At 70.4% G+C, this 56,735-nt stretch carries 53 protein-coding genes and 3 pseudogenes (1 of these 56 running past the window's edge); 27 read left to right on the forward strand and 29 right to left on the reverse strand.

Features of this window, described 5'->3' with window-relative positions; all coding sequences use genetic code 11:
* From ACFSBI_RS12545 to ACFSBI_RS12555, 3 genes are all read right to left on the reverse strand, one after another.
* The coding region (locus tag ACFSBI_RS12545; protein ID WP_377935432.1) for a nucleotidyl transferase AbiEii/AbiGii toxin family protein at window positions 1-867 on the reverse strand (867 nt) is incomplete at its 3' end.
* Window positions 864-2,009: a type IV toxin-antitoxin system AbiEi family antitoxin domain-containing protein gene (locus tag ACFSBI_RS12550; protein ID WP_377935434.1), complete on the reverse strand. Its 1,146-nt coding sequence runs from the start codon at window positions 2,007-2,009 to the stop codon at window positions 864-866. The genes ACFSBI_RS12545 and ACFSBI_RS12550, both read right to left, overlap by 4 nt.
* Before the next feature lie 201 nt (window positions 2,010-2,210).
* On the reverse strand, window positions 2,211-2,930 hold the full coding sequence (locus ACFSBI_RS12555) for a hypothetical protein (RefSeq protein ID WP_377935436.1): 720 nt from the start codon (window positions 2,928-2,930) through the stop codon (window positions 2,211-2,213).
* A gap of 317 nt (window positions 2,931-3,247) precedes the next feature.
* Here ACFSBI_RS12555 and ACFSBI_RS12560 point away from each other — a divergent pair, with 317 nt between their 5' ends.
* Both ACFSBI_RS12560 and ACFSBI_RS12565 read left to right on the forward strand, forming a co-directional pair.
* The gene (locus tag ACFSBI_RS12560) at window positions 3,248-9,394 is read left to right on the forward strand and encodes a hypothetical protein (protein WP_377935438.1); all 6,147 of its coding nucleotides are present in this window, start codon (window positions 3,248-3,250) and stop codon (window positions 9,392-9,394) included.
* Window positions 9,288-10,145 (forward strand): hypothetical protein, encoded by an 858-nt coding sequence (locus tag ACFSBI_RS12565; RefSeq protein ID WP_377935440.1) that lies wholly within the window; start codon window positions 9,288-9,290, stop codon window positions 10,143-10,145. Before ACFSBI_RS12560 ends, ACFSBI_RS12565 begins: the two co-directional genes overlap by 107 nt.
* Before the next feature lie 190 nt (window positions 10,146-10,335).
* Here ACFSBI_RS12565 and ACFSBI_RS12570 read toward each other — a convergent pair whose 3' ends face one another.
* Window positions 10,336-10,950, reverse strand: coding sequence for a hypothetical protein (locus ACFSBI_RS12570; protein ID WP_377935441.1), 615 nt, complete (start codon window positions 10,948-10,950; stop codon window positions 10,336-10,338).
* Window positions 10,943-11,527, reverse strand: coding sequence for a recombinase family protein (locus tag ACFSBI_RS12575; RefSeq protein WP_377935443.1), 585 nt, complete (start codon window positions 11,525-11,527; stop codon window positions 10,943-10,945). Before ACFSBI_RS12575 ends, ACFSBI_RS12570 begins: the two co-directional genes overlap by 8 nt.
* Before the next feature lie 354 nt (window positions 11,528-11,881).
* Between ACFSBI_RS12575 and ACFSBI_RS12580 the strand changes: the two genes are divergently transcribed.
* A complete protein-coding gene (locus ACFSBI_RS12580) occupies window positions 11,882-12,277 on the forward strand; it encodes a VOC family protein (RefSeq protein ID WP_377935445.1) in 396 nt (131 codons plus the stop codon).
* Window positions 12,278-12,360: 83 nt separating this feature from the next.
* Here the strand turns inward: ACFSBI_RS12580 and ACFSBI_RS12585 are convergent, their stop codons facing one another.
* On the reverse strand, window positions 12,361-12,795 hold the full coding sequence (locus tag ACFSBI_RS12585) for a hypothetical protein (RefSeq protein ID WP_377935447.1): 435 nt from the start codon (window positions 12,793-12,795) through the stop codon (window positions 12,361-12,363).
* A gap of 173 nt (window positions 12,796-12,968) precedes the next feature.
* Entirely contained in the window at window positions 12,969-14,531 is a 1,563-nt protein-coding gene (locus ACFSBI_RS12590; protein WP_377935449.1) for an SGNH/GDSL hydrolase family protein, read from the reverse strand.
* A gap of 270 nt (window positions 14,532-14,801) precedes the next feature.
* On the opposite strand from ACFSBI_RS12590, the gene ACFSBI_RS12595 reads away from it, so the two are divergent.
* The 4 genes and pseudogenes from ACFSBI_RS12595 (at window position 14,802) to ACFSBI_RS12605 (ending at window position 16,710) form a co-directional block, all read left to right on the forward strand.
* On the forward strand, window positions 14,802-15,602 hold the full coding sequence (locus ACFSBI_RS12595; protein WP_377935451.1) for a phosphatase PAP2 family protein: 801 nt from the start codon (window positions 14,802-14,804) through the stop codon (window positions 15,600-15,602).
* A gap of 79 nt (window positions 15,603-15,681) precedes the next feature.
* Window positions 15,682-15,954, forward strand: a pseudogene (locus ACFSBI_RS16280) (P-loop nucleotide/nucleoside kinase family protein); the annotation flags it as partial.
* A pseudogene (locus ACFSBI_RS12600) lies at window positions 15,867-16,439 on the forward strand (P-loop nucleotide/nucleoside kinase family protein); the annotation flags it as partial. The pseudogenes ACFSBI_RS16280 and ACFSBI_RS12600, both read left to right, overlap by 88 nt.
* The gene (locus ACFSBI_RS12605) at window positions 16,327-16,710 is read left to right on the forward strand and encodes a hypothetical protein (protein WP_377935563.1); all 384 of its coding nucleotides are present in this window, start codon (window positions 16,327-16,329) and stop codon (window positions 16,708-16,710) included. The pseudogene ACFSBI_RS12600 and the gene ACFSBI_RS12605, both read left to right, overlap by 113 nt.
* Before the next feature lie 302 nt (window positions 16,711-17,012).
* Here ACFSBI_RS12605 and ACFSBI_RS12610 read toward each other — a convergent pair whose 3' ends face one another.
* Together ACFSBI_RS12610 and ACFSBI_RS12615 are read right to left on the reverse strand one after the other, a co-directional pair.
* Window positions 17,013-17,957 carry a M56 family metallopeptidase gene (locus tag ACFSBI_RS12610; RefSeq protein WP_377935453.1) on the reverse strand — a complete coding sequence of 315 codons (945 nt, stop codon included), beginning with the start codon at window positions 17,955-17,957 and terminating at the stop codon, window positions 17,013-17,015.
* Window positions 17,958-17,965: 8 nt separating this feature from the next.
* Window positions 17,966-18,325, reverse strand: a complete 360-nt coding sequence (locus ACFSBI_RS12615) for a BlaI/MecI/CopY family transcriptional regulator (protein WP_377935554.1) — start codon at window positions 18,323-18,325, stop codon at window positions 17,966-17,968.
* Window positions 18,326-18,405: 80 nt separating this feature from the next.
* Between ACFSBI_RS12615 and ACFSBI_RS12620 the strand changes: the two genes are divergently transcribed.
* Genes ACFSBI_RS12620 through cydC form a run of 3 tightly spaced genes read left to right on the forward strand, consistent with a single transcriptional unit; the run spans window position 18,406 to window position 24,380 of the window.
* On the forward strand, window positions 18,406-19,971 hold the full coding sequence (locus ACFSBI_RS12620) for a cytochrome ubiquinol oxidase subunit I (protein ID WP_377935556.1): 1,566 nt from the start codon (window positions 18,406-18,408) through the stop codon (window positions 19,969-19,971).
* Window positions 19,972-19,989: 18 nt separating this feature from the next.
* Window positions 19,990-21,024, forward strand: a complete 1,035-nt coding sequence (gene cydB / locus ACFSBI_RS12625) for a cytochrome d ubiquinol oxidase subunit II (RefSeq protein ID WP_377935455.1) — start codon at window positions 19,990-19,992, stop codon at window positions 21,022-21,024.
* Entirely contained in the window at window positions 21,021-24,380 is a 3,360-nt protein-coding gene (cydC, locus tag ACFSBI_RS12630; protein ID WP_377935457.1) for a thiol reductant ABC exporter subunit CydC, read from the forward strand. Before cydB ends, cydC begins: the two co-directional genes overlap by 4 nt.
* A 199-nt stretch (window positions 24,381-24,579) precedes the next feature.
* On the opposite strand, the gene ACFSBI_RS12635 is transcribed toward cydC, so the two are convergent.
* From ACFSBI_RS12635 to ACFSBI_RS12655, 5 genes and pseudogenes are all read right to left on the reverse strand, one after another.
* The gene (locus ACFSBI_RS12635; protein ID WP_377935459.1) at window positions 24,580-25,218 is read right to left on the reverse strand and encodes an anti-sigma factor family protein; all 639 of its coding nucleotides are present in this window, start codon (window positions 25,216-25,218) and stop codon (window positions 24,580-24,582) included.
* Window positions 25,215-25,382: a sigma factor-like helix-turn-helix DNA-binding protein gene (locus ACFSBI_RS12640; RefSeq protein ID WP_377935461.1), complete on the reverse strand. Its 168-nt coding sequence runs from the start codon at window positions 25,380-25,382 to the stop codon at window positions 25,215-25,217. Before ACFSBI_RS12640 ends, ACFSBI_RS12635 begins: the two co-directional genes overlap by 4 nt.
* 19 nt (window positions 25,383-25,401) lie before the next feature.
* Window positions 25,402-25,506 (reverse strand): annotated as a pseudogene (locus ACFSBI_RS12645) (integrase core domain-containing protein); the annotation flags it as partial.
* Window positions 25,507-25,562: 56 nt separating this feature from the next.
* The gene (locus ACFSBI_RS12650; protein WP_377935462.1) at window positions 25,563-26,234 is read right to left on the reverse strand and encodes a PIN domain-containing protein; all 672 of its coding nucleotides are present in this window, start codon (window positions 26,232-26,234) and stop codon (window positions 25,563-25,565) included.
* 196 nt (window positions 26,235-26,430) lie between these two features.
* Window positions 26,431-26,670 carry a DUF2188 domain-containing protein gene (locus ACFSBI_RS12655; protein WP_377935464.1) on the reverse strand — a complete coding sequence of 80 codons (240 nt, stop codon included), beginning with the start codon at window positions 26,668-26,670 and terminating at the stop codon, window positions 26,431-26,433.
* Window positions 26,671-26,800: 130 nt separating this feature from the next.
* Between ACFSBI_RS12655 and ACFSBI_RS12660 the strand changes: the two genes are divergently transcribed.
* From ACFSBI_RS12660 to ACFSBI_RS12675, 4 genes are all read left to right on the forward strand, one after another.
* Window positions 26,801-27,520 carry a hypothetical protein gene (locus ACFSBI_RS12660; protein ID WP_377935466.1) on the forward strand — a complete coding sequence of 240 codons (720 nt, stop codon included), beginning with the start codon at window positions 26,801-26,803 and terminating at the stop codon, window positions 27,518-27,520.
* A complete protein-coding gene (locus tag ACFSBI_RS12665) occupies window positions 27,517-28,647 on the forward strand; it encodes a helix-turn-helix domain-containing protein (protein WP_377935468.1) in 1,131 nt (376 codons plus the stop codon). Before ACFSBI_RS12660 ends, ACFSBI_RS12665 begins: the two co-directional genes overlap by 4 nt.
* A 106-nt stretch (window positions 28,648-28,753) precedes the next feature.
* Window positions 28,754-29,752: a hypothetical protein gene (locus tag ACFSBI_RS12670; protein ID WP_377935469.1), complete on the forward strand. Its 999-nt coding sequence runs from the start codon at window positions 28,754-28,756 to the stop codon at window positions 29,750-29,752.
* Entirely contained in the window at window positions 29,749-30,252 is a 504-nt protein-coding gene (locus ACFSBI_RS12675) for a hypothetical protein (protein ID WP_377935471.1), read from the forward strand. The genes ACFSBI_RS12670 and ACFSBI_RS12675 overlap by 4 nt, the downstream gene beginning before the upstream one ends.
* Window positions 30,253-30,283: 31 nt before the next feature.
* Here the strand turns inward: ACFSBI_RS12675 and ACFSBI_RS12680 are convergent, their stop codons facing one another.
* From ACFSBI_RS12680 to ACFSBI_RS12735, 12 genes are all read right to left on the reverse strand, one after another.
* A complete protein-coding gene (locus tag ACFSBI_RS12680) occupies window positions 30,284-33,334 on the reverse strand; it encodes an N-6 DNA methylase (protein WP_377935473.1) in 3,051 nt (1,016 codons plus the stop codon).
* A 113-nt stretch (window positions 33,335-33,447) separates the two neighbouring features.
* Complete coding sequence (locus ACFSBI_RS12685; protein WP_377935475.1) at window positions 33,448-33,669, reverse strand: hypothetical protein; 222 nt, start codon at window positions 33,667-33,669, stop codon at window positions 33,448-33,450.
* 18 nt (window positions 33,670-33,687) lie between these two features.
* A complete protein-coding gene (locus ACFSBI_RS12690; protein ID WP_377935477.1) occupies window positions 33,688-34,602 on the reverse strand; it encodes an ArdC-like ssDNA-binding domain-containing protein in 915 nt (304 codons plus the stop codon).
* 359 nt (window positions 34,603-34,961) lie between these two features.
* A complete protein-coding gene (locus ACFSBI_RS12695; RefSeq protein ID WP_377935479.1) occupies window positions 34,962-35,321 on the reverse strand; it encodes a hypothetical protein in 360 nt (119 codons plus the stop codon).
* 37 nt (window positions 35,322-35,358) lie between these two features.
* Complete coding sequence (locus ACFSBI_RS12700; RefSeq protein ID WP_377935481.1) at window positions 35,359-35,826, reverse strand: hypothetical protein; 468 nt, start codon at window positions 35,824-35,826, stop codon at window positions 35,359-35,361.
* Entirely contained in the window at window positions 35,826-36,488 is a 663-nt protein-coding gene (locus ACFSBI_RS12705; RefSeq protein WP_377935483.1) for an AAA family ATPase, read from the reverse strand. Before ACFSBI_RS12705 ends, ACFSBI_RS12700 begins: the two co-directional genes overlap by 1 nt.
* Window positions 36,489-37,063: 575 nt before the next feature.
* Complete coding sequence (locus tag ACFSBI_RS12710; RefSeq protein ID WP_377935485.1) at window positions 37,064-37,657, reverse strand: nucleotidyl transferase AbiEii/AbiGii toxin family protein; 594 nt, start codon at window positions 37,655-37,657, stop codon at window positions 37,064-37,066.
* The gene (locus ACFSBI_RS12715) at window positions 37,654-38,223 is read right to left on the reverse strand and encodes a helix-turn-helix domain-containing protein (protein WP_377935486.1); all 570 of its coding nucleotides are present in this window, start codon (window positions 38,221-38,223) and stop codon (window positions 37,654-37,656) included. Before ACFSBI_RS12715 ends, ACFSBI_RS12710 begins: the two co-directional genes overlap by 4 nt.
* Window positions 38,224-38,292: 69 nt before the next feature.
* Window positions 38,293-40,167, reverse strand: coding sequence for a hypothetical protein (locus ACFSBI_RS12720; RefSeq protein ID WP_377935488.1), 1,875 nt, complete (start codon window positions 40,165-40,167; stop codon window positions 38,293-38,295).
* Between the two features lie 209 nt (window positions 40,168-40,376).
* Complete coding sequence (locus ACFSBI_RS12725; RefSeq protein WP_377935489.1) at window positions 40,377-40,622, reverse strand: hypothetical protein; 246 nt, start codon at window positions 40,620-40,622, stop codon at window positions 40,377-40,379.
* Between the two features lie 197 nt (window positions 40,623-40,819).
* Entirely contained in the window at window positions 40,820-41,074 is a 255-nt protein-coding gene (locus ACFSBI_RS12730) for a hypothetical protein (RefSeq protein WP_377935491.1), read from the reverse strand.
* A gap of 89 nt (window positions 41,075-41,163) precedes the next feature.
* A complete protein-coding gene (locus ACFSBI_RS12735; RefSeq protein ID WP_377935493.1) occupies window positions 41,164-41,925 on the reverse strand; it encodes an oxygenase MpaB family protein in 762 nt (253 codons plus the stop codon).
* 131 nt (window positions 41,926-42,056) lie between these two features.
* On the opposite strand from ACFSBI_RS12735, the gene ACFSBI_RS12740 reads away from it, so the two are divergent.
* The 4 genes from ACFSBI_RS12740 to ACFSBI_RS12755 all read left to right on the forward strand — a co-directional run bounded on the left by ACFSBI_RS12740 (window position 42,057) and on the right by ACFSBI_RS12755 (window position 44,705).
* Window positions 42,057-42,542 (forward strand): hypothetical protein, encoded by a 486-nt coding sequence (locus ACFSBI_RS12740; RefSeq protein WP_377935495.1) that lies wholly within the window; start codon window positions 42,057-42,059, stop codon window positions 42,540-42,542.
* Window positions 42,543-42,550: 8 nt separating this feature from the next.
* Complete coding sequence (locus ACFSBI_RS12745; protein ID WP_377935496.1) at window positions 42,551-43,528, forward strand: DUF6545 domain-containing protein; 978 nt, start codon at window positions 42,551-42,553, stop codon at window positions 43,526-43,528.
* Complete coding sequence (locus tag ACFSBI_RS12750; RefSeq protein ID WP_377935498.1) at window positions 43,525-43,947, forward strand: hypothetical protein; 423 nt, start codon at window positions 43,525-43,527, stop codon at window positions 43,945-43,947. Before ACFSBI_RS12745 ends, ACFSBI_RS12750 begins: the two co-directional genes overlap by 4 nt.
* A 104-nt stretch (window positions 43,948-44,051) precedes the next feature.
* Window positions 44,052-44,705: a hypothetical protein gene (locus tag ACFSBI_RS12755; RefSeq protein ID WP_377935500.1), complete on the forward strand. Its 654-nt coding sequence runs from the start codon at window positions 44,052-44,054 to the stop codon at window positions 44,703-44,705.
* Window positions 44,706-44,726: 21 nt separating this feature from the next.
* Here ACFSBI_RS12755 and ACFSBI_RS12760 read toward each other — a convergent pair whose 3' ends face one another.
* A complete protein-coding gene (locus tag ACFSBI_RS12760) occupies window positions 44,727-45,092 on the reverse strand; it encodes a helix-turn-helix domain-containing protein (protein WP_377935502.1) in 366 nt (121 codons plus the stop codon).
* A gap of 177 nt (window positions 45,093-45,269) precedes the next feature.
* On the opposite strand from ACFSBI_RS12760, the gene ACFSBI_RS12765 reads away from it, so the two are divergent.
* From ACFSBI_RS12765 to ACFSBI_RS12805, 9 genes are all read left to right on the forward strand, one after another.
* Window positions 45,270-45,791, forward strand: a complete 522-nt coding sequence (locus ACFSBI_RS12765) for a hypothetical protein (protein ID WP_377935503.1) — start codon at window positions 45,270-45,272, stop codon at window positions 45,789-45,791.
* Entirely contained in the window at window positions 45,788-46,969 is a 1,182-nt protein-coding gene (locus ACFSBI_RS12770; RefSeq protein ID WP_377935505.1) for a hypothetical protein, read from the forward strand. The genes ACFSBI_RS12765 and ACFSBI_RS12770 overlap by 4 nt, the downstream gene beginning before the upstream one ends.
* 62 nt (window positions 46,970-47,031) lie before the next feature.
* A complete protein-coding gene (locus tag ACFSBI_RS12775; RefSeq protein ID WP_377935507.1) occupies window positions 47,032-47,331 on the forward strand; it encodes a hypothetical protein in 300 nt (99 codons plus the stop codon).
* A gap of 6 nt (window positions 47,332-47,337) precedes the next feature.
* The gene (locus ACFSBI_RS12780; RefSeq protein WP_377935508.1) at window positions 47,338-48,054 is read left to right on the forward strand and encodes a DUF8175 domain-containg protein; all 717 of its coding nucleotides are present in this window, start codon (window positions 47,338-47,340) and stop codon (window positions 48,052-48,054) included.
* Window positions 48,051-49,586, forward strand: coding sequence for a hypothetical protein (locus ACFSBI_RS12785; protein ID WP_377935510.1), 1,536 nt, complete (start codon window positions 48,051-48,053; stop codon window positions 49,584-49,586). The genes ACFSBI_RS12780 and ACFSBI_RS12785 overlap by 4 nt, the downstream gene beginning before the upstream one ends.
* Complete coding sequence (locus ACFSBI_RS12790; RefSeq protein ID WP_377935512.1) at window positions 49,583-51,115, forward strand: SCO6880 family protein; 1,533 nt, start codon at window positions 49,583-49,585, stop codon at window positions 51,113-51,115. Before ACFSBI_RS12785 ends, ACFSBI_RS12790 begins: the two co-directional genes overlap by 4 nt.
* A 371-nt stretch (window positions 51,116-51,486) precedes the next feature.
* Entirely contained in the window at window positions 51,487-53,043 is a 1,557-nt protein-coding gene (locus ACFSBI_RS12795) for an ATP/GTP-binding protein (RefSeq protein WP_377935558.1), read from the forward strand.
* Window positions 53,040-54,854: a type IV secretory system conjugative DNA transfer family protein gene (locus ACFSBI_RS12800; RefSeq protein WP_377935514.1), complete on the forward strand. Its 1,815-nt coding sequence runs from the start codon at window positions 53,040-53,042 to the stop codon at window positions 54,852-54,854. Before ACFSBI_RS12795 ends, ACFSBI_RS12800 begins: the two co-directional genes overlap by 4 nt.
* Window positions 54,847-55,281, forward strand: coding sequence for a DUF4913 domain-containing protein (locus ACFSBI_RS12805; protein WP_377935515.1), 435 nt, complete (start codon window positions 54,847-54,849; stop codon window positions 55,279-55,281). The genes ACFSBI_RS12800 and ACFSBI_RS12805 overlap by 8 nt, the downstream gene beginning before the upstream one ends.
* Window positions 55,282-55,404: 123 nt before the next feature.
* Here ACFSBI_RS12805 and ACFSBI_RS12810 read toward each other — a convergent pair whose 3' ends face one another.
* On the reverse strand, window positions 55,405-56,307 hold the full coding sequence (locus ACFSBI_RS12810; protein ID WP_377935517.1) for a hypothetical protein: 903 nt from the start codon (window positions 56,305-56,307) through the stop codon (window positions 55,405-55,407).
* A gap of 336 nt (window positions 56,308-56,643) precedes the next feature.
* On the reverse strand, window positions 56,644-56,735 hold the final stretch of the coding sequence (locus ACFSBI_RS12815) for a hypothetical protein (protein WP_377935518.1). Its footprint extends 868 nt past the window's final position; 92 of the gene's 960 nt are visible here — the last part of the coding sequence; its start codon lies off the right edge, out of view; the stop codon is at window positions 56,644-56,646.

Here is a 56,735-nt window from a genome sequence, read left to right on the forward strand (position 1 = left end):
GGTCGCGGTGGCCGTGAGGGCGGGTTCGATGAGGTGGCTGACAAGGATCACAGCGGCCGCGAGGTCGATCTCGGGCGGCAGATTGCCCTTGGCGGCTTCGGTACGCCAGGTGCGGCCGAAGGTGGCGGGGGCGGTGAAGGTGTCGCGGTCGGGGAGCGCGCGGCGGGCTCGCTCTACCTTGATGGCACGGGTGAGGTCGCTGCCGTTGAGGGTCTGGGTCCTGGCGATGAGGACCAGGTCGACGAGGTCCTTCACGCGGCTGGAGGGTTGCCCTGTCGGACCGTAGAGGCCTTCGCAGGCGCACACCTTGTCAGCGACCTGGTCGACCAGCGGGTACAGCCGGTAGTCGCGGGTGGCAAGGCGCGGTAGCGGGAGGCGGTTCGCTGGCGGCGCGGTGATCGGAGGAGTGGTGGGGGTGTGACCGAGGACGAGGTCGATGCTGATGCCGTCCTTCTTGGCGGCGCCGATGTAGGTGTCAAACCGGATCCGGGCGCCGTCGGTGTAGGGCTGGCCTTCGCCTTCCAGCAGCGGCTGCGTATCGCGGTACTCGAACCGGAAGTGGTCGCCCAGGTCGGTGGCAGCCGCAGCGCGGAGCGCGGTGATGGCGGCGTCGAGCGTGCGTTCCTTGGTTGCGAGGTCGATGTCGCGGGTGGTGCGGGCGGTCGGGATCCGCGCGAGCATGCTGGTGCCGCCCTTAAGCAGGAACGTCTCGGACTCATCGGCGAACACGCGGCACAGGAACCGGTCAAAGATCGCCTCGCGCACCAGCCGGTTCGTGTCCCGCTCGGCCGTCCGGGTGCGCCGGGCGGCTTCGCTGATCGCCCGCTCTACCGCGGTGCCGGTCCGGTAGGGCTCGGCTTCGGTCACGACGACTCCTCGTCTGCCTGCTCTTCGCGATTCGGCGAGGTCGACGGGGCCGCGGCCTGCAGTGCGGGCGCGATGCGAGGAGCAATCGCCTGCATCGTGGTCAGCTGCGCGGCCTGGGCCTGCGTGTGAGCGTTGACCGTGTCCTGTAGGGCCGCGAGTGCGGGTGCGGACGATGCGACTGCTGCGGACTTCATCACCTGCTCAAGCACCTCGGAGGAGATGGCGGGCATGGCCGGCACCGTCGCGGCCGCTGCGGCCTTCATGATCCGCTCGATCACTTCGGAGGAGATGACGGGGACGGTCGGCACGGTCGCGGTCGCCGCTGCCTGCATGATCCGAGCGAGTGCTCCGTTGCGGATTGCTGCGGCGATGGTGTCCTGCAGGCGGGTGGCGTCCAGCATGTCAGCCAGGACGGTGCGGCGCAGCGGCTCGAGGTCGGGCAGTGCGAGCCGCACGGTCTGCTGCAGCCACCGCTGTCGCACCTCGTCTGAGGTGCGGGCAGGGTGCAGCTCGATTCGTCCCGTATCCGCCAGCCATTGCAGCAGGCTTGTCCCGTCGGGCTGGTTCAGCCGGGCTGCGTGCGCATTCAGCAGCACCGCCAGCCGTTCCAGATCCACCGTGGACGTCCGGACAGCATCGCGGAGAGCGTCGACAACGAGGGTGAGGTCGTGCCGGTCCGCGACCAGGTCGGCCAGGGTTCGCTCGACACTTGTTACTGGCAGACCGTCCAGGATGGTGACATCGACCGCCTCCAGCTGGCGAATCCGGTATCGGATCCCGGTCCGTTCGGTCTGCCGCCGGGTCGGACTGTATAGCTGGACGGGTTCCGGTTGCAGATCACCGATCCCACGCAGGTACGCCGCCGTCGCACCGCCGACCACGACTCCGGCAGCGCCGTCGCCGAGACGTTCCTCGGCTGTTCGGCCGGGGTCGCTGGCCAGCCACGCCGCCCGCACCCCCTGCCACGGATCCACTGGTGCCCCACTGTCGCGGTACACCCCGGCCAGCAGCCGCTCCAGACGTCCGCTGGTGACCTCGCGCGACAGCCGCATCCGCGACACACCGACCTGCATGGCTTGCGCGGCCGTCAGCAGACCCCACTGCCCAGACGTGAGCTCATCCACCTCCGCAACCACAGCCATACTGGGAATATAACATTGGACGTTACGTTCCCAGTAGCGCTACGGGTAGATGGTTCTGCAACGACCACATCGCCGGCAACGCGACCCACAGCTGCAGGAACCTTCATGCCGCCATTGCACGCCCGACCGTCATCCTCGACGGTTCACAACAACCGGTCACCTGCCCCAAAGGATGACCGGGCGACCGCCAGCAGACGGCGGCTACTGCTCGAGCTGCAGGATGCCCTTCGCTCGACCGGGCGAGGCAGTAGCTGCAGACAGGACAGCAGCCGAGTTCGGCTCTTCGAGCACGGCCGGGTTGGCCTGCAGTTTCAGCTGAACACGATCCGCGAACTGCTGAGCAGTCAGCTGCTGGCCGGCAGGGCCGCCGTCGAGCACTCGCGCCAGGGACAGCAACTGACGCTGCTCCTCACTGAAGGTGCTGGCAGCGAGCATGACCTGATGGCGGCTTGCCCACTCAGCGCTGCTCATCGTGATCTTCGAATCCGCGAGTACGACCTTGGCATCAGATCCAGACTCGATGACCTCGGCACGGGTCGCGTCGGCGTCCTCGCCGCGGCTGTTCCGCAGCCTTCTGATTTCCGGAACCATTCGCCGCCAAGCCGCCCTGAAGGCAGGAACCACTGCCCTGCCCCACCACCGCTTCGCAGCCGGCGCCGCCGCGATTGCAGCTAGCACGATCAACGCGGCGAGAGCAGCCAGCGCCGCCTGCTCCTCCGAGGTCAGCGGCCGCGGCTGCTCGCCCACCGTCTGCCTGTTCCAATCCGATAATTCCGGTGCGCTCTCACCGGTGTCGTGCCAGGAGGCCTGACCGATGAGCTTGCCTGTGACGTCGTCGAAGATCAGACCGACCAGACCTCCATCGGGTCCGTGCGAGGTCCCGAGGTGACCTCCCTCAGGGATGATCGGCTCGTAGGGCATGGCGCGACGCTACGTCGCCCCGCCCGATGCCGTCCGCAGCCGGCAGCATGTCGCCGCTCGTGTCCGCGGTCACCTTGCTGCCGGTCCCATTCCGCCCACAGCGCCGCCCAGGCGGCGTTGACAAGCGCGCAGATGTTCGGCGCTTGCTCGAGCTGCCGCCGCACCGGCGTGGTCGGGTCGGGCAGGCCTGCCCGCGCCCTAGTCAGCACCGCCCGCCCTTGCTCCAGCTGGTCGGCGCGCTGCTCATCGCGTCTCCGTCGAGGTGGACCCGCTGGCGGTTGCGTATGCCCGGAGCAGACTGATCGACGGAGGTGACGATGGCGGATCCAGCGGAGCAGGCTCCTGCGGCGGGTTTCGGTGAGACGGTCCGCAACAGCCGGGCTGGCGACCAGTTCCATTACGTCTGGGCCGCGTCGGAGTCGCTCGGGCTGCTGGATCCGCGGTCGGGTCTGCAAGAGGTGTGGATCGAGTCGGCCGCCGGTGCCGCCGGTCCGGGCGACGAGGTCATCGATGTCATGCACAGGTACGGCCCGGCGCAGGACGTGTTCGACCGGGTCGTGGTGACGCAGCTGAAGTACTCGACGAAGCGGCGCAGCATCCCGCTCGGATTGAGTGAGCTGGGAGAGGCGTTCGAGAAGTTCAGCCAGCTCGAGCAGCGTGCGAGCCAGGCGTTCGCGGTACCCGAGCACGTCGAGGCCGAGTACGTGCTGCTATCGAACCGCCCGTTCGAGCCTCGGCTGCAGACCGCGCTCGACCAAGTGCGGCGGTCATCACCGCGGTCGGTCACGGCGAAAGCGTTGCTCGGCCGTCTCGGGCTCCCGATCGAGCGCGCTGCGGAGCTGTGCGATCGGATCCGCTTGGAGAACCAGCCGTGGGCGGTGCAGGCCTTGCGCGCTGCGGTTGATGAGCGCGCGACTGCGCTGACGGGCGGGTTCGACCCGGGACCGGCCGCGTTGCTGGTGGCCGCCGTCGCCGAGCGCGCTGCGGGGCTACGGGATGGTCCGCTGCGCGCCGTCGACGTCGCCGGGTTCTTCGGGGTGCAGCCTCGGCAGTTGCTGCCAGCGCCGTCGCAGCTGTCGACGACGCCGGCGACGGTGCAGCGGGCCTGCTGGCCGGGTCTGCTGGCTGCGGTGCTGGACTCCGCGACCCCGTCGGTGGTGACGGCGATCGGCGGGGTGGGCAAGAGCACCTTCGCTGCGGCGCTGCCGATGTTGGCCGCCGACCGGGCTGAGGTGGTGGTGTACGACTGCTTTGGCGGTGGCGGCTACCGGTCGGTGGAGGCGGGCCGGCACCTGGCTGGCGCCGGGCTGGTGCAAATCGTGTCGGAGCTGGCGGGGCGCGGGTGGTGCGCACCGCTCGTTCCACGCCTCGGCACGGATTCGGCGAGCTACTTCTCGGCCTTCCGCCAGCGGCTGCTGGAGGCAGTCGCGGGGATTCAGGCGCGCACGCCTGGGCGTCTACTGCTGCTGGTGGTGGACGCGGCGGACAATGCGGCGATCGCCGCGGACGAGCGGGCGGAGCGGCCGTTCGTGCGGGACCTGCTCACGATGGCGCCGGTGCCGGGTGTCCGGATCGCGGTGACGTCCCGGCCGGAGCGGGTGCAGCTGTTGGAGGCGGCGGGGACGACGCTGCTGGTGCTGCCGCCGTTCGTGTTGGACGAGACGGCTTCGCTGCTGCAGCACCGGTTCGGGTCGGTGGCGCGGGCGGAGGTGGAGGAGTTCCACGCCCTCACCGCTGGCAATCCGAGGGTGCAGGCGGTCGCTGCGGATGCGGCGCCGGACCTGCCGGCGGTGTTGGCTCGGCTGGCGGGTGATGGGGTCGTGGGGACCGATCCGGTGGAGCGGCTGCTGGCGGCGCGACTGGACGCGGCGCTGCTGCACGTCGGCTCGGACCGTGAACGGCTGCACCTGCTGGGACGTCTGCTGGTAATCCTGCGCCCACCGATCGAGGTGGAGCTGCTGGCGGCGCTGGCGGAGTGCTCGCCGGACCTGGTGCGCAGCTTCGTGGCCGATTTCGGGTCGGGACTGCTGGTAACGGAGGCTGGCGTGCGATTCGCGGACGAGCCGACGGAGACCTTCTTCCGCACCCGGTATGGCCTGGAGGGCGCGGCGGCCGATCAGGTCGTCACCGCCCTGCGTCGCGAGGCCGGGGGCAGCGGGTACGCCGCGGCGGTGCTGCCGCAGGTGCTGTGGGTGGCGGGCCGTCACGAGGAGCTGATGGCGCTGGCGCTATCGGAGGAGGCGCTGCCGACGGCGAACGAGGTCGAGCGTCGGCAGGTCGCGACGCTGCGCGCGGAGTTCGCGCTGCGGGCAGGCATCACCGTGCAGGATCCGGCGGCGGTCGTACGGCTGGCGGTCGTAGCGGGGGCAGCGGCCGCGGCGGGCGAGCGGCGGTACACGCTGCTGCGGGACGAGGCGGACCTGGCCGGTGAGCTGATCGCTGCCGCGACGCTGGACGATCTGCACGCCGCGTCGGCGTTGCCGTCGGACTGGGCGGGGAGCGCGCTGGGCGCTGAGGCGACGATGCTCGCGATGCAGCCGGATCGCCAGGGCGAGGCCCGCAGCCGGCTGCGGGCGGCACGGGCGGCGCTGCACGCGCGAGTGACCCGTCCGAAGGAGACCGCGGGTGACCGTCTGGGCGAGGTGCGACCGGAGCAGGTCGCGGCGGTCGCGTTCGCGGCGTACCGCCTCGACGGCTTCCCGGCGGCGGAACGCTACCTAGCGGGCTGGCGTCCGCCGGAGTGGGTGCTGGCGTGCACGTCGGTGTTCGCGACCCGGCTGGTGGGCAGGGAGGAGCTGGATCCTTTGAAGCAGATGGCCGCCGCTACAGCGTCGACGGCGGTCGGCGTCGCGGTCGCGGCGGCGTTGGAGCGCACCGGGTGCGCAGCGGACACTGGTCTGGTCGAGCACCTGTGGTCGCTGCTGGATGCGGAGCGGCTCGAGGTGGACCGGGTCGGCTTCTCGCGCCACGACGAGGCCGACGTCGTCGACCGTGGAGTGGCTTGGATCTGCGCGGCGGCGGTGCGGCTGGAGGTGGTGCCGGCGGCCGCAGCGGTCGAGATGGTCGCTGCCTACCTGCCAGCGCGGGCGCCGTTCTCGTTGGGCGACCGCGGCCGCACCGATACGGGGCTGCTGCTGCTGTACGGGCTGCGGGCCCGGCTGGTGGGCGGGGCGGTGTCGGTGGAGGAGCTGCTGGGGGAGGAGTCCGATATCGACCGGGCGTCGGAGCGGCAGCGGGCACGTGACCGGCTGACGCCGCTGCTGCCGTGGCTGGACGGCTGGGCCTGCTGGGCGCTAGGCGGGCTTTCGGAGGAGGAGGCGCTCGAGCTGCTGCGCACCTTCCCGATGCAGCTGCAGCAGTGGCGGGACGAGACGGTGCTGCGCCGATTCGCAGGTCCGATCGTGATGCAACTGGCGACGTCCTTCGATGATCCGGCGGTGCTGAACGCGGCGATCGAGGTGCTGTCGTCCGCGCCGGCGCATTCGGGGCTTTGGGGCGTGGCGGCGATGATCACGGCGCTGCACGGCGACGACCGGTTCGCCGACGCGGCTTTCACCGCGGCTGCGACGTGCCGGGAGCAGGCCCTCGACGCGGCGTGGACCGCCGACGAGGCCACCGAGGGGCTGATCCGGCTCGCTCGCGCGATCTGGGCGTTCAACGCCGCGGAGGGCCGCGAGTACGCCTCGCTCGGGATCACGGTGGCGTCCCGCATCGGGGACGACGCCTACCAGCGGTGGCAGGCGCTGCTGGGTGCCGCCCGAGCTGCGGGCGGCACCGCCCATGATGACGGCGTCCTGTTGGCGCTGCGGCTCGCCCACGTGGCCGAGCGGATCGCACCACGGCTGAACGACGAGATCGACGAACAGCAGCTCGTCCCGGCGCTGGCGGGCCTGGCGGGTCCGATGGTGTTTGCGCAGGCGGCGCAGTGGCGGTCCCGCTTCTTCGGCTCGACGGCATGGCAGCTGGGATTGGCGGTGCGAGCGCTGCGGCTGGGGGAGACAGCCCCGCTGGCGGCGGCGGCGCTGGCAGCGTGCTCGGACCGGATCGCGCTGCCGCCGCTGCTGGCCCGGCTGCAGGAGACCGGTGCGGCGTCGCCGCGGCGGCTGGCGGCGCTGCAGGAGCTGGAGTGGGCCCGCGGAGGCAGGTCGCTGCCGGAGGGGGAGCGGCAGGACGGCGGTGCCGAGCCTGACCCGGCGGAGGCGGACGACGGGTTCCGCGACCGGATGGCCGCGGGCCGGGAACGGGTCGTGACCGCGCTGTCGGACGTGGAGGTGTGGCGTCCGGACGGGATGGCTGAGGCAGCGCGGCTGCTACAGGCGGAGAAGTCCTGGTTCGATGTCGCGCCGCTGGTGGAGCGAATCGCGCAGCTGCCGGTGCACCACCGTGCGGCCGCGGTGCACCTGTTCGAAGGGGAGCCGACGTTCAGCGCCAGCGACCGGGTCGCGTTCGTGCAGGCGGCCGCGGGGCTGCCGGGTCCGAGTCTCGCGGCGAAGAAGGCTGTGCAGGACCTCGCCTCGCGATTCCTGGAGCAGCACGGCACGGAGGTGGTATCCGGCTTCGGTCACGGTCTGCAGCCAGAACGATTCGCCGCGGTGCTAGACGTGACGCCGCAGGAGGTGCTGCTGCGGGCGCTGCGGTCCGCCGACGCTTCGGTCGCGGTATCCAGCGCGCAGCGCTGCTACCGGCTGGCGGCGGTGGCGGCGGCGATGACCGAGCCGGACGCAGCCGCGGTCGCACTGACCCGTGGGCTGGCCGAGCTCGAGGTGGACCTGGGGTTGCCGGCATTCTCAAGGCGGCAGGTGACGCCACCGGAGGGGTCGGGCGAGCCGGAGCTGGTGGCGGGCTACCTGTGGGCGCTGCTGGCCGACCCGGTTCCGGCCATGCGATGGCGGGCGACGCACGCGGTTCGGCTGCTGCTGACTGCGGGAGCGACCGAGTTCGTTGCCGCGCTGGCTCGGACCGCTGCAGCCGATGAGCTGCCGGCGGGGTTCGTCGACGACCGGTTCCCGTTCTATGGGATGCATGCGGCCGAAGCGCTGCTGGTCGCGGTCGAGCGGGTGTCGTTGACCGACCCCGCAGCGGTGCTACCGGTCGCCGAAACGTTGCGCCTGCTGGCGGGTCGCTACGGGGATCACTGGCGCATGCAGCTGGCGTGGCGGCGAATCCGGCAACGCTGCCGGGACGAGCGAGGCTGGCCGGCCGAGGGCCCGGAGGGGTCGGAGTCAGATTGTGGTGTCGTGGCGGACGTGCCGTCGCATCAGCGCCCGCCGGTGACGCTCCCGTGGGAGCCGGGTGCGGCCGCGCCGGAGTTCCCGTTCGGCTGGGACCTGCAGCAGTACTGGTTCGGCGAGCTGATCCGCTGCTTCGACGTGCCCCCGGCGACCGTGCTCCATCAGGCCAGCGAGGTCATCCTGACCGAGTGGAGCTGGCGCGGCAACCCGGCGCTGAAGTCCGATCCGCGCCGGGCGGCGGGCGTGTTCCGGGAGCAGGCGAGCTGGCCAAACCACTTCAACTGGCCGGAGGTCGACGATCTCCACTTCTACCTCAGCTACCACGCGCTGATGACGGTCGCGGGCCGCCTGTCCACGACGGCGACGAGGTGGCGCGACCCTGACGACCCGGCGACGGAGTTCGACCGGTGGGGCGAGCACTTCGACCTCGCCCGGCGGGACGGGTTCTGGGCCGCGGACGCGAGGCGGCCAGTGCCGCCGGTCGGTCATGGTGACCCGGAGTCGGGTGTCTGGCGTTGGAACGTGCAGTCGCGGGACTTCGTCCGGACCCTGCTGCCGACTCAGGGATCGGTAACGATGCAGTTGTCGGCCATGGACGTCCGGTACGGCAAGCACGACCGGGTCGCGGTCGACAGCTGGCTAGTAGATCGGCGCACCGGTCCAGCGCTCGTGCGGTCCCTGCAGACCGCGCCGTCACTGGCGGCCGGCTTCCAAATCCCGGGGGAGGAGCCGAACGAGCCCACGGTTGAGATCGGCCCATTCCGGGCGTACGTCTGCATCGACGTCCCGTACGGGGAGGCCGGTCAGGACCGGCGGGACGAGCTGGCCGCCGACCTGCAATGCCCACTGCCAGCGGTCGACGGGCGGCTCGCCGCGCGGCTGCGGCTACGGCTGCGGCACGACGGAGTCGGGACGCACTGGCACGCCGTTGAGGATCCGGCGGCGACGATGCGGGTGGAGACCTGGTCGGGCAAGGAGCGTTCGGGCCGGGACCCGAACGGCCCGTCGGGGTACCGCGCCGTCGCGACGCAGGAGCTGGTCGACCTTCTGGTCGGCGCCGGTGACCTGGCGCTGCTGGCTGAGGTGCGGTTCGCGCGCCACGACTACTCGTCCACCATGCGCGGCCGTGACCGCGACGACGATCGGGGACCTGACGATGAGTACGTCCGCTTCTTCCTCTACACCCCCGGGGACGGCTGGCGGGACTACCGCGGCGATCCTGTCGCTGGGTGAACGGATCGCCGCGACAATTGATGGCGACGATGTGCTGGCCCGGTGGATGGCGCACTACCTCGCTGAACGCCTGCACGGCCTGCCGGAGTTGGAGGGCGCTGTACGGGCCGCGGCCGAGGCCGAGGTCGCCGGGCTCGTCCTGCAGTTCTGGCAGCAGCGGGCTCAAGGCTTCTTCGGCGGTAACCCGGTTGCTGCCCTGGATGCGATCGAGCGGACCCTCAAGCGGCTGGACCCGCAACGTCCCCCATGGGCGTTCCACGGCGGCTTCCGGGGCGGTCGCCCGCCGGAGGAGGACGACCTCGAGGTGGCGCCGCTGCTGCGCTGCGCCGAGGGCATCGACCGGCTGTCGGGGGACGTGGTCCGCGAACTGCTGGTCGCGGCGGCGGCCGAGGCGGTGGGGGCCGAGGCCCCGTGGGTTACGGCTGTCCTCGCGGCGGGGGTGCCGGGGCCGGACCGCTGGCTGCAGCGGCTGCTCGACGGCGAGGAGCCCTGGGATCCGCAGTCCGAGCAGTCGTTGGAGCGCCTGGCGGAGGATGCAGACCGGCTGGCGGGGCTGCTGCGGCAGCTGGGCGTACTGCTGCGCCCGAGCGGGGCGGCGCGATCCCGAGGCGAAGGTCGGGACGGGGTCCGTGGTCTGGTCAGGGGAGCGGGCGACGGCCCGAGACCCGCTCGAGACCGGGCTAGGAGCGGGGTCGCGCGGGTCAGCCGATCGATTCGGGAGCGGGCGCAGCGAAGGCCTGAAGACAGGTGAGATCGTCGGGCCCCACGCGGCCGAAATCATGCTGCCGTCTGCGCGGAGGAAGCCGAGCGGGAGCAAACCGATCTGGGTAGCCGTGGCCCCACGGGTTGTCTCGGTATCGATCGTTTTGCCGCGGCCGCTGGTAGAGCGGCGCGTGCTGTTCCTCGGACCCGTGTCCGACAGCTACGTGCCCCGAGGTGTCTCAGGACGGGTGAGGCGAGGGTGGTTCGCGATCAGCTGAGGCGGCCGCGCGGACGGCGACCTCGAGCGTCTGGAGCTCCACCTGGTGCGTGTGTGCGCGGAGGGTCGTGAGCGAGATTGTGGCCTGGCCCAGGTGAGCGAGGACGCTGCGGGGAAGGACGTACCACTCCCACTGGGAGACATCAAGCGGGTCGTAGGCGTCGTGGGTGAGCGCGGTCTGCACCCCGAAGACGTAGACCTCGGCGTTGTACTGCCGACCAGCGGGGTCGTAGCCGCTGCGCGGGTTGTACGGGGTGCCCTTGAGGCCGGAGAACGTGATGCGGCTCAGGTGACGCTGCTCCCAGGCCTGCAGGTAGGCGGAGCTCTTGACCTCGATCCGGATGTCGTCGAGCAGCACGTCGTACTCGGCCCACTCGATCCGCTGCGGATTACTGATGGCGAGGGCTCGGGCGACGAGGAACTCCGCCAGGTAGCCGCGGGCGTTGTTCATCCGCGGGTCTCCGAGGGCGAAGCGCCAGAACTCCCGTACTGATGCCTCAAGCCCGGTGAAGCGTTCCTCCCCGCTCAAACGCTCGATGGACGACGGGGTGATCCACGCCTCGTCCTCGTCAGGCACGCTCACCACCAGGGCTGGCAGTGATCGAGTCGCGCAAGGCGCGCTTGACGCTGGAGGCGCCGACCCCGAGGAGGGCGGCGATGTCGTCGTAGGGCTTGCCCTCGGCGCGCATCTGCCGCGCATGGGCGATCCGGTCCGGCGTCATGACCGTCGGACGACCACCGAGCCGCCCGCGCGCCTTGGCAGCCGCGAGTCCGGCGCGGGTCTTCTCGCTGATCTGTCGCCGCTGCATCTGCGCGAACGCCGCCACGATGTGGAAGAACAGCTCACCGCCGTGATCCGTGGTGTCAAACGGCTCGGTCAGGGACTTGAACTGGATCCCCTGCTCCCGCAGCCGGCCCACGATCTCGATCAGGTCCCCCACCGAGCGGCCGAGCCGATCGGTGGAGTACACCGCCAGAACGTCGCCCGGGTTCAAGTAGGCCAGGCAGGCCTGCAGTTGCGGCCGCGCGGTCGTGGAGCCCGACAGCTTGTCGGTGAAGATCCGAGCAGCCCCCGCCTTCCGGAGGGCGTCGAGCTGCGAGTCGAGGTTCTGATCGACCGTCGACACCCGCGCGTACCCGATCACGTTGCCCACCGGCCACTCCCCCGTCTCACCGACTCCGACTGCTCGACCGCAAAGGTACAGGTACGGGTTCTGGCCGGTTTGATTCCGGTCACGGGTTTTGGCCCACGGCCCGGCCCGTACTTCCGGGGGCCGCTACAGCAGCTCGAGCGGGAGGTCACAAACGATCGTTAGTGGACGACCGCGAGGTCACTGCTGACTTCGTTGCAGCGCGCGGAGACGGAGGTTTTGAGACAGGCAGCGAGACAGGCCAGCAACTGCGCCGAGCACTCCTCGTCTCAGATGCATACCGCTGAGACAGATTCTCAGCTAGCCGAGGTTCGGGTTGGACGAGCCGGACCTCCTCACGCTCCCTACGCTTCGGCTGTGACCAACGCCGTCCCGTTCGTTCATCACTTCGCCGTGATCGCTTCCGACTTTGAGGCGAGCGAACGGATCTTCACCGCCGCGCTGGGAGCACTCGGGGTCGAGGCGCTTCACCGAGCAGACGGAGTTGCGGAGTACTGGCGCCCGGAGGAGGACCGGCTCTCGTTCTCGCTCGAGCGGGCGCGCCACGACACCTCCGTCACCCGACGGGTTCACGTCGCCTTCGCCGCGGAGGATCGGGCGGGAGTCGATCGCTTCCACGCAGCCGCCGTCTCGGCCGGCGCTGTCTCCAGGCACGCGCCCCGGTTCTGGCCCGAGTACCGCGCCTACTGCGCCTTCCTTCGGGACCCTGACGGCAACAACATCGAGGCACTCCACAAAGAAGGTGACGACTGACGTCTCACGAACCTGCTGCTGAGACCTCCCCCTCTGGCACGGAGCGCAGTCAGGAGGGTTCTCTCGCGCGCTCGTGGCTTGGATCAGGATCCCGCCCGATGCACCGCATAGACGGTCATCCCAGGGCCAGAAGGGCAGAACTGGGGCGCTGCACCGTCACGCGGCTCGGCATTGACAGCGGTCACAACATCGCCAGGCTTGGCGATAAGCCGACCCTGTTCATCCAGTAGGGCAAGGGCGTCATTGGCGGAGTACCGCTCCGCGAAGAGCAGGTAGATCCGGTCTTCGCTCTGGCTGCCGCTCGGGTCTAACCAGAAGCACGCGTGATCCTGCGATCGGCTCGCCCCCAAGCGGCCCGTCATCGCGGAGGAATCCCCTCCCCTCACCGGCGCCACCACCTCAACTGACGCCACCTCCAGCCGGCTACCCCGACCAGTTGCGTAGCCCAGAACCACCAGAGCGGCAACCGCAATCAGACCCAGAAGCACGACAACGAACCGCCCAGCCTTCCTGGTCACGACACCCTCCTCACAGACACCCGCAGCAACTCTCCCGCCCACCAAGCAAGCCCATGACCTGGAGACACATCAAGGATGTGTGCGTGCAACACCGGCCTGTCTCACTTTGCTGGGTATGAGACGCCTCGTTCTCCTGGGCTTCCGTCACTCCTTGGTGAGCTCCGGGTCGACCGTCAGTGCAGCGCGGGCTCGAGGGCCTGCGTCAGCAGCGCGTCCTGGGGCGCCGCGTCTCGTCCTCGATCGGCTCGGCGCTCGAGCAGTTCGAGGACCACGGGCAGCAGCTCCGCTGCGGCCTCGCGATAGACCGCGGGACCGTCCGCGGCGTCGACGTCCTGGAGCGCGACCGGCGGGGGCTCGGCGACGAGGACCTGGTCGTGCCGGTCGGCGATCCGGCGGAGGAGCCGCGCGATCTGCGCAGCCCGCGAGCGCCCGAGCACGGCGAGCGGCTGCATGCCGAGCAGCCGCGGCACCCCGACGAGCACGACGCCGGCGTCGGAGGTCGACTCGATCCTGCGCAGCATGAGTTCGATGCCCGCGGTCCAGCGCGAGCGCAGCAGCATCGTCGCGGCTTCGATGAACGTCGGCGTCCAGACGACGAGGTCGAACGTGTGCGCTCCTGCGGGCCCGAGGGAGCCGGCGAGCTGGTGGAGCCGCACCGAGTGCTGGGCTCGGTTCTCGACGATCACTCCGCGCCCCGTCCGCACATGCAGCAGGCGAGCGAGCGCTCCGTCGAGCGCGTCCGCTCGAGAGGCGGCGCCGAACCCGATCGAGTACTCGCCGCCGACCAGCAGCACGCGGATCGGGTCGCTGCCAGGCACTCGGACCTCGGACTCCTCCGGCACGGCCCGCGCCGTCGGAACCTGGGTGAGCGCTCTGCCCTCGGTCCGCAGCAACGATCGACGTCCGCGACGCGTGCTGAGCTCAGCGAGCCAGCCGGAGGCACGACGCCTCGACCCACGAGGAGGCGGCTCTGCACTGCGGGACGGATCGAGGTCGTCCTCGGCCGATCGCATCGCGAGGCGCTCCAGCACCTCGGCGGCCTCGCGGAGGAGGTCGTCGTCGAGGATCTCGGCGGACCGGTCCGAGCGCTGTTCGGCGAGCCGCTCCTGCAGCCCTGCGGCGATCACCTCGGCCCACGCCGCGTACGCCTCGGGCGACCCCGTGGGACGACTGCTGCTGTTGACCATGCCGGGCATCGGCACGAACACGGCTCGCCGGTTGCGCGCGACGGTCTGCGCCGTCAGCTCGTTGAGTCGAACCGCGTGACGGGCGATGAGACGACGCAGCGGCAGCAGCGTGCGGAGAGCGCCGAGCAGATCCGTCGGCGGGATGCCGACGACGGCGATCGGTACGAGCAGGCCGTCCGGCATATCGCTGTCGAGCTTGGCCATCAGGCGGCTCGTGGCCCGCACCCAGGAGCTCGTACGGGTGAGCCGCATGGCGTCGCTGAGACCGAACGCGACCACGATCGCGTCCCAGCGGTCCGTCGCGCGCGTGCCGAGGAGCTCGTTCGCGCGCGACATGGTGGCCCCCACCTCGCTGAGCTGCTCGATGTCGACCGGTCGTTCCATGCGAGCCTGCAGCGCACGACGCAGCGACCCCATGAGCGCCAGGCTGTGCGTCTGCACCCCCCACCCCGTCGTGATCCCCGAACCGACGATGAGGACCCGCATGGCACCGACGTGCCCGCTCGCCTCGACCGTCGCGCCCGACGCGTGCACCTCGAACGCGGTCATCACTTGACCATGATGTGCTTTCGCCAACTGGCGCACGATTGCAAGGACCATCGACCAACCCCACCCGTGGGAATACCGTTATTCCCACGATTTCAAACATGTCGAACGAGGAACAGGTCCCTGTCCGGGGCTGCTCGATACTGCGCATCTCTGAGAACGAATTCGCGGCCACGGTATGAATCGTCCTTTCGACGCCGCAGCGGAATGGCGGAATGCCATCGCGAGGACTGCATCGCGCGACGCACAGGACGGGGATGAGAGGTTCGGCGCATGCGCACGCCGCCCGCCTCCCCGTCCTCCTCGCGACGCTCGCTGGGTCGCAGGGACGTCACGGAGTGGCGCTCGCGGAGCGGCCAGCGCCTGCTCGAGGCGCAACGACGTCTGGCGGCTCGCCGCAACGAGCCCGCAGCCATCGCGACGACGCTCGCCATCGGCGGCGCCGCCGCGGTCGCAGGAGTCTGGGCGACGACGTTCCTGTACGACGCCGTCGCCGACCAGGACGGGATCGCCCGACTCGACCGTCCCGCCCTGGCCATGGCGAAGCGGCTCCGCGGTCCGCTGCCCGACGGCGCCGCCGCCCTCACCGCGCACCTGTTCGGTCCGATCGGCATGCCGGCCCTCGCCGCCGTGGCCGGCGCTGCGCTGTCCCTGCGAGCTCGCGACCCGCTTCCGCTGATCACCGTGGCGGCCGCGGGCGCGGGCTCCCTGCTGATGACCCTGGGCGGGAAAGGCGTCGTCGACCGGCACCGGCCGCCCCGGCGCGACGCCATCCCGCCCTTCGAGCACTCCCCCTCGTTCCCCAGCGGCCACACGTTGAACGCGACGGTTGTCGCCGGCACGGTGGCCTACCTGCTCATGCTCGAGCAGCGCGAGAACGCCCCGCAGATCCTGACTTCCGCCGCGGCGACCGCCGTGACCGCCTCGGTGGGTCTCAGTCGAGTGCTCCTGGGCGCCCACTGGTTCACGGACGTGCTCACCGGTTGGGCGGCCGGGGCCGGGTGGCTCGCGACGGTCGTGACTGCGCATCGACTCCACCTAACCCTCAGCCCCTCCGCTCCGGACGGGCGATGACCCCGGTCCCGGCATGCGGTCCGTCTCACTCCCTTGCTCGCGAGACACCTCGCTCGTTCAGCACGCGGGACCTCCACCTATGAAGGCGCGGCGACCCCGGTCGACGACGACCTCCTCGAGCCTGCTGCCGCGCCCAACGCGGTTTCAATCTGCACGCTTGGCACGTCGCGAGATCGCGGGGGCAGAGTGGCCCGTGACCGATGACGATCCGCCGAGCGCCAAGGCGACCCTGCACGTCATGGTCGGACTGCCCGGCTCCGGGAAGACAACGCTGGCGAAGCAACTGGAACGCCAATACAACGCCGTCCGGCTCACCAAGGACGACTGGCTGATGACGCTCATGGCACCGCCGATCTCGACAAAGAGCGACTGGCCGTGGAGAGACTGCTCTGGGACCTCGCAGCCCGCCTGCTCTCGCTCGGCGTGGACGTGGTCCTCGACTACGGGCTCTGGGCACGAGCAGAACGCGACGACTACCGGGCACGAGCGAAGGCGCTCGGGGCGCCCGCCGAGTTCTGCTTCCTCGACGCTCCACCCCAAGAGCTCGAGCGTCGACTCGAGGCGCGCAAACGCTCCGGTCAGCCACTGGACGTACCAATCAGCTCCGCACTTACCTACCGAGATTCGAGCCACCAGACGCAGACGAACTCCCCGGAGTTTGACTTGCCGCTCATGTCTCAAGCCCCTGCTCGTGAGACGTCTCACTCCCCTGGTCCCGAACCCCTTGTTCTCCCGCGAGATCGCGCCCGTCTGGTGGAACTACCCGGTCTGGCTGGTCACCTCGGCCCTCTCCGGCTTGCTAATCGCAACTTATGTGCGACTCGGCGACGCGGCTGAACTTCCCGCAGCAGAGCCGGATCGCACGGTTCGCGGCGGGCGACTGGGCATGGCGGGCGGGCTGCTTGCCTGGTTCGCCGTCGGATGCCCGGTCTGCAACAAGCTCGCTCTGCTGGCACTCGGTTACACCGGAGCGATCACCTGGTTCGCTCCAATCCAGCCGTTACTCGCGATCGGCGCACTCGTACTGGCAGGCCTTGCCGTCGTGGTGCGGCTCTCAGGGCAGGTCGCCTGCCCTGTGCGGCCCGCCTCGGACCGCGTCGTCCGCTGAAGCAACCGCGATGCTGCGACCGTCCGACCCGGTGCACGGCAAGGCGTGGATCGTGACGGACGCGCGGCAATCTCGCCAGCATCTCGTCGGGTAGGCGAAGCGACCGCGCTGCGGCAGTTCATGATTCGGACCCCGGTGGACGACGAGGAGCCGCGCCATGGGAGTCCGGCGCAGTCGAGGATTCAGAATCATGGCGGCGACGAACGGGGCGGGCTGGCCGACGCGCCGGCGGGACCGTGAAGGGGCGTCTGGCGCGGTTGCTCCGCGTAGTAACCCATCATCGGGTTATGGCGAAGTGACGCTCATTCGCCAAGCAACGCCGGGAGCAGAAGCAGCACCGTCGGCACGACCACAAGGCCGACCGCTCCAGCCCCGACGCCGTACCGAAATAGCGGGGAGAGCGTCCGGCCCGGCTGCTCGAGCCGAGAGATCCGCCGCTGCAGCGAGACCGGGTCGGCTGCCGGCAGCGCAGGTGGACGCGGAGCGGTATCCCCTCGCGTGCCCGCGGCGACGACGCCGATGGCGTGCGCCAGCGTCGTCGTCGCGGCGGTGGTTCGCGCCCGATCGTCCGCGACCATCTCGATGAGCAGCCCCACGGCGTCCTGCGCACGGTTCGCGACGGGGAACCACGGCAGAGCGACGCGCCACGCGCGAAACGCCACGAGCACGACGTCGTGGTGCTGGCGCAGATGTGCCCGCTCGTGCAGGACGACTGCGTCCACTTCCTCGGGTGCGAGCAGCTCGAGCAGCCCCGCCGACAAGACGGTTACCCGCTGCGCGCTGCCGGGCAGGCAGTACGCCACCGGGGCGGGCGTGTCGAGCAGACGAGTGCGCGGCACGTCCGGCAACGGGGTCGACAGCAGCAGCAGCAGGTCGAGGTGCCGCTGCCGCTGCTGCTGCACCTGCACGCCGGTGACGAGCAGATTGAGCAGCAAGTGCGCGCCGAGCAGCAGCGCCGCGCTCACGCCGACCAATGACAGCAGACTCGCCCCGCTCGGCAGTGCCCCGACGACGACCGACTGCACCAGCACAGATGCCGCCTGCAAAAGATGGTCTCCGTAGGGAGCGAGCCCTGCGGTGAGCAGGGCGCCGATCAGAGACAGCACGCCCGCCAGAGCAATCGCCTGCCACAGCACGAGCGCCTCGACCGGAGCAACATCGACCCATCGCGCCCGGGCCAGCGCCAACGGCACGGGCCAGGCAAGCGCGACCGCGAGCAGCCCGAGCAGTGCCGAGGCGAGCAGCACGCCGCTGGTCAGTCCGTGCCGAGGAGGCGACGCAGCTGCGCCGTCTCGTCCGGCCCGGCCTGCCCGACAAAGCGGGCGAGGGCGGCTTGTCGGTCCGGTGCGGAGCCGAGGGCCTCGTGCATCAGGTCGGCGACGTGCTCATCTCTCGATCGAGCCGCAAAAAAGCGGTGCGGGCGCCTGGAACGGTCACGGCGCACGAACTGCTTCCGCTCCAGCCTGGTCAGCACCGTCAAAACGGTCGTGAGCGCGAGCGCAGGACGCTCGTGCTGTGCGCCGAGTCGGTCGCGCAACTCCTTGGCCTCCAGCGGCCCGGGTGCGCTCCACAGCTGCTCGAGGACCTCACGCTCAAGATCACCCAGCGACGCCACGCCCACCACCCCCTCTTCTACGCGCCGTAGAAAAGAGGTATTCTACGAGCGGTAGAAATCTTGGCACGGGAAGCGCGGTGATGGATCCACTTCTGATCGCACGGTGGCAGTTCGGCATCACCACCGTGTACCACTTCATGCTGGTGCCGCTGACAATCGGCCTCGGGCCGATCCTCGTGCTGCTGCAGTGGCGGTGGGTGCGAACCGGCGATGTCCGCTGGTACCGCGCCGTGAAGTTCTGGGGAAAGCTCTACCTGATCAACTTCATCCTGGGCGTGGCGACCGGGATCGTGCAGGAGTTCCAGTTCGGGATGGCCTGGAGCGCCTACAGCCGCTTCGTCGGGGACGTGTTCGGCGCTCCCCTGGCGATGGAGGGGCTGCTCGCCTTCTTCGTCGAGTCGACGTTCCTCGGCCTGTGGATCTTCGGCTGGGGCCGGCTGCCCAAGCGCGTGCACCTGGCGACCCTCGCGATGGCGGTCGCCGGATCGGTGCTGTCGGCGTACTTCATCATCGTCGCCAACTCGTGGATGCAGCACCCGGTCGGCGTGCAGCTGGTCGACGGGCGGCCCGTGATGACCGATGTCGTCGCGGTACTGACCAACAACACGGCCCTGACCGCATTCGCGCACACCATGGCGGGATCCCTCGCCGTCGGCGGCGCCTTCCTGCTGGGCATCGCCTGGTACCACCTGTGGCAGCGACGCCGGGACGGGATCGACTCCGTGGGGCTGGACGGTCGGGTGGTCGTCGGGGAGGATCCGACGATTCGCGGCCGGGATCGCGCCGACCACGCGGTCTGGATCACCTCACTGCGGATCGGCGCAGTGATCGCGGTGCTCGGGTTCGGGGCGGTGGCGATCACCGGGGACGCGCAGGGCAAGCTGATGTTCGTCCAGCAGCCGATGAAGATGGCGGCAGCCGAGGCTGCCTGCCATAGCGGCACGAGCTTCTCCGTGCTCACCATCGGCGACCCGGGCGCCACGGACTGCTCCGGGATCACCTACTCCCTGGAGGTGCCGGGGGTCCTGTCCTTCCTCGCCAACGGCGACTTCACCACCCCGGTCCGCGGCGTCGACGAACTGCTCCCCCAGTACCAGCGCGACTACGGCACCACGGTCCCGGACTCACCGATCTACGGCGCCGCAGCAGGTACCCCGGTGGACTACGTGCCGATCATGCCGGTCACCTACTGGGGCTTCCGTCTCATGATCGGCTTCGGCGGGGTTGCAGCGTTCGCGGCCGCGGTGGCCCTCTGGCTGACCCGAAAGGGCACGGTGCCGGCCGCGAAGCCGGTCATGCAACTGGCGGTAGCGGGCATCCTGGCCCCATTCGCAGCGAATGTCGCCGGCTGGGTCTTCACCGAGATGGGCAGGCAGCCCTTCGTCGTCGCGCCCAACCCGACGCCCGGCGGCATCGACGGGGTCTTCATGTTCACCGCAGCAGCGGTGTCCCCCGGCGTCAGCGCCGCTGAACTAATCACCTCCCTGGTCGCGCTGGGCGCGATCTACGCGGTTCTGTTGATCGTGGAGGTCGTCCTGCTGGTGCGATACGTCCGTGGCGGGGTCGCCGCGGCCCTGCCCGAGTTCGACCATGACGACGACAGCGACCAACCGCGACGCGACGACGTGCTCGCGTTCGCCTACTGACGGGCTAGGAGCCTTCTCGTGGAGACCGCACTGCCCGTCATCTGGTTCGGGGTCATCGCGCTGCTATGGACGGGGTACCTGCTGCTGGAGGGCTTCGACCTCGGCGTGGGCATGCACATGCTGCTCACCGCCCGGTCCGGTAAGGAGCGCCGCGCGATGCTCAACACCATCGGTCCGGTCTGGGACGGCAACGAGGTGTGGCTGATCACCGCCATCGGCGGCACCTTCGCCGCCTTCCCGTCCTGGTACAGCACGCTGCTGTCGTCCACGTACCTGCTGGTGCTCGTCGTGCTCTTTGGCCTGATCGTCCGCGCGGTGGCGATCGAGTGGGCGGGCAAGGGGCGCACCGACCGTTGGCGCCGCGGCTGGGACACTGCGATGTCGCTGGCCTCCTTCATCGTCGCCTTCGGCATCGGCGCCATGCTCGCCCTGACCACGCTCGGTCTGCCGATCGACGCAGCGGGCGAACGGGTCGGCGGCGCCTTCGCCTGGGCGACACCGGCGGCCCTACTCGGCGGCCTCGCCGCGGTCGGCTTCGCGCTCGCTCACGCGTCGAACTTCCTCGCCCTGAAGACCGATGGCGCGGTCCGGCACCGCGCCGGCTCCTTCTCGGCCCGGATTGCGCCCGGCCTGCTCGTACCCATGCTCGTGTGGGCGGCGACCGTGCAACTCGCTCATGGACGGGGCTGGACCTGGCTGACGCTCGGCGTGGCGCTGCTCGCCGGCGTCGGCACCTGGTGGGCTGCAGGGCGACGACGCGAGGCGGCAGCCTTCCTCGGCACCGCGCTGCTGCTCGTCGCCTCGACGGTGACGGTGTTCGGCAGCGCCTTCCCCGTGGTCCTGCCCTCTTCCGTGGATCCCGCCGCGAACCTGACCGTGTGGAATGCCGCCGCCTCGCCGTACGCGCTCGGCGTGCTGACCGCCGTCGCGGCGTTCGGAGTTCCGCTTGTCATCGGCTATCAGGCGTGGAGCTACTGGGTGTTCCGCCGCCGCCTCAGCGCCGATTCGATTCCCGAAGCACACGTCTTCGCCGCCGCTGTACGGCGCAGATGAGTGCTCAACCGTCGCCCCTGGCCGCGCTGCGCACGCTCCGGCCGCTGGAGCGGTACCTGCTGGGCGCCGCCGGAAGCGTCCGGGCCGCGGGCCTGGTCCTGGTAGCCGAGGGGATCGCGTCGGCAATCGCCGGCGTCACCGCCGACGGCTCCCCATCGAGGGGCGCCCTCGTGATGACCGGGGTGGGCGTGCTCCTGCGTGTCCTCGCGGCCTGGGCCACCCCGGCGATCGCGGCGAGGGCCGCCGCCGCCGCCAAGCAGCGGCTGCGCGCCGAGCTGCTGCCCGCGCTCGTACGCCGTCCCGCCACACGGCTGGGCTCCCGTTCCATGCTGGCCACCGACGGGCTGGACGACCTCGACGACTACGCGGCCGAGTACCTGCCCGCCCTGCTCGCCTCCGTCACCGTCCCGCCGCTGGTCGGGCTGGTCATTCTGGCCTCGGATCCGCTGTCCGCGCTGATCCTCGTCTGCACCGTACCGCTGGTTCCCATCTTCGCCGCGCTGATCGGACTGCACACCCGCGACCGGGTCGCCACCGCCATGGACGCCCTGGACCGGCTCGCCGACCACCTCCTCGAACTCGCTCGAGGACTCCCCGTCCTGGTCGGACTGAGCCGTCTGGAGCAGCAGACCGCCGCCTTGGACCACATCGCCGAGGACCAGCGCCGAAAGACCAGCGCCGTGCTGCGCACCGCATTCCTGTCCGCCCTCGCCCTCGAACTCGTCGCCACCTTGTCCGTCGCGGTGATCGCCGTGGTGATCGGCCTCCGGCTCCTCAGCGGCGACCTGACGCTGGCGGTCGGGCTGGCGGTGCTGCTACTGGCGCCGGAGGTCTTCGGTCCGCTCCGCGACGTCGGAGCCGCCTTCCACCAGTCCGAAGCCGGGCTCGAGTCCCAGCGTCGAGCCCAGCACCTGATCGACACCAGTCCCCGCCCGGACCTGCGCCACGGGAAGCGGGCACGGGTCCGCACCACTCGCCTCTCGGTCACCCACGCCGGCCGTGCCGTCGCTGCGGTCCGCGAGCTGAATCTCGACGTCGCGCCCGGCTCCATCGTGCTGCTGGCAGGGCCGAGCGGCTCGGGCAAGTCGAGCGTGATCGACGTGCTCGCCGGCCGAGGTGCCGCGCTCGACCCGCAGGCGTCGGTTCTGGGGCAGATCGAGGTCGAAGCCGACGATGTCGCCTATCTGCCCCAGCATCCCCGCTGGTCGGCGACCACCCTGCGCGGCGAGCTCGAAGGCTTCGGCGCGGACCCCACCACCGCCATGCAGGTGCTCTCCACACTCGGGCTCGCCGCTCTCGCCGACGCCGATCCCGCTAGCTGCAGCCCGGGTGAGGTCCGCCGGCTCGCACTCGCACGGGTCCTCGTCCGCGTCCAAGCCGGCGCCCGCACCGTCCTGCTCGACGAGCCCACCGCGCACCTCGACCCCGCCTCGGCCGAGCAGGTCAGAACGCTGCTGGTCGACCTCGCACGGACCCGAGGCTGCGCTGTGATCCTCGTCAGCCACGACCCTCTGACCGGCGCTCTCGCGGACAGGAGCGTCGACCTCGCTGCGACGCACTGCACGGGCGAGAAGCCGGAACACGGGCCCAAGGGCGCGGCGGCCACAGCGCGGGAACATCGAGCCGTGCCCGTCGCCACCGGGTCCGCTTGGCGGGCACTGCTGGTGATCGTTCGGTCGGCCGCTGGACAATTCGCCGCGGCGACGCTGCTCGGGGCAGCGGCGACCGCATCCTCGGTCGCACTGCTCGGCGTCTCGGCGTGGCTGATCGTGCGCGCTGCGGAGGAGCCGGGCATCACCGCTCTTTCAATCGCGATCGTCGGGGTGCGTGGGCTGGGCATCGGCCGCGCCGTACTGCGCTACGCCGAACGGCTGACCGCCCACGACGCCGCGCTGCTGGCTGTCAGCCGGCTCCGCAACCGGCTGTGGCTCGCCACCGCGCGCCAAGGTCCGATCGGCCGCGCCGCCACCGCGCCGACCGTTGCGATTCAGATACTGGTCCTCGACCCAGACCGTGCCCGTGACGGTGTGATTCGCACTGCGGTGCCCGCCCTGACCGCCGCCGCCGCGCTTCTCGGAGGAGTGGTCGCTGTGACGGCCCTGCTCCCTGCAGCCGGCTTCGTCGGCGCGCTGCTGCTCGTCGCTGGTGGGCTGCTCGCCGTCTGGGGCTTCATCAGGGCGGGGACGATCGAGCGGACAGCCGCGACAGCCCGGTCGGCAGCGGTCGCCGCCACCGCCGGGCTGCTGGCGGCCGCCGACGACCTGGCAGCCAACGGGGCCGCTCGTCGGGCCGTCGCGACCGCTCTGAGCAGCGCTGCTGCTGCCGACAGCGCCTCGGCGCGTCTTCGACGCCTCGGCGGCGTCCTAAATGCGATCGCTGTCCTGATCACCGGCACGGCGGCGATCGGTCTTCTACTCTCTGCTGTCGCCGCCGGCACGGTTCCCCCGGCCGGGGTCGCAGTGCTCGCCCTGCTGCCGCTCGGGCTGACGGGTCCGCTGCAACAACTCGCCTCAGCCGCGTCGAGTTGGCCCCTCCTCGCTCGCACACTGGCACGCGTTGATGCGGCCTCCGCCGTGCCTGCATGGGCACCCGATAGCGGTCCGGTGGGTCAGCTGGATCCCGTGGAGGAGGTGCGGCTGGAACGCCTTTCAGCCACCTACCCGGGCGGCGAGCCGGTCCTGCAGGACGTTTCAGCTTCGGTCCGTCGCGGCGAGCACCTGGTCGTCACCGGTCCGTCCGGCAGCGGCAAATCGACGCTGCTCGCCCTCCTGCTGCGCTACCTGGACCCCTCGGCGGGGGCGGTGCTGCTCAACGGCATCGACGAACGGCGCATCGCTCCCCACGCTATCCGGCGCCGAGTCGCCTGGTGCCCGCAGGAGGCGCACCTCTTCGACTCCACCATCCGCGGCAATCTGCTGCTCGGCATCCCGCCCGGCGAGCACGTCGAGGAGACCGCCCTCATCGGCGTGCTCGAGCGCGCCGGACTCGCCGACCTACTCGACACCCTTCCCGCCGGCCTCGACACCCCCGTCGGTCCCGGAGGGTCCTGGCTCTCGGGCGGCCAACGTCAACGCCTAGCCGTCGCTCGCACGATCCTCACCGGCGCGGACACGATCCTGCTCGACGAACCCACCGCTCATCTCGATCGGCTCGGCGCCGAGGCCCTCGTGCACGACCTCACTGCCGCCCTTCACGAGCAGATCCTCATTACCGTCACCCACGACTTCTCGCTTCTCCCACACGGGACAGCGCGACTTCGCCTGCCCGGAACCTTCGAACGTGCGTTGCGGTCAGCAGGGCCAAGACTCGCCCTGCGGGATGACCTCGACCGCGCCCGCGGGCATCCTTTGCAGTAGCGAGCAGGAGCTGCAGAACATCAACAGTGCTTCGCTCAGGCCCCTGCCCGGCGCCCAGGGCAGGAGACGATGACGCGCGGACTGTGGAGCCTCGTACGCGCACGCGGCTTCGACGAGTGGCGGAGGACTATCTCGTCCCGAGAAGGCGCTACCGGCACCCGAGTAGGTCGTGGGTCTTCCTCGGCGTCGCGAGTGTGGCTTATCGGAGGCCGGGAGCTGTCGCGATCGTCGTTGCTGCGGTGTCGGTGCGGACGACACGAATCTGCCGGATGTCAGTGACACTCACAGACGTCGCGCCGGTAATTCGCACTTGCGGTCGTGCTGCCGCGGACCACGTCGCAGCGGTCTCGGAGCGGCCTGCGCTGCTGTCGATCTGAAGGACGAAGGTCCCGGCGGTCGGAAGGTCGTCGAGCTCGAGGTTGATCGCGGTGCCCCAGGGTTTCGTCACGAGTACTGCGTCGCCGGTGACGGCCGAGGCGCCCGTGGCGGTGAACGCCGTCCGAGGAGCGGCCGTACCGCTGCCGAGCACGACCGCTCCGGTCACGGCTGCAGCCAACGCGATGGTGCTCACGGCGGCGACACCCGCACGGCGCTGCCACCGTTTCCGACCAACGGAGCGCCCTGCCTTCAGCAGCCGGGCTCTGGCCGCCGGATTCGGTGCGCGACTCGGCTCAAGGTCCGCAGTGCGCAGCAGCGCTGGGATGCCGGCGACGGCCGCCAAATCGGTGCGGCACCGGCCGCAACCGGCCAGGTGGACCTCATAGGCAGCACGGTCGGTGCTGGCCAGGCCGCCGAGCACATACGCGCCGAGGTCGTGGTGCGGATCGTCCAGGGTCATCGAGTCACTCCCAGTTCGTTGAGCACGCCCCTGAGGGCTTTCAACGCGTAATAGCTGCGGGACTTCACCGTCCCGGCCGGGATGCCCAGCAGGACTGCGGTCTCCGCGACGCTCCACCCGTCGTAAAAGAGCAGTCGAACGACGGTGCGGTGGTCGTCCGACAACCGCTCTAGCTGTACCCGGTCAGGACGTTGGTGTCAGGCGGCTGACGGGTGGGTGACCTCCGAGGGCTGAGTGGCGTCGTCGAGTGTTGTAGTGCTCGAGCCATGGTGCAAGGGCGTCTCGGCGAGCCTCCTTCGGAGACGTAAGCCTCTGCGCTCGGCAAGTGGAGTCGGGGCCAGCGTTCAGCGGTACTGCGTCCGATCGAGTGAGGCGTCGTAGCAGGACCGGTCGAGGTTGGTGTTCCAGATCCGGCGCGGCGCGGTTGGTCGGAGGTTGCCGCCGGACGCGGCTCGCTCTTCGCGAGCTCGGGAGTTGAACCAGGAGACCGTCTCGATGCGCGCGTAGCGGGCGGGATCCAACCCGCGGAAGTCGTAGACCTCATCGAGCGCGGGTACGAGGTCGGTGTCACGAGACGCGAGGATGACGAGGTCGATGTCCGGCCTGGCCGCTTCGCGGACGCAGGCGAGAGCGCAGAGGACGTCGATGCCCTTCTCCTTCGGCCTACCGACCGGGATCTTTTTCCCGTTGATGTCGAGCACGGGATGGCCGTCTGCGCCGGTCTGGAAGCGGTACTTGAGGTCGCGCAGCTCGACGTTGGCGCCGGCGCGCCTCCATTCCGTTGCTTGGTCGAGGCAACGACGGTGCTGTTCCCAGTCATGGTCGACGTGGGGCAGTCCTCGAAACACGGTCACGCGAGCTAGGGATGCGTGCTCGTGGCCCGCTCGTTGGCGGGCGTTGCGCTCAGCGAGAGCTCGCCGCGCGAACAGCATGGGGTGGATGAGCGAGTCGTGAGCCTCACCGCGCGGGTTGAACACGTCACGCGCCGTGAGATGAACGTTCTGGTAGTCGATCACGAGCGACGTACGGAGCATCAACGTTCCTTGCAAGAAAAATCCCCGCCAATCCGGAGACGGCGGGGAGCAACGAAGCAAGTATCGGACTCTGCGCTGCGGGAGTCAAACGGCTTGACACCCCCGTCCAGGGCGCGGAGGTCCCCGTCCAGGGCGCGGGTCGTCTCGCGCAGAGCCGGTCTGTCCTCGCCCGATCGTGTCAGCCGGGGATGTTGCGCGGGTCGTTACCGGGCTGGATCGTGTCCTTGGCGCGGATCTTGCCGTCGCGGCCGTGCGTCACCATCTCGCCGCCGCCGTCGTTGCCGAGGATCGCGCGGGCTCGGGCCTGAGCCTCGGCCTGCGTGTCCGTGTGCGCGCTAACCCGCGTCGCACCTGGCTTCACCACGTCCCACCCGCCGTTCTTGCCCGGCTCGATGTGCCTGCTGTTCGCTCCCGCCACGGCAGTAGCCCTCCCCTTCTGGCAGCCGACCACTGCCACCCACCCTGTTTAACTTCCAAGACAGTTCTGCGCAAGCCTGCTTTTCAGCGGGTCGATGCGAGCGGCGTGCTGCTTATGGCACGATCGGCTCATGGAGAACGACGCCGACGTGTCGGTCGTGCTGCAGCAGCTCCGCGACGTGGTGTCGGCCGCGGGGCTTGACCGGCTGCTGCGGGATTTGGCGCGGCACGTGTGGCGCTCGAACCTGGACCGCCGGGAGCCGGCACTGGGCGACACGGCCCGACTGCTGGGCATGAACTGCTCGGAGAACCTCACCCAGCTGCTGCATGCCGCGCTGACCGAACCCGCTACTCGGATCGAGGGAGTCAAGGCGACCCTGACGCAGGGGGCGCTGCTGATCGAAGTCGGCGGTCACCGGTTCCGAGTGATCAAGGCGCCGGCTGGGTCGGGCCTGGACCCGCAGTGGCTGCGCGACTTCCGGTGGACACCTCGCCGCCCGTTGCGTTTCGAGATGGCCGAGACCAACGCACGCATCTACCCGGCGGTGGCCGGCTTCCCGGACCTCGAGCCGCTGCTGAGCGCCGAAGAGGTCGGCCTCGTCCGCGACGCCCGCGACCTGCACGATCATCTGTTCGTCTGGGCGGGGATCCCCGGCTCTCCGCCGCGCACGGCAGGGTGGCTGGCTACTCCCACCACCGCGGCCCCCAACTTCCTGGCCGTGGAGCCGTTATGGCTCGACTCGGGCGACGACACCGACCGGGCCGTGCCGGCCGCGCCGCAGCCACGCCCCGACACCGAGCCGGAGCTGACCCTCACGCTTCGGCAGCGCCCCGCGACCGGCACGGCGTGAGCATCCCGGTCGACCCTCGTCAACGTGCCCGCGCGCGCCGCGCCGCCGGCGTGGTGTCCGACTTCGACGGCGCCCGCCTCGCGCTCGGCCGACGCCTGCGCGGGATGCCCCGCACCCGACTTGCCGAGCAGGCCGAGGTCAGCGCCGCTGCCATCACCCAGTTCGAGCGCGGCGATGCCCGCCCCACCTCCCCGGTGCTCGCCGCAATCGCGCTGGCGCTGCAGTTCCCACGGGAGTTCTTCCTCCGCGGCGCCACGATCGAGCGCATCCCCACGAGCGCTGCGTACTTCCGGTCCCTGCGCAGCACCTCGGCACTCGTTCGCGACCAGGCCCTCGCGTTCGCCGAACTCGCCGCGGCGGTCGTGGAAGCGATCGAACAGTACGTCGAACTACCCGCCATCCGCGTCCCCACCCACCCGGTGGAGGAGCCGCAGAACCCGGACGACATCGCTGCGGCGGCGGCAGAGGCACGACGCGAACTCGGGCTCGGCGCCGGTCCAATCGGGCACGTCGTTCGCACGATGGAGGCAGCCGGCATAGTCGTGCTCGAGTTGCCCGAGGAGTACGACACCGCCCGTGGGCTCGACGCCTTCTCCAGCCGGCATTCGGCCCGCCCCGTCGCACTGCTGTCCGACAGCAAGCACGACAAGGCGCGGTCCCGCTTCGACGCCGCGCACGAGCTCGGCCACCTGGTGATGCACCCGGACGCTGAACCCGGTTCGAAGTTGATGGAGGACGACGCGCATGCGTTCGCCGCACAGTTCCTTGCCCCCGACGCCGAGCTCGTCCCACACCTGCCGACCCGGTTCGAGTGGGGGCCGCTGCTGGAACTGAAGCGGCACTGGGGTGTCAGCGTGAAGTCCCTCGCGTTCCGTGCGCATCGAAGCGGCCGGTGGAGCGATGCTCAGTACCGGCGGGCGATGCAGACCCTCGCCAGCGAAGGGCCGGGCGAACGCGGTGGGCTGGGCCCGCGGGAGGAACCAGCGATGCTCGGTCGTGCAGCCGCGCTGATCGAGGGCGCCGGGTGGGACCTCGACGACATCGCCAAGTCCTGCCACCTGCCCACTGCCGCGGTCCGGCAGGTCATCACCGCTGGCACCGAACGCCGCCCCCGCCTGCAGCTCTAACGCCTCAAACTGCGCCCACCCTGACTCACGTACGTCCTGAACGTAGGGAGAGCGTCGCGGCTTCAGGGGCAAGACCCGCTTCACGGCCGAATGAAGGGACACCGCAATGCCGCGTCGCACACTCGGGCTCGAGCAGATCCAGGTCCGGCCGGGCCGGAACCGGAAGCACCGGCTCGCGCCTGACCTGAGTAACTTCGAAGGCGAGGACTTGCTGCAGCTCTTCTACGGGTTCTTCGCGCGCATGCCACCGGATCATCTCGTCGATGAACGCCGGAGCCGCTATATCCGGATCGACGACGTCCTCGCGAACGGCCGGGCCGTGACCGTGGTCGCGGAGTCCGGGTACTACGGCGATGCCGGCCAGACCATCGACGTGAAGACCCACAAGACCTCGCACACGCGAAGCCTCACTGAGTCGGCGACGGTGCGCACACGGTTGATGTTCGTGCTCCCTCCGAAGCAGCAGACGGGCCTGTTCCTCGTCGAGCGTCAGGGTCTCGTCGGCGCTGGCCACGATCTCATCGACGAGTTCCGGCGCGCCCTCACCGCGAAGTACGCGCAGCACTCCTTCGACACCGACAACGTGCTCTATCCGGACGCGTGGGCGCAGGGCGCCGAGCTGCTGGAAGTGGAGGCGGTTGCCTACAGCTACGCGCCGGATCTCGCGGACGGGCTCATGGCGAAGGGCGCACCGATCGGCATGCTGCGGCAGTCGCTGGTCCCGTCCCGAGGCGCCGGAGGTGTGCTGCCCAGCGCGTTGTATAAGGCACTGCGCACCCACCAGGTGAAGACGTCGCAACTGCTCGCGTTCCCGAACGGGGAGACAATCGACGACACGTTCGTGACCGTTCGCCGTGACGGCCAGAAGAAGACGTTCGCGCTCGACCACGATAAGTCGCCCTCGATCCGTGTCGAGATCACGAGCGAGGGCGAACGGCCGCTGACCGACACGCCGTTCATCCGGCGGTGTCAGAGCGAGGCGCGAGATTTCTACGAGACGCTCGGTGTGGAGTGGCGCGAGGAGTGGGCGGTCGGGACGTGGACGGACGAGCAGCGGTCGAGGACCCTCGCCCCGCACCGGCCGCAGGACGACAGCACGGCGTGACTTTCGGCCACTGGTCCACACTCCGGAACGCGACCAACGGCCGATTCCTGTGGCGCGAGATCGCCCTGCAGGTCGTCGCGCCCGTCGTGATCGCCGGCGCAGCACTAGTCGGGCACGTGCGGATCAACGACGCATCAGCAGTCACCAACGGCGCCTCGATCCTCTCGGGCTTCCTATTCGGGCTCGGCCTGTACGTCTTCCAACTCCGGGTGCAGATCGCACACGATCCGCAGGCGCCGGATCAGCCCCGCCGAGTGCTGCTCCCCCGTCTGATCGACGAGCTGTTCGTCAACGTGCTCTGGGCAGTCCTGGTCTCCTTCGCCCTCACCTTCACCGCTCTCGCCGTCGGTGCGACGCAGGGGCACGACAAGTCCGGCACCGTGATCCCTACCTCCCCGCTGGTCACCGCCGGCCTCGTGCTCCTCGCCTCCCATCTCCTCGCCGTGGTACTCATGTGCATCCGACGCACCCGTCGCGCCTACATCGAACTCACCCGCTGACGCACCGCACGCGTCGTCAGTCGATGGCTCGTCAGGTGAGCAGGTCCGTGACGGCCTTGTCGAGGTCAGCAGCGACGCCGTCGTCCACGAGTGCACGGCGGATGTTTCGGCGTAGCACCTGGAAGGTCTGTGCGGTCAGCTCGACGTCGGCCGCGACGGACGCGGCACGCACTGCGAGGGCTGCGAGCTCCCTGTGCAGATCCTCACTCGGGTCAAAGAGAGGGATCGGCATTCGCCAGACGTACTTGTCGAAGTGGCGAGGGTTGTGCTCGCCGCGGGCCTGCAGGGGCTGGACGAGCTGGAGGAGGGCGTCGCTGTTCAGCACAGCGAGGAGATAGTGCGCCTCGTCCGGCCCCGACACTGCCGCCCAATACAGCTGGTGCTCGATGACCGCTTGAGGGTCCTGCACGTATGCGGCAGCGATGTACATGCCGCTCGCGCCATAGACCACCCGATGCTCGAGCCCGGGAAGTTGCTTGCGCAGCCCTCCCTGGTAGTCAAGACGGTCGAGCAGGCTCAAGCTGCTCGTGCGATCGGCGTTCCATCGCGCTTCCGCCTCGCGCCACCAGGCGGCGAGGCCGGGGTACTGATCGAGCGCACTGCTGACCGTCGCACTCAGCGTGGTGCCGTCCCAGGGGATGAGACCCGGAATAGCGGGACGCGTGCGGAACGGAAGGACGCTGTCTCCCACGTAGACGGGGTGGATGAACTGCCGCTCGATATTGCCCGACAGGTCGGTTTGGGTCTTCCACGGTGGCTTCTCGTTGTTGCTGCGCCGGCTGCGCACTGAACGCCGGTTGGCGCCGGCACCGAGCGGGCCGGCAGCGGCGTCTTCGAGCAGGACCATGTACCGCGGCACCAGGGTGGCGCCCTGGGCGAAGCGAGGCGCATACGGAGATACGGTGCCGCCGGTCTCGCGGGGCTCGAGCTCACGGCGGGTGAGCGAGTCGGCGACGGCTTCCAGGCTCGGGTTTCGACCTTTGACTCGGCCGGTCCAGTGCTCCGCGGCACCGGGCAGCGCGGTTGGGGTGTCGGCGCGGGTGCCGCGGAGGACGGCGGCGGGGACGGGGAAGAAGCTGGGTTTGACGGCGTGGACGTCCCAGGGGGTGGTGAAGGCGGCGTGGGTGTCGGCGCCGTGGCCGCCGCTGGTGGCGGTGGCGCGGTAGCCGGTCCAGTTGCCGGTGCGGAAGCCGGCGTACTGGTTGCGGCTGAGGACCGCCAGCGGCATGACGAAGGCGAAGGTGCCGCCGCGTTTGAGGTAGAGCTCGACGGCGCGGGCGACGAACAGCGCGGAGAGGTCTTGATTCGTGGCGACGGCGGCGCCGGCCCAGAACCCGCGGGCGGTGCTCATGTCGCGGAAGTCGGTCTTCATCGCGGCCGGCATGTATCGGTAGGAGAGCCAGGGCGGGTTGCCGACGAGGACGTCGACGTGGTTCGCGGGGCGGGCGAGCCAGAGGGGTCTGGCGAGGTTGCGGAGGTAGTAGGACCAGATGTGGTTCTGCTGGTCGTCATGCAGGCGGCAGAGCACCGTGTAGGTCTCGGCGACCATCGCCTGGTCCTCGGGGCGGACCGGGTACCGGCGGAACGCGGTAGCGAGGACGTGCTTCGCATCGGGGCGGCCAGGGCGGGCGGCGGCATCGGCGAGTTCGCTGACGAGACCGTCGAAGAGGGCCGCGTCTTCGACGACCCGGTCGGGAAAGCGCAGCTCGTCGCTGAACAGGGTGGCGCCGGAGGTGGTGGGGACCACGAGGGCGTCGGAGTCGAGCAGGGTCGGGTTCTGGCCCCACTGGACGGTGTCGCCGAGGTAGACCGGGATCGTGATCGCGGGGCGGTCGTCGGAGATGAGCCGGTCGCGGCCGATCGCGAGGAGGTAGGTGACGCGGGCGAGGGTGACGGCGACGGGGTGCACGTCGACGCCGTAGACGTGCGCGGTGACGCCGCGCAGCGCGGTGGCGAGGTCGAGCCCGGCAGTGTCGGCGGCGGTGAGGTAGCGGCGGACGGCGTGGAAGACGAAGGTGCCGGACCCGCAGGACGGGTCGAGGACCCGCTGGGTCAGCGGGTCGGTGACGGCGTCGTCGACGATCGCTTCGGCGAGCCAGTCGGGGGTGTAGTACTCGCCGAGGGACTTGCGGGTGCTGGCGGCGATGATCGACTCGTAGAGCACCTTCATCACGTCGTGCTCGACCTCGCCCCACGCGAAGCGGGCGAGGCGCCGGGCGAGGGTGTTGACGAACGCGGCACCGTCGTCGACTTCGACGACCCAGTCGAAGAAGTCCTCCTCGACGACGCCGCGGATCTGGGCGCTGGAGAACAGCTGCCCGCGGACCAGAGTGGTGGCGCCGATGCTGGCGTCGGCGACGTCGAAGCCGACCACGGCGTGGCCGATGACCTCGGCGGTGACGACCAGCAGGGTGTGCTCGATGAAGAGGCGGTCCTCGTCGACGAACGCGGTTCCGAGCGCGGTGGTGAGCAGCTTCGCCCACAGCGACCGCTTCATCACCACCCCGGGGTGGTCCGCGTTGCGCTCGTACAGCGCGGCGAGGTCGGCGATATCCAACGCGAACGCCGGCGACTTCGCACCCAGCCTCCGCGTCACCTCAGCCGGGGTAGGGATGACGTGATCGGCGGTGGCCAGGACCCCGTCGAGCCAGAGCAGCAGCCCGTCCAGGTCCGCAGGCCCGTCGAGCTGGTAGCTGGACACCAGCCGCAACGCCGTCCCGTCAAGGTGGTAGAGGTGCCACTCGACCCCGTCGGTGAGGACGCCGACGTACCGGGCTCCGGTCTGCGCGACCCGGTCACGGACGTAGCCGGCGAGCTGCTCGACGGCGTCGTCGCGGACGTTGCCGGTCCGGAGGTCCTTCTTCACCTCGAACACCGTCGCGCCGACCTCGACGTCGATGCGGCGCCGCTTCCCGACCGGGGCCTCGAGCACGACATCCTCGAGGTCCCCCTCGCGCAGGTTCAGGCCCGCAGACAGCAGCAGCATCCGCAGGTCGGACTGCACGTTCGCCTCGGCCCGAGTCCCGGACCGTGCCGAGAGTCGTGCTGCGACCTCTGCCAGATCCACGATCACCGTCGACACCCCTCTGACGCTACCGACCCGCGTGCCGTCCTCCGCATTCGGGCGGGGGAGCGCGAGGGGGCCTGCCCCCCTCGCCGGCCGACCACTCGGCCGACCGGCAGGGACTCCAGGTCCTACGTCTCGTCCGGCTCGCCGAACGCCGCGGCCCAGCAGGCGGGGTGCGTTCCCGAGATCAGCTGCTCCCGCTCCGGACGCGGCATGGCCGGCAGCAGGTGCTGAACCGCAACGCCGGCGGACAGCGCCGCGGCGGTCGCGGCCGGGAGCTCGATGAGGCTGACGCGACCGCAGACGAAGCACGCCGGCGTCTGAAAGGTAGCGGTGGGCTGGTTGCTCATGGCGAAGCTCCTTCCTGCTCAGACGGCCGCGGGCGCCGCGGCGGTGAGGCTGTCGGCGAGGGTGTGCACGGCGGACAGCACCCGGGCGGCGGTGCCACGGATGAGGTCGGTGTCGCCGTCGGCCCAGCCGGCGACGTACCCGATCGAGTACGCGGCGGTGTCGAGGCCGAGCAGGCCGGCGAGGACGTAGGCGACGGATTCCGCCTCGGTCTCCTTGATCCCGCGGTGCGCGGCGTACTCTCCCGGCTCCTCGTCGGTGTGCAGGAGCACGTGCGCGGCCTCGTGCAGCGCCGTCTTCGCCGCCTGCGCCGGCGACAGATCCGCGTCGATCACGACGCGACGGCTGCCATCGGTAGCGGTGTACCCGTTCACCGGCCCGGGCAGCGCCTCCCGCTCCAGCGTCCACCCGCACGCCTCCAGCCACCCGGCGACAGCGTCAGCGATCCCGGCCGGGTCGTCGCCCTCGAGCCGTGCCGCAAGGGCGGAGGGGTCGCCGCTGTTCGGGTCGATGAGGTCGGTCTGGGCGATGTCGAACACGGACAGCATCGGGTACACCACCCGAGCCGCACCCCGCTCCCCCGCCTTCCCCTCGGCATCCACAGCCGGTGTCCCTGCGGTCTCGCCGTCGTCCAGGTCGGCCTTGATGGTGCGGTAGCCGAAGATCCGGATGCTCTTCTCCCCGCGCCGCACCTGCCGGCCGAGCTCCTGCCACTTCCGGAACCCGGCGACCTTCGTCGCGGTCGGGCGCTGCGACAGGATCAGCAGCACGTTGGACAGGCTGTAGGTGTGGAACGCGCCGGCGAAGGCGAGGAACCGCTCCCACTCCCCCGACGCCTTCAACGCCTCCACCTGCACCGCGATCGACTCGTGCAACGCCGCCGCGGCCGCCTGCCGCTCCTTGACACTGACCCTGCCTGCTGTCTTGCGGACCATCGCCGGTCCCTCCCTGCCTCACCGTCTGCAGAGACCTGCTCGGCCTCTCCCCTTCACGTTGTTTCTGCCGTGAAGGCACGCAGTGCCGAGGAGGGAGCCCGGACGGGCTGTCAACCCGTCAGGGCGGCGGAGGAGAGAAGTTCGGGGCGATGAGAGGGAGCGCAGCGACCGCGTCCCGAAGTTCTCGGGGGAAGCCGGCAGCGTCAGCTGCTTGCGGCCCGGCCGGGCGACCGTACGCTGCCGCAGGCTTCACGGCAGGAACAACCGCACCCCGTGCGGGTTCGAACGCAGCGGCCGCGGAGCGGGCGTCCGATCAGTCGAGGCTGCGGGCGCGCAGCGGCCGGCCGTTGCGGGTTGGGCTACTCCCCCACCCAGCGCACGACACCGTTGGCGGCATGCGCGGCACGGATGGCGTCGCTGGCGTGGTCGAGCGCGTCCGCGGCGGCCTCGAGCTGCTCGGCGGCTTCGAGAGTGCCGGTGACACCGTCACCGTTTTCGTCCTCACCGCGGTACTCCTGCCCGTCAACGACACGACGGTGCCAGGCGCTCAGCTGCCGGACCGTCTGCTGCAGATGGTCCGTGGCTCGCCCGAGCTCGGCGAGGAGCCGGTACGAGTCCGCCGGGTTCGGGACTTCGCGCGTGGAATGCGCGAGGGAACGGGCGGTCTCCTCGAGCTCGACGGCGATCTGCACCTGACGCTGCGGCTCGTTGACGGCCATAAGCCTTCCTCCGGTTAGAACTTACAGAGTTTGCGAGTTACAGCCCGACGGACTTGCGTAGCTCAGCTTCGGAGGTGCCGACGAGGTCGCCCTCGCGGGAGAGGAGGAGATCGACGGCGATGCGGATGAGGGTGTTGTCGGTGATGCGTTGCTCGGAAGTGGCCTTGTTCCGGCTCAGCTTCCGAGCACGCAACGTAAGCGACTCGATCTGGTCATCGCGAAGCCTGGCCTCCTTGCGGACCAGCGTTGAGAAGTGCACTCGCTCGGGCACCACGTCCGCCTTGGACTTCGTCGATGCGCGCTGCGGAGACGGCCGTCCAGCGGCCTTATCGGTGCTGCGGGATGTCACGGGCTTTGCAGCCTCAGGTGCTGGTCGCGTCTGAGGGTTTGGCTCGGGCAATTGGGCGGCTGCCTGAGACGGAGCCCTATCAGTGGTCTCAGAGGGTGAGTCCAGGGTGGTCTTGGCATCGTCGAGCAGCGAGTTGAGGCTGACGCGGCGGGCCATCAGCGCGCTCCAACGGTTACAGGCGAACGGTGCGCCCAGATCGCGAACATCTCGAGTGCGACGCGCTGGTAGTCGTCAACCGCTTTGGCCGCGATCCGAGAGTCGGAGTACTGGGTGACGACCTTGCCCTCGAGGGGTGACATGGCGTGGATTTTGTAGTTGCGCACGACGGTCTGGAAGCGGTCGACGCCCGATCCGTCGAGGAGGGCTTCGGCGTCGGTGGCGTCTTGTGGGACGCGGGGATCGACCTTGTTCAGCAGGACTCGGTATTCGACCCCGCGTGGGCGTACGACGTCGCTGATGGTTCGCATGAGCGGGGCGATAGACAGCGGGGAAGGCTCGGTGGGCAAGATGGCGAAGTCAGCTGCGTCGAGAACGGCTGCGAGGACGTCTCGGCCCTCGAGCGAGCCGGGCGTGTCAATGAAGATGACGTCGTAGGGCAGCTCTCGCAGCCGTGTGAGGTTCCCGGGGTCGGTCTCGTTGGTGAAGTCGAAGGGGAGGTCTTCGTCGGCTCGTTCTGCCCACCAGGTGGCTGACTGCTGCGGGTCGACGTCAACGAGTAGCACTCGGGATGACCGGGCAGTTACAGCTGCCAGAGACATCGCGGTGGTGGTCTTGCCGACCCCGCCCTTCTGGCCGGCGACGGGAATGAGACGCGGCACGGCTGCTCCTTGGGAGTGTGGGGAATTACAGACTTCGGGAGTGCCGGAGGCTGTCGGTCTGGAAGTTACGCCTGCCGCAGACGAGCCCGCGCGCGGCGCGCCGAACATCCGAAGTTGCGAGATTCGCAAGTGCGAGAGTTCCACTCTCCAAGAGTTAGCGAGTTACAGACTCTCGAACTACGGGGTTTGCAGAGTTACGGAGCCGGGGACTCCGGTAGGTCGGTAGTTCGCGACTACGCGAGTTCCGAGGCCTCGAGGGCCAAAGACATCGGGGCCACTTCCGGACTTACAGACTCTGCCTGTAAGCAGTTCCTCACCGGGGCGAAGCTGCGGGGAGCGCGGGGGATGTCCCCTCGCCGCCAACGCGCGGGCGGCGGGCGACGCCGGGCGCCGAGGGTCCCTGAGTGCGCAGGGACCCTCGACGCGTTTCAATCCGTCTCGTCGGCCTCGACCTCGACCTTGACCTCGGTTGCGATGCGTTCAACGCGGCAGAGGGGATACCCCAGGCGGCGGGGTCGGTGAGGTAACGGGCTGGGGGAGGAGCGAATCATCCGATCGGCCTCAGGAGTTCGTGCTCAGCTGAGGTCCGGCGGTGGGGGAGTGGATGGTGTTGTCGGGGCGGCGGCGAGGATCTGGTCGACGAGCTGCAGGGTGCGTGGGGTGAGGGCGTCTCCGGGGTAGTAGTCCTCGTAGAGCTGCTCGGCGTCGTCGGTGGTGGCGATTCCACAGTGAGGGAGGAGCACGGCGAGGTCGCGGGCGTCGCGGTTGCCGCGTCGTTGTGCTGCGTGCAGTTTCATCGCGAGCAGGGTCTCGGGTGAGGCGATCTGGACTAGAACCTGGTGGTCGTCGTACACGGTGGTCCATTCGGCGGTGCGGTCGCCGTAACCGGTAGGGATGAAGGCGGCCGCGGCGTCGTTGATCCAGTCCGTCCGCCAGCCGTGGCGGCCGGCGACGCGACGCGCTGCATCGAGGACGGGTGCGGCCGGTTCGAGCGGCCCGTCGATGTCGACCGTCGCCGGACGTTCGGCCTGGAGGGTGAGGGCGATTGCGGCGCCGCCGACGATGCGGATGCGGGCGCCAGTACCAGCGGTGCGGAGTTCGGCGAGGAGTTCGCGCAGGCCGGTAATGAGGTCGGCTCGGGTGAGGGTTTGTGGCCGGTCGGGCGTCATGCGCTGGCGAGTTCGCCTTCCTCGATCAGGATCCCGCGTCGTCGGAAGGGTTCGGGTACGTGGTCTGGGCGGGCGGGGAGGATCGCGCCTGGCGGCGCCCAGGGGGCGGGGGTGTCGTCGACGGTGTCGAGTACCCAGTCCGGTGAGGGCAAGCCGACCTGCTGTAGTCGCCAATCCGTCACCGCAGCGATCAGCGCGTCCCATCCGGGTCCGATGGTGGCGGGGGCTTCGGCGGCGAGGAGAAGGCGGAGGTAGGGGCCGGCGGTGCCGAGATCGTCGGCGAGCTGCAGCACGGCGCGGTAGGCGCGCTCGGGGTCACCGGCGGTCAAGGCGGTGGTGATGTGCTCGCCGGCTTCCGCGACGGTGTTGCGGCCTCCGGTTGCGGCGGGGATCAGGGTGATGCCGAGGGCGGCGGTGAGTCGGTCGATGGTGGCCGAGGTGGGGGAGCGGCGATCGTGCTCGATGACAGACAGGTTCGATTCGGTGATGCCGGCTCGAGCGGCAACTGCTGCGAGCGTGCGCCGTGAGCGGGCGCGGGTGCGGCGAAGCGCTCCAACGACTGTCATCTCGAGACCTCCTCCTACTTACCGTAAACGGTAAGTTCTGCCGCCGGGATGCGCCAGTGGCATTTGCCGCTAGGCGGCCAGGAACACGGACGCGGTGAGTGCTCCGTCATGGACGGCAGCTCTGGCGGCGGTGTAGTCGGCGCGACCGTCGGACCTGCGGGGGTGCTTGGGGTAACGAGTGATGCCGGCAGGCTGCCAGAGCGGGGCCTGGTCCGCTCGAGCTCGAGCGTCGCGTCGGGTGCGGGGTCCGCACATCCAAGCGTGTTCTGCCTGCCACCAGCTCCAGACTGCGCGTTCGACTTGGTACCGGCGTCGGCGGCGCTCGAGCCTGCCGTCGACCTGCAACTCAGTCGCGACGAAATCACGGCGTGCGAAGTCGGCCGGACGCCATCCGGTTGTGGCGAGGTGGACGAGGTTGAAGGTGGCAAGCCGGTGCAGCAAGCCCTCATCTGCAGTGGTGGTTGAAGGTGAAGGTGAGGCTGCGAGGCGAGCGTAGAGATTGCCAGCTGCGTGGGGGAGTGCGTGGTGTCCGGAGAAGACGTCGTGAGTCGCGAGGGTGAGGCGGTGCTGGAGCTGCTGGGTGAGGGCGGTGCGCTCAGCGGCCCCGGCCCCTTCGGGGCGCGTGGCCGCTTGTGACCGACCTTGTCCTGCGCCGCTGGGGAGAACGCGGTGCGGGTCGACGTGCCAGCGCGCGCCGTGCACGCCGGCGGCGGCTTCGGCCCGTCGGATCCAGCCGTCGGCAGTGAGGCGATGGAGCGCGGTGCGGGCGGTCTCACGGCCGATGCCGCAGGCCAGGGCGAGGCGTCGAATGTCGGCTTCCACGATCGTGTTGACGGCGGTGAGGGCGAAGAGGTGCAGGGTGTCCAGCACCCGGCGGTCGGCTGGTCCGCCGCCGGAGTTCCACCGGCCGGGGGCGGCGTCGGCGCGTTCCTGCAGGGTGCGGACGGTGTCGGCGAGGTCGCCGGCACGGGTGTCGAAGGTGGCGTCGAGGCCGGCACGGCGGGGGTTCTCAGCGACGAACTTGACGGCGTAGCGCCACTGTCTGGCGAGTGTTTCGGCCTGCTCGCGCGGACGGCGCGGGGTGCGGCCGCGGGTGCCGCGCTTGCTGCGGAGGTGTTCGAGTCCGGGAGCGGTGCCGGCGAGCTCGGCCACGTCGGCCATGTGCCAGTGGCTGGCGGCCGCTCCGAGCAGGACGGTGTTCAGCACGGTCGAGGCGTCCAGATCTGCCGCGGCTGCCTCAAGCGCGGCGAGGCTGGCAGCCGGTAGCGGTCGCCTGACGCCGGGGAGGTAGGGGTGCCCGCGCTCGTCGACGCGGACAGTCGCGCTTACGGGCGAGTCATCCTCGATCGCGGCGCCGGTGATCTGCGCTGCCAGGGCTCGCGCGACGCGCACGAGCGCCTCGCTGTCGGTGGTCGGCTGCAGCAGGCATCCGAGGTCCCCCTCGAGGATTTCGGAGCGGCCGCCGTCGCGGTGCGGAGCACCGGGCGGACGCACGCAGCCCGTGGCGCTATTCCGTAACGGAGCGATGTCCAGTGTGGGCAGGACTGCCGCAGCTAGTCGTGCCACCGTGCCCACTAGCTCGACGTCGAGCGCCTGGGAGGCGGCGGCCCAGACGTGCCGGCCCCCGCTCGGCCCCGAGCGGCAAATCAGGTGCGCGATGCCCGCGTCGACGAGCAGGCTTGATAGCGCGGCCGCGTCGCGTGCGGCGCCCGCTTCGTCACCCTTGGCGTCGAAGTCGAAAGCGAGTAGTCGGAACCCGTCCAGGGAGGCCAGTGGCACCGCCCACGGCGCAGCCGGCGGCTGGATCTGGTCCAGCAGCCAGGTGCGGCTGTACTGATTCAGGACCTCGCCGGATGAGGTGGTGGCGGCGACGCGGACGCGATCGCGGGGGCTGATGGCACGCGTCAGTGCCCATGCATCCTCGACACCGGTAGTCGGCGACACGCCGACATATCGGGTTAGTGGGGATGATGGTGCACGCGTGGAGTCGTGCGTTACGATCGGCTCACCTCCTCCTGTACGGGAGAACGAAGAAGCCCCGGCGCCAACCGGTTCCTCTTCACAGCGATCCGGGTGGGCCTGCGAAACCTTGAGCCCGGATCGAAAGTCTTCGAAGAAGCCCGCCCGCCAAGGCGGGCTTCTTCGTTTGTGGTCTACGACGCCATCTGGATCGGCAGCTCCTGCTGGGTCGATGCGATGCCAGGCTTCGGCACCACGGGAAGCTCGCCACGCTCTCGGACAAGTTCAGTGATGAGTGCCTCGAGGTAGTAGGACATCGTGACGCCGCTGGCCTCGGCAGCGGCCTGCACCTGGTCTCGGACTTGGGGGATGACACGTCCCTGCATCACCACGGTCGGCATGCTGGTGACACGTCGCGCGCGGTTCGCGGGGAAGCTCATGCGGCCATGGTGTCGGCGCAATGCATTCATTGGAAGGGCTGCCTCGGCGTGTCGCGCGAGAAAATTGCACGCGTGTAGTTCCAGCCCCAGTTGGGGAGGTGTGAACCGGGCTGGATGGCGGCCCAGGATCGCCTCATCGACCTGCCTTCTGACATAACAATCCTTATCGGCGCAGGCGATCCGTGCGGGGGAGCGGCTCACGCGGCGACTCCAAGCAGGTCATCGCACTGCTGTCGGACGACGGCGGCAAGGGCTGCGGCGTCCACCCGATAGAACGTGTCAAGTCCGGCGGCCGCGTGAACGACGCCGGCGTCGAGCGCACCGGAGAGGATCACTCGCACGCGTTGCTCTCGAAGCTGCAGTCGGCGCGCGAGGGTGTCGGCGGCTGTCGGACCGGCGAGGGAGAGTGCGCGCAGCACTCGCGCGGTGTCGGTGTCGATGAGGCTGAACACGACCGGTCCCCCGTCCGCTGGTGCACCGAGTGGCCCGGCGTCTTTCTAGCAGTTGCTAGATTAAACGTATGGCGGGTCGTGCTGGTGCGCTACTCGGGCGCGGCGGGGCCGAGGTCGTGCAGGGAGTAGCCGTCGGGGTACTGGGTGCGGCCGCTGTGCCCGGGTCGGAAGGTGTCGACGGTGGTGGGGCGGGCGAGCAGGCCGCGGATGCGGAGCGCGACGTGGACCGCGTGGCGCAGCAGTCGCGGCGGTGGCTGCAGGCCGAGGGCCGCAGCCATTCTCGGGTCGTCGATGAGGGTGGCCATGATCGGTCGGATCAGCGGCCTCGCCGGGGCGGGCAGCCGGCCCGCGAGCACGCCGATGGTGGCGTCGAACAGCTGGGCTGCTTCCGGGCTCCAGGCGACGTTGTCGGCCTCGAAGCGTTCGTAGAAGGCGGTGGCGGCTTCGGCGGTCTCGGGCATCTGCAGGTGCATGCGGTGGCCGAGCTCCTGGTAGAAGCGGAATGCGGCGGCGTCCTCGGCTGGGGTGAGGCGGCGTACGCCGTGACTGGCGATCCAGCGTCTCGGGATCATCCAGAGCGACAGCAGCACGTAGCGGTACTCGTCAGCGGTCGCGGTGACGCGGGCGTGGGCGTGGATGAGCAGCTGCAGGGCCTGCTGGCCGCGGTCGGAGTCGAAGCCGCCGTTGATGATCTCCATCAGGATCAGCGCGGTGTCGTAGCTGCGCTTCTTGGGGTTGCGGAGCATCTCGCCGTGGGCGGCGAGCACCCGTGCGGTCGACGGGGTGGAGAAGGTGCGGTAGTACTCCACGGCGAATCCGACGCGGAAGTCGAACGCCAGCTCCCGGATCACGAGGCGCCGGTAGACCCGGGCCCAGTCGTCGGGGGGTGCCGGCAGCGGTCCGGTCGGGGCCGCGGATCGGGCTGTCCGGTCGCGGGGCGATACTCGAAGTGATGAGACACCCATCTCTCAAGGCTGCACCCATGCCGACGAGGTTCCGCTCCAGGCGGCAGGTGAACGCGATGCTGCGACGCGTCGGGTTCCCGTCCGGCTCGTTCGAGGCGATGCAGGACTTCATGCAGACCTGGCTGGGCCGCGAGATCCGGATCGAGCACCACGACTTCCGTGGTTCGTCGGTCTGCGGGCTGTGGCTGGGGTCGAAGCACGAGCGGGTCGACCGGATCTTCACCGATCTGGAGTCTCCGCACTGGCGGCAGACCGTCGCCCACGAGTGGGGGCACATGCTCTGCGGGCACGACATCGGCGCAGACGATGTCGAGGTGCTGCGGAGCCTGGCACCGCTGCTGCCGGAGAGCGCGATCCGGTTCGCGCTCTCGCGGGAGTCCTTCACGACCCCGCAGGAGCAGGACGCCGAAGCGGTCGGTGACGCGATCAGCCTGCTGCTGCTGGCCGAGGAGTCCCGTGCGGCGTCGGCGCAGTCCCTCGGGGGTTTCGGCCGGGTGCTGTGAGCGCGGCCGTGGCGTTGCCGGCGATCATCCTGCTCGCTGCGCTGGTCGTGGTACCGGCGGCGGTGGTGCGCCGGCAGTGGACCTTGACCTGCGGCTTCGCCGCCGCGGGGGCAGGTGTCGCGCTGCAGTCGCCGGTGGTCTACCGGCTGGTCGATCCGCTGCTGGGCGGCTGGAACCTGACGAACCTGCTCTACCACCTGCTGACGGTGGCGGGCATCGGCGGGTTCCTGCTGCTGGTGCTGACTGCCGACCCCCGCTGGGATGCCCGGCGAGCGACGCGGATCGTCGTCGGCGCAGTTGCGGTGGCGTGCGGGGTCGAGGTGGCGCTCTTCATCGTCGGGATCCGTACCGAGCAGTGGGCGATCGCGGACTCGCACCTGAGTGACCAGGTCACCAGTCCGGTGTTCCTCAGCTACGCGTCGATCCTCTGGATCGCCCTTGCCGGGCTGGCCGTGGCGGCGATCGTCACGCAGCAGGCGCAGACCCGGGGCCGGCCCTGGAGCGTCGGTCGGGTCGGGCTGACCTTGGTCGTGCTGGGCTGCGTCGCATCGCTCGGCTGGTGCGTCAACGCGGCCGCGATCGCGGTGACGGCGGTGCTGCGCGGTCAGGAACCGGCCGCGGGCGACCGGGTCGGGCAACTGCTGGCCCTGGTCGGCGGCGGGGCCGTGTTCGCGGGGCTCGCGACGACGAACCTGCCCCACCTCGTGGACCGGCTCGACGGGCTGCGGCTGGGCCTGGCGATCCGGCCGGTGTGGCGCCGCGCCGTCGCGGCCGCACCGGAGGTGGCGCTGCGGTCCGGGGCGCGGGCCTCGCTCGGCGGCAGGGCGACGCTCTACCGTCGTTGGGTGGAGATCGAGGACGCCGTCCGGCTGGGCCGGCTCGCCCTGACCGGGCAGGAGCGGTCCCGCGTCGGCCAGTTGGAGCGGATGTTCGCCCCAGCGAGCCGACCTGCGCGTCCGGAGGGGTCCGCGGTGACCGGTCGATGAGCGAGTCCGCGCCGCTGGACAGTGAGGAACGCAGCCGCCGGCTGAACCTGCTGCTCGACACGATCCCGAAGGACGGCTCGCGGGCGACGTTCGCGCAGATCCAGTCGTTCCTCGCCAGCCAGGGTGTTCGCCTCAGCCAGGCCCGATGGACGTACCTGGTGCGTGGCGGCCGCGGGTACGAGCGGATCAACGGTGAACGAGCGCTGATGACGGCGATCGCCGCGTTCTTCCAAATCGACCCCAGCTACCTGCTCGACCGGGCAGGACCGGTTCCGGAGGCGCTCGAGCAGCAGCTCGAGCTGCTGCGCCAGGTGCGCCTGCGCGAGGTGCGGCTCTACGCGACCCGCAAGCTCGGCGGCGTCTCCCCCGACACCCTCGAGGAACTCAACCGGATCCTCCGCGACTCCGAGACCGACTGACCGGCACCGATGCCGTCTCGGGAAAGACGAAACCCCGGCGATGTGACACGAGATCAGGGATCGGTCCGGGGTCTTCGACGACCACGATACAGGAGGGCCCCTCGATGTCGAGCCCGCTGAGCGGCGACGCCGCGCTGCTACAACGGCGCTTCTCCCCCGAGCGGTTCGACCCGTACCTGCGGGCCGCCTCGTTCGATCAGGACACGGCGGTGGCGCTGTACCGGTGGAACGTCGAGCTCGCCGCCGCCATCTCGGAGACCCTCGGCCATGCCGAGGTCGGAGTCCGCAACGCCCTCAACGAGGGCTGGACGGCGCGACATGCCCGTCTCGGCCGCGCCGGGACATGGTTCGACGACCCCGCCGGCGAGCTCGACCGCCGCGCCCACGCCGACATCGACCGTGCGCTCACCCGACTCCGGACCGCCGGCGCGGTACCGCTGCCCGGCAAGATCGTCGCCGAGCTGCCGTTCGGCTTCTGGCGCTTCCTCCTCGCCCGCCGCTACACCACCATCTGGCCCGCGATCCGCCCCTCCTTCCCGCACCTGCAGGGACACGATCGGCGGCTGCTCGAGCTGCCCGTGTCCCGCCTGCATCTGCTGAGGAACCGGATCGCACACCACGAGCCCCTGCTCGCCCTGTCGGTCGAGACGGTGCGGCACGACCTCGTCACCGTGCTCGACGCACTCGACCCCGCACTGACCTTGTGGGTCGAGCACGGCGACCGGATCGCCGCCGTACACGCACGACGTCCCCGCTGACCCGCTGGCGACCTCCGGCCGCTACGCGTCCGGGAGCGGCTCGCCGAGCATGTACGCCAAGTGCGCCCGCGTGATCTCCTCGACCCGGGTCCGATTCAGCGTGTACTTCGGCACGCTGCCGACCGCGACCTCTGCTTCGACGACCCCGAGCTCACGCAGGTCCCGCAGGTGCCGGTTCACTGTCGGCCGGACCAGGCTCGCGCCTGCGATGATCTGACCGATCTGTGCCCGGTCGTGACCGGCGAGGAAGCGGATGATCGCCGCCGCCGCGGGATGCCCGATCCCGCGGACGGCCGTCAGCACGGCATCCGCTGTCGAAAGCCCATCCTGCGCCAGCAGGCCCGCGGTCTTCTCGCCATCGTCGGGCGGCAGCGGATCGACGGGCACCCGCCCATCCTGGCGCAGCTCCTCACACCGCTTCTCCTATCGCTCTGCAGTAGGTCTATCGTAAGGTGATAGGTACTGGGGCATTCGGGCTCCGTCAGGGGGGGCTGCGTGACGAGCACTAGCGTCGCTCCCAGTCGCCGCGGACGGGCTAGGGGCTTCCATACCGAGAGCTTCCGCATGGTCACGCGGTTGAGCGGTGTTCGTGTGATCGCCACTGCCGGAGTTCTGCTGTTCGGGCTGACCGGATGTACCCCGTCCCTTGCGAACCGGTCCGAGTCGGCACCTAAGGGCTCGGCCTCCACGGGAACTGCGGAGGCGGAGCCGCTGGAATCGCCGTCCGGGTCGTCGTCGGGACTCCACGACCTCGAGCCCACCCGCTCGGCCACGGCAGGCGGCGTACTGCAGATCGCACTGACGGCGATGAGTCAGTTCTGCCGCCCGCGGTTGAGCGCAGCGCGGTGGATCGCTGGAATGGACCCGTTCCTGACGCTCGAGGCGTCGTCGGTCTACGCGACGGTGGATCCCGCGCGGGTGCAGTGCTCGCATGTCACGCCACCCGCGCGGCTGGTCGAGGGCGACGGCTTCACGCAGGTCGTGACGGTGCAGACCGACCGGTCGCCCTACCGGGTCACCCTGTCGCGGTCGTCGCTGTCGGAGCCGTGGCTGGTGTTCCGCATCGCACCGTCAGGCACGCGGTGAACGGGCGAGCGGGTGTCGGGGTGCTGACGGTGGTGCTGGTGCCGGTACTGCTGGCGGGCCTGCTGCTGTGGGTGCTGTTCTTCGGCGCGCAGCCGGCTGTGGCGGCCTGCTCCCCCGACCTCGTGTCGGTTGATGCGGCGGCGATCCCGCCGGGCGCGCAGGTGGCGGGCTTCGGGCAGGCGCAGCTGGTGAACGCGGCGCTGATCGTCGGGGCGGCCGCGAAGCTCGGCATGGGCGGGGACGCGCAGCTGCTGGGCGTGCAGACCGCGATCGGTGAGTCGACGCTGCGGAACCTCGACCACGGTGACGGGGCGATCAACCCGGACGGGTCGGTGGCGGACTCCCTCGGCCTGTTCCAGCAGCAGTCGAGCTGGGGCACCGTCGACCAACGCCGCGACCCCGGCACGGCAGCGACGCTCTTCTTCACCCGGCTGGCGATGGTGTCGAGCTGGCAGCAGATGGTGCCGACGCTGGCGATCAACCGGGTCCAGGGCAACCAGGACCCCGACTACTACAGCCGCTTCCGCGACCAGGCCACCGCCGTCGTGCACTACCTCGCCACCCTCTCCCCCACCGCGACGGCCTCGAGCACCGCCGCGGCCGCGAGCCCGTCACCGACGGCGGCCACCGCTGCCGTCGCTGATGGCGGGGGCGGATGCGGGGGCGCGATCTCGGGGGACGCGCGCACGCTGGCGCAGGGGCTGCTGCAGCAGATCAAGGCCGGCCGGCTGACGGTGCTGGAGCCGCGGTACGAGCAGGAGATCGCGAACGTCGCCGCCGGCACCCAGACGAGCGCGTGCGGGCTGGACCCGCGGACGCTGCAGCTGATCGACCTGGCGCTGCGCACCTTCCGCACTGTCGGGGTCTCGGACCTGAACCGGCGCTGCACCGGCTCCCTGCTGGGCGCCGGCACCCAGTCCTCGCACTGGATCAACGGCGGCGGCCAGGCAGTCGACTTCTACAACCTCGGCGGCGCGGCCCTCACCGGCGGCGACCCCGCCTCGATGCGCTTCCTGCACGTCCTCGACCAGGTCGTCCCCGCCGGCGCCCGCGCCGGCCAGGTCGAGTGCCGCGCCCCGACGTCGTTCGTGCATCTGACCCAGTTCGCCGACACCTGCAACCACCTGCACATCGACGTCGCCTTCACCGGCAACACCCCTCTCACCCTCACCGGCTGAGCCCACCCACCGTCTCCCCGTGACGCGGTCACGGGGCCACCACCCCGAATCGAAGGAGCAGCATGTCCGTCCTCGCCTCCACCGTCACGGCGGTCCTGCCGCAGCTGGTCACCGCGGTTCCCGACCCCGGCGCCGGCACGATGCCGCCCGGGTTCGGCGCCTTCACCACCGTGATGGGCTGGGCGAAGTACATCGGCCTCGGTGTGGCGGTGGTCGGGCTGATCATGCTCGGCGTCTCGCTGACGATCTCCGCCCGCCGCGGCGAAGGCGGCGAGATCGGCGGCTGGCTGGGCCGGCTGCTGATCGGCGTGATTATCATCTCCGCCGCCTTCACCATCGTCGGCTTCCTCGTCGGAGCCTGACCCGGCATGCCCCGCACAAGTACCGGCTCGTCGTCGCGCCCGGGCCGCGGCTTCGTCACTGGCGCCGCGGTCGTGGCGGTGCTGGTCGTGGCTGGCGTCGCGGTCTCCCTCGGCGCCGCCTTCGGCGCCCACCCGACTAAAGCTGCCGCCCCCGCATCCCCGGCCGCAGGACCGGTGGCGGGCGGCAGTACGTGCGGGCTGACCGGGCTCGATCGGACCGACGCGACGCTGACCATCGCGCCGCCGACGCGCTGGACGACGGTCGGCACGATGGCCGCCCCGTCCTCCGCCACGGCCGGCCCTGGCCGGCAGCAGTCGGACGGGCTGCGGTCCTGCTACGCCCACACCGTCACCGGAGCCCTCTTTGCGGTCGCGAACTTTTGGGCCACCGGCTCGGACCCGCGCCTGTACCGCCAGATCGTCGAGACGAACGTCGCCGATGGTCCTGGCCGGGATACGGCGTTGCGGGCGTCGGGGGCGCCGAGTAACACCGGGACGAGTGCGCAGATCGCCGGGTTCAAGGTCGACTCCTACCGGCCGAACGCGGCGACGGTCGACGTCGCGTTGCAATCCAGCAGCGGGCAGCAGATCGGCTTCCCGGTCCCGGTGGTGTGGCAGGACGGGGACTGGAAGGTGCAGGTCGCCGACGACGGCACCAACGTCTTCCGACCCACGATCCTGTCCAGCCTCGCCGGCTACGTGCCGTGGGCAGGTGCGGAATGAGTGCTGCTCTCGCTGCGGCGGACGCGGCAGGCGGCGGCTGCGCGCTGACGGATCCGCTGTGCATCGCGAAGCAGGCAGCCGGCCAGATCGTCTCGTCGGCGGCGTCGGATGCGTTGCAGCAGTTCGTCAACGACATCCTCAAGGCATACGGGAAGGCGATCGCCTCGCTCGGCTCGATCTGGGTCGACGTCCCCTCCCCCGTCACCACCGGCGACGGCGGCGGCGGGACGATCACAGCCCCGCCGCAGGCGGCCGTGTTCACGACGCTGCTGGGCTGGGTGGTGTGGGTCGCGGCCGGGACCGCGGTCGTGTCGCTGATCGTGGCCGGGGCCATGATGGCCGCCCGCCGCCGCCACGGCGACGGAGAAGCCCACCTCGGACGCGTCGGGGTGATCCTCGGCTCGGTCGTGCTGATCTCAGCCGCATCCGCACTGGTGGCCGGGTTCCTACCGGCGACGCTAGCCGGGAACCAGGCCGGCTCCATCGCGGGCTGGGTCCAGGACCGGCTGGCCTGGTACACCGCGGGACTTGCGGTGCTGTCGATCCTCGTCGCAGCTGCCCGGATGGCGTGGACGCAGCGGGCGATGCCGCTGCGCGACCTCGCCGGCTCCGTCCTGACCCTCATCGCCGTCGCGGGCGCGGGGCTGGTCGCGATCCGGCTGGCGACCCAGGCGGCGGACGCGTTCAGCGTCTGGGTGCTGAACGGCTCCACCGACTGCGAGGTGGGGTCCGGGGACTGCTTCGGCCGCAACATCACGGCCCTGATCGCGCTCACCGCCGCTTCCCCGATCGGGACGATTGGGCTGTTCCTGCTGGGGCTGCTGGCGGTGCTGATGACTTACGTGCAGGTCGCGTTGATGGTGCTGCGCTCCGCGATGCTGGTGCTGCTGGCAGGTGTCCTGCCGGTGTCGGCGTCGTTCACGAACACGCAGGTCGGCCGGCAGTGGTTCACCAAGGCGCTGGGCTGGACGGTCGCGTTCGTGCTCTACAAGCCCGCTGCCGCGATCGTCTACGCCACCGCGTTCCGCCTCACCGGCAGCAACGCCTTCCGAGCAGACGGGACCGGCCTGTTCCAGATCCTCGCCGGCCTCGCCCTGATGCTGATCGCGCTGATCGCGTTGCCGGCGTTGATGCGGTTCCTCGTCCCCGCGGTCGCGGCGATCGGTGGCAGCGCCGGTGGCGGCGGTCTGCTGCTGGCCGGGGCGGGAGCGGCCGGGGTCGGTGAGCTCGCCACCGGCGCGATCCGCAGCAACCGAACCGGCAGCGGCAGCGGCGGCGGGGGTGGCGCGTCTGGGCCGACCGGCAGCGCCCAGGCCGCAGGCCGGGGTGCCGGCGCGGCTGCCGCCGGTGGCAGCGCGGCGGGCGGCGGAGGCGGGGCTGCCGCTGGTGCTGCCGCGGCGGCGGGGCCGGTCGGGCTCGGGATCGCGACAGCCGGTATCGCGGTCTCCGGGTTGACGAAAGCCGCAGGCGCCGCCGGGACCGCGGTCCTGGATGCGACCGGAGATGTGTCTGGCTCGAAGGGAGCAGCATGACCACCAACGGCCTCACCGGTGCGACCCGCACCGACGGGCACCGCACCTACGGCAACTGGCGCCGCCCTGCCACCGCGGGTCTCGGCGGGCTCGGGATGCTCGCCACCGCGGTGCTGTTCGTCGGCATCGCCGCCGCGATCATCGCCTCGATGACCGCCGGGCTCGGTCCCGCGCTCATCGTCGCGTCGGTGTTCGGGGTGGTGCTGCTGACAGTGGCGGTCAAGGACAGGCACGGCCAGTCCGCCCTCGGCCGCACCCTCAACCGCATCGGCTGGACCCGCACGAGACGCCGCGGCTCGCACCTGTACCGCTCCGGCCCTACCGGCCGGGCGAAGTGGGGCACCTTCCAGCTGCCGGGACTTGCCGCGTCGTCGCAGCTGGGCGAGTGGACCGACTCCCACGGCCGCCCCTTCGCCCTCCTGCACACCCCCGCGACCCGCCACTACACCGTCGTGCTGGCGGCGGAGCCGGACGGGGCGGCGCTGGTGGATCAGGAGCAGATCGACAACCAGGTCGCCGAGTTCGGGATCTGGCTGGCGAACCTCGGCGACGAACCCGGCATCGAAGGCGCCTCCATCACCATTGAGACCGCCCCCGACACCGGCACCCGCCTCCGCGCGGAGGTCGAGGGATCGCTCGACCCCGACGCTCCCCCCTTCGCGCAGACAGTCCTCGCCGACGTCGTGGCCCAGTACCCCCTCGGATCCGCCACGATCCGCGCCTACATCGCCATCACCTTCAACGAGGTTTATCGCGCATCGGTAAACCGCAGTAAACGACGCAAGCCGGACGAGGTCGCCACGGACCTCGCCTCCCGCCTGCCCGGCCTCACCACCTCGCTGACCGCAACCGGGGCGGGGGCGGCGCGGCCGCTGTCAGCGCAGGAGCTCTGCGAGGTCATCCGCGTCGCCTACGACCCCGCCGCAGGCCGGCTGATCGATGAGGCCCGCGCCGCCGGCGAGCCCGCGGCGCTGACCTGGCCGGAAGTCGGGCCTGCGGCGGCGGAGGCGCGGTGGGGGTCGTACCGGCACGACTCGGCGGTGTCCTCGACATGGACGATGACCTCCCCGCCGCGCGGGGTGGTGCAGTCCGGGATTCTCGCCCGACTACTGGCCCCGCACCGGGACATCGCCCGCAAACGCGTCACCCTCCTCTACCGCCCCATCGACCCCGCCCGGGCCGCGGCCCTGGTGGAGGCGGACCTGAACGCCGCCCGCTTCAACTCCACCGCGTCCGCCAAGCCGACCGCCCGCTCCACCCTCTCCGCCCGCAGTGCGCAAGCCACCGCGTCCGAGGAGGCCGCCGGGGCCGGGCTGGTGAACTTCGGGCTGATCGTCACCGCGACCACGACCGACCCGGACCTCGAACCCGACGCGCGAGCCGCGGTCGACTCCCTCACGGCGGCAGCCCGCCTGCGGATGCGGCCGGCCTACGGGTCGCAGGACACCGCCTTCGCAGCCGGGCTCCCGCTCGGGCTCGTCCTGCCACGCCACCTGCGCCTACCGACCGAAGTGAGGGAAGCCCTGTGACCACCACCACACCCCGCCCCACCCCGCACCGATCCGGCGCTGTCGCACCGTCGGAGGAGCCGACCGACGTCGGCCCGTGGGGCGGCCCACCCGAGGACCAGCCAGCCGAGCCGCCTCGGCGGCCGCTCGGGCACGCCGCGGCCGACCGCGACGCCCACGGGGCGGCGCGGTTCTTGACCGCCGCCGAGGTCGACGCCCTCGCCGGCGCTCGGAGGGAACCGCCCGCCCCGGTCGAGCTGCACTCGGCGACGCAGCCAGCGAAGCGGGCGCCTCGCACGAAGCCGGCCGAGAAGAAGCGGAAGCGGTCTGGGCGAAAGCCGCGGGTGCGGGTGGTGCGGGAGTGGGTGGTGCGGGAGCGGGTGGTGCGGCCGATGCGGCCACCGCTGCGCGGCTGGTTCGGTCGCGGTGGCGGCCAGGCGGTCAACATCCAGGCTGCGGACGAGTTCCGGGCCACGACGGTGCAGGTGTGCGGGCTGTACCCGTTCTCGGTCGGCACCGGCACCCCGATGATCGGGGTCCCGCTGGGCAAGAACCTCGCCACCGGCGGGTCGGTGTGCTGCGACCCGATCTCCTGGTTCCAGCGCGCGCAGCTGATCGCGAACCCGTCCGTGTTCGTGCTCGGTAAGCCAGGCCTCGGCAAGTCGTCCCTCACCCGCCGCATGGCCACCGGGCTCGCCGGGTACGGAACGCTGCCGCTGGTCCTCGGGGACCTGAAACCTGACTACGTCGACCTGATCGAGGCCCTCGACGGCCAGGTCATCACCCTCGGCCGAGGACGCGGCTACCTGAACATCCTCGACCCCGGCGAAGCCCACGACGCCGCCACCCGCCTCACCGCCGAGGCGGCGCGGATCGAGCGGACGATGCGCCGCAAGGGCGCCGACCGGCCCGCTCTCAAGGCCGAAGCCGCACGGATCCGGCGGCTCGGCGCGCAGGTCCTCGCCGACGCGCACGGACGCCGGCACACCATGATCGCCGCGCTCTTGACGATCCTCCGGTCGGAGCCGCCGACGGACCGGGAGGAGACGATCCTCGACCGGGCGCTGAAGTGGCTCGACGAGCACCATCACGGCATCCCCGTCCTGGCCGACCTCCTCGCCGTCATTCAGGCCGCGCCCGACGAGCTCCGCCAGGTGGCCCTGGATCGCGGTGATCTGGACCGGTACCGGGCGATCACCGAGAACCTCGAAGCCTCCCTCATCGGCCTCACCACCGGCGGCCGGCTCGGGGAAGTGTTCTCGCGTCCGACGACGACGCCGATGCGACGCGACCGGCCGGTGGTCTACGACGTCTCCTCCATCGACGACTCCGAGTCCGACCTGCAGGCCGCGATCCTGCTGGCCTGCTGGTCCGCCGGCTTCGGCACCGTCAACGTCGCCACCGCCCTCGCCGACGCACACCTGGAACCGCGGCGGCACTACTTCGTCATCCTCGACGAGCTCTGGCGGGCGCTGCGTGCAGGCCGGGGCATGGTCGACCGGGTCGACGCCCTCACCCGCCTGAACCGCGCCCGCGGGGTCGGGCTGGCGATGATCAGCCACACCATGTCCGACCTCCTCGCCCTCGCCACGGAGGAGGACCGGATGAAGGCCCGCGGCTTCGTCGAACGCGCCGGCATGGTCATCTGCGGCGGCCTGCCGGGAGCGGAGATGCCGCAGCTGACCGCGGCGGTGCCGATGTCGGCCGCGGAACAGGCGATGCTCGCCTCATGGCAGGACCCACCCGCATGGGACCCCTCCACCGGCCACGAAGCCGAACCCCCAGGCCGCGGCCGGTTCCTGATCAAGGTCGGCGGCCGCCCCGGCATCCCCATCCGCGTCGAACTCACCCAAGCGGAACTGGCGGTCAACGACACCAACAAGCTCTGGCACGCCACCTCCCGCGCCGGCCGCGACCACACCCACTCCCCCACCCGGACGGCGTCGTGACAGCACGGAACAACAGGCGCCGCGAACCCGGCCGCGCCGGCAACGACGGCCTCCTGGGGCTCGCGCTCGTGCTGATCGCGGCCCTCGCAGTGATGTGGGTCTCCGTCGCGGTCGGATCGCGGCTCGAGCACGTCAACGCCCGCCTGCCGCATGACCCGTTTGCGATCGCGGCCGGGCTCGCCCGCGGCCGCGTCACCTGGCCCGCGTCGGCGACGTGGTGCGCCGTCGCCCTCGTGGCCCTGATCGTCATGGTGATGGTCGGCGTACTGGCCCTTCGACGCGGGGCCGCGGGGCGCGTTGCGGTGGATCGCGCGGCGCGGTTCATGGCCACGAACCGGCAGCTGGCGCACCTGCAGCGCAAGCAGGCCCTCGCCACCTCGAAACGGCTCGGAGTCGAGGGCGCTCCCGGCATCCCGCTCGGGCGCCTCGTCGGGGGCGGCCAGAGGCTGTACTCCTCGTTTGAGGACATGATCACCGTCATCGCCGGACCCCGCGTCGGGAAGTCCACCTCACTCGTCATCCCCGCCATCATCGCCGCCCCGGGCGCGGTGGTGACGACCTCCAACAAGCGCGACGTCCTCGACGCCACCCGAGACCTGCGCGCCGATCACGGCACCGTCTGGGTGTTCGACCCCCAAGCCGTCGCCCGCGAGCAACCGTCGTGGTGGTGGAACCCGCTCTCCTACGTCACCGATGACGTTCGCGCCGCCAAGCTCGCCCAGTACTTCGCCACCGGCTCCAGAGCCACCGACGCGAAGACCGACGCCTTCTTCGACGCCGCCGGCCAGAACCTCCTCGCCGGCCTGCTACTGGCCGCCGCCACCGCCGACCGGCCGATCCGTGACGTCTTCACGTGGCTCACCAACCCGCTCGAGGAAGCACCCGTCCGTGCGCTGCGCGATGGCGGCTACCCCCTCGCGGCCGAAGCCGTCCTCGGGGTGATCCAGTCCACCGACAAGCTCCGCGGCTCGGTCTACTCCACCGCTCAAGAGATGGCCGCCTGCCTCAAGAACACGCAGGTCGACGAATGGGTCAACCCCCGCCCCGGACACGATCTCCGCCCGCAGTTCCACCCCGACGCCTTCGTCACCGGCGGCGGGACGCTCTACTCGCTGTCCAAGGAAGGCACCGGCACCGCAGGCCCCCTCGTCACCGCTCTCACCGCGGCGACCCTCGAAGCCGCCACGGACCTCGCCGATACCTCGACCGGTGGGCGGCTGCGGGTGCCGCTGGTCGCGATTCTCGATGAAGCCGCCAACGTCTGCCGGTGGCGAGATCTGCCGGACCTGTACTCCCACTTCGGATCCCGCGGCATTCCGATCATGTCCGTGTTCCAGTCCTGGTCTCAGGGCGTCGCCGTGTTCGGCCGCGAAGGCATGCTGAAGCTCTGGTCCGCCTCCAACGCCTTCCTCTACCTTGGGTCCGTCAAGGAGAACGACTTCCTGCAGAACCTCGCCGAACTCATCGGCGACCATGACCGCGAGACCACCACCGCCAGCCTCAACAAGGGCGTCCGTTCCACCTCGACCGCGCTGAAACGCGAGAGGATCCTCGGCGTCGACGAACTCGCCGCCCTCCCCCGCGGCCGCGCGATCCTCCTCACCACCGGCACCCGAGCCGCGCTGCTGCGCACCACCCCCTGGTACCGCGGCCCAAAGGAGACCCGCGACCGCATCGCCGCATCGATCGCCGCACACGCCTCAGCCATTCAAGTGACCACCACCCCCGCTTCGGCGCCCACCGCAGCGACGCCCACGCCGCCCGGCGTCGCCGCACCACCCTCGACTCAGCAGGTCACAATCGGTGACTGACGACGAGGACGACGCCTTCGGGGACTCCGCGTCACCCGATCTCGATCAAGGAGCCGAGCGCGCCGCGGTCAGCACCTACTACGGGTCCGCCGACGAGTGGTTCCGCCGGTACTGGCGATATACCTATCGACGCCGCGTCTCCCCGAAGGGCACTGGTACCGGCCGGTGGCGGGCCGACTGGTGGGCCAACGACGAAGCCCGGCAACGCATTGAAGCTCTTTGGCGCAGCTGGGAAGCCTGCCGCCGCGACCCCGGCACCGGCGTCAGCGCCTGGTGGATCAACCACGCTGATCCACAGATGAGCGCCCTGCTCGCCGTTGATGGCTGTTTCGCGGCCTCTAGCGACGAGAACCTCCCCGGCGACCCCCTGCCCTATACCGAACCGCCGCCGGGCCTCTTCGCTCCCGACCGGTCCTCGGGATCGTGAGCACCCGCTGCAATTACCGTTGTGAGTGGAGCTGCCTCGACCGGCGTCGAGGTGTACGACGAACGATCGCTTGGCCCGACACCCAGCCGCCGCTCAGCCGGACGCTGATCGCTGCTGTCTGAATCAGCAGGCGGGCAGATTCGGCTGCGCGGACGACTCGACACCAACCAGGGTTGCCGCCCTGATCCACAGACCGTCACCTGTCCGCACCCACCAGCTGGTGATGTAGGGCTGGCCGTTGCTATCGAACGCGCGGTACGAAGGGCCGGTCGAGACGCATTCGGCCGACGCTGCCCCGTTCTGGTACCAGTGGAGGCCCGCCGCTGCGGCATGCGACGCGTCAACCCATCCATCGGACGTGGGCTGCGAGTACCCGGCGGTACCGCCGAAGTGTTCGTCGAGGATCGTGATCCCCGTGGGCGCGGGCGCGGGCGCAGGCGCAGGCGCGACGGGGGCCTCGGGCGCAGGTGCCGGAGCCTGAGGAGCAGGAGCTCCCGGAGGATCCGCCGTGACAGCCGGCGCGGGCGCGGCCGACTCCGCGGAAGACGGCGCCGCCTGTGGAGCTGCGGGGGCAGCAGACGAAGTCGTCGGAGCGGGGGCCGGTTGTGGGGCTGACTGGGCACCGTCTTGGTCAAGACCGTGCTTCACGCCCTCGTTCACGGCCTTCTGAAGTGCCTTACTCTCCGCGCCGCTCTTGGCGCTGTCGCCGGCGATGCCAGCCTTGACTCCCTTGAGCACGAGTCCCTCGGCCGCCTTGTCGATCACCTGGGATCCGACCGCGCACGTCGGCGCTTCGGACAGGTGGAAGAACGAGGCGAACCCGCGGAGCAGAGGCGCGTAGAAGGCGTCGGCGTCGTCCGTGAAAGCCCCCTGCGGATCTGTGCCTGGCTGCGCTCCGCTCGGCTGCTCGCAGTAGTTGTGCGGGTCCGCGTACGCAGGCACGGCAACCGCCACCGAGCCCGCGACAAGGACTCCGACCACGGCGAGGACGACGATCCGGCGGCGGGGGCGACGGTGTTGCGACACTGGGCTTCCTCTCGTTGGGTGAGGCGAGATTCCGAGACGCCGGGCACGCGCGATCTGCGGAGTGGAGCTCTGGGTGAGCGAGTAGCCGATCTTTCACCACAACCGGAGACGGTTTCCGGCGTGTCGAATTACAGTTCTGTAACACACGGCCATCACCGGGCGACCTGCGCGCTCTTGTCGTCACTCCGTCACTCAGGGCTGATTAGAGGCGATCGCTGCTTGATCGGCCGGGTCTAAAAGCCTTGGCTCCTGCGGTCGCATGACACGTGGAGCCTCCGACGGATCAGAGGTTCGGAGACCCGAGCGTCCCTGACCGAACTTCTCTTGGAAGCTGAATCAACGGCTGCGCTCGGGCCGCTGTGTGCTGCGCGACGTCGCTCTGCTACCCGTTGCGCGGGGCGTCCTCGCGTTCTCTGTCACGGCCTCAG

This window comes from Amnibacterium endophyticum, assembly GCF_042680685.1.
Lineage (GTDB): Bacteria > Actinomycetota > Actinomycetes > Actinomycetales > Microbacteriaceae > Amnibacterium > Amnibacterium endophyticum.

What these genes read in the sequence shown, in the direction of transcription:
- ACFSBI_RS12780 (WP_377935508.1), top strand. Translation starts at nt 47,338, where the DNA reads ATGCCCCGCACAAGTACCGGCTCGTCGTCGCGCCCGGGCCGCGGCTTC.
- ACFSBI_RS12755 (WP_377935500.1), top strand. Translation starts at nt 44,052, where the DNA reads ATGTCGAGCCCGCTGAGCGGCGACGCCGCGCTGCTACAACGGCGCTTC.
- ACFSBI_RS12765 (WP_377935503.1), top strand. Translation starts at nt 45,270, where the DNA reads ATGGTCACGCGGTTGAGCGGTGTTCGTGTGATCGCCACTGCCGGAGTT.
- ACFSBI_RS12670 (WP_377935469.1), top strand. Translation starts at nt 28,754, where the DNA reads ATGCCGCGTCGCACACTCGGGCTCGAGCAGATCCAGGTCCGGCCGGGC.
- ACFSBI_RS12635 (WP_377935459.1), bottom strand. Translation starts at nt 25,218, where the DNA reads ATGACCCTGGACGATCCGCACCACGACCTCGGCGCGTATGTGCTCGGC.
- ACFSBI_RS12725 (WP_377935489.1), bottom strand. Translation starts at nt 40,622, where the DNA reads ATGAGCTTCCCCGCGAACCGCGCGCGACGTGTCACCAGCATGCCGACC.
- ACFSBI_RS12695 (WP_377935479.1), bottom strand. Translation starts at nt 35,321, where the DNA reads ATGGCCGTCAACGAGCCGCAGCGTCAGGTGCAGATCGCCGTCGAGCTC.
- ACFSBI_RS12560 (WP_377935438.1), top strand. Translation starts at nt 3,248, where the DNA reads ATGGCGGATCCAGCGGAGCAGGCTCCTGCGGCGGGTTTCGGTGAGACG.
- ACFSBI_RS12710 (WP_377935485.1), bottom strand. Translation starts at nt 37,657, where the DNA reads ATGACGCCCGACCGGCCACAAACCCTCACCCGAGCCGACCTCATTACC.
- ACFSBI_RS12595 (WP_377935451.1), top strand. Translation starts at nt 14,802, where the DNA reads ATGCGCACGCCGCCCGCCTCCCCGTCCTCCTCGCGACGCTCGCTGGGT.
- ACFSBI_RS12740 (WP_377935495.1), top strand. Translation starts at nt 42,057, where the DNA reads ATGCCGACGAGGTTCCGCTCCAGGCGGCAGGTGAACGCGATGCTGCGA.
- ACFSBI_RS12590 (WP_377935449.1), bottom strand. Translation starts at nt 14,531, where the DNA reads ATGACCGCGTTCGAGGTGCACGCGTCGGGCGCGACGGTCGAGGCGAGC.
- ACFSBI_RS12700 (WP_377935481.1), bottom strand. Translation starts at nt 35,826, where the DNA reads ATGGCCCGCCGCGTCAGCCTCAACTCGCTGCTCGACGATGCCAAGACC.
- ACFSBI_RS12795 (WP_377935558.1), top strand. Translation starts at nt 51,487, where the DNA reads ATGCGGCCACCGCTGCGCGGCTGGTTCGGTCGCGGTGGCGGCCAGGCG.
- ACFSBI_RS12660 (WP_377935466.1), top strand. Translation starts at nt 26,801, where the DNA reads ATGGAGAACGACGCCGACGTGTCGGTCGTGCTGCAGCAGCTCCGCGAC.
- ACFSBI_RS12750 (WP_377935498.1), top strand. Translation starts at nt 43,525, where the DNA reads ATGAGCGAGTCCGCGCCGCTGGACAGTGAGGAACGCAGCCGCCGGCTG.
- ACFSBI_RS12690 (WP_377935477.1), bottom strand. Translation starts at nt 34,602, where the DNA reads ATGGTCCGCAAGACAGCAGGCAGGGTCAGTGTCAAGGAGCGGCAGGCG.
- ACFSBI_RS12620 (WP_377935556.1), top strand. Translation starts at nt 18,406, where the DNA reads ATGGATCCACTTCTGATCGCACGGTGGCAGTTCGGCATCACCACCGTG.
- ACFSBI_RS12550 (WP_377935434.1), bottom strand. Translation starts at nt 2,009, where the DNA reads ATGGCTGTGGTTGCGGAGGTGGATGAGCTCACGTCTGGGCAGTGGGGT.
- ACFSBI_RS12775 (WP_377935507.1), top strand. Translation starts at nt 47,032, where the DNA reads ATGTCCGTCCTCGCCTCCACCGTCACGGCGGTCCTGCCGCAGCTGGTC.
- ACFSBI_RS12685 (WP_377935475.1), bottom strand. Translation starts at nt 33,669, where the DNA reads ATGAGCAACCAGCCCACCGCTACCTTTCAGACGCCGGCGTGCTTCGTC.
- ACFSBI_RS12785 (WP_377935510.1), top strand. Translation starts at nt 48,051, where the DNA reads ATGAGTGCTGCTCTCGCTGCGGCGGACGCGGCAGGCGGCGGCTGCGCG.
- ACFSBI_RS12790 (WP_377935512.1), top strand. Translation starts at nt 49,583, where the DNA reads ATGACCACCAACGGCCTCACCGGTGCGACCCGCACCGACGGGCACCGC.
- ACFSBI_RS12555 (WP_377935436.1), bottom strand. Translation starts at nt 2,930, where the DNA reads ATGCCCTACGAGCCGATCATCCCTGAGGGAGGTCACCTCGGGACCTCG.
- ACFSBI_RS12715 (WP_377935486.1), bottom strand. Translation starts at nt 38,223, where the DNA reads ATGACAGTCGTTGGAGCGCTTCGCCGCACCCGCGCCCGCTCACGGCGC.
- cydC (WP_377935457.1), top strand. Translation starts at nt 21,021, where the DNA reads ATGAGTGCTCAACCGTCGCCCCTGGCCGCGCTGCGCACGCTCCGGCCG.